General features: G+C 60.6%; 66 protein-coding genes, 1 tRNA gene and 1 pseudogene (1 of these 68 running past the window's edge). 29 read left to right on the top strand and 39 right to left on the bottom strand.

What is annotated here, in order from left to right:
• Positions 1–157 precede the first annotated feature (157 nt).
• Positions 158–589, top strand: a complete 432-nt coding sequence (locus tag I9188_RS09575; protein WP_209505801.1) for a hypothetical protein — start codon at positions 158–160, stop codon at positions 587–589.
• 80 nt (positions 590–669) lie between these two features.
• On the opposite strand, the gene I9188_RS09580 is transcribed toward I9188_RS09575, so the two are convergent.
• The 9 genes from I9188_RS09580 to I9188_RS09620 all read right to left on the bottom strand — a co-directional run bounded on the left by I9188_RS09580 (position 670) and on the right by I9188_RS09620 (position 6,479).
• Entirely contained in the window at positions 670–1,263 is a 594-nt protein-coding gene (locus tag I9188_RS09580) for a GNAT family N-acetyltransferase (RefSeq protein WP_209505799.1), read from the bottom strand.
• Entirely contained in the window at positions 1,256–1,654 is a 399-nt protein-coding gene (locus I9188_RS09585) for a ketosteroid isomerase-related protein (protein ID WP_209505797.1), read from the bottom strand. The genes I9188_RS09580 and I9188_RS09585 overlap by 8 nt, the downstream gene beginning before the upstream one ends.
• Entirely contained in the window at positions 1,651–2,109 is a 459-nt protein-coding gene (locus tag I9188_RS09590; protein ID WP_209505795.1) for a low molecular weight phosphatase family protein, read from the bottom strand. The genes I9188_RS09585 and I9188_RS09590 overlap by 4 nt, the downstream gene beginning before the upstream one ends.
• Before the next feature lie 3 nt (positions 2,110–2,112).
• On the bottom strand, positions 2,113–2,592 hold the full coding sequence (locus tag I9188_RS09595; protein WP_171722821.1) for a UPF0262 family protein: 480 nt from the start codon (positions 2,590–2,592) through the stop codon (positions 2,113–2,115).
• A 98-nt stretch (positions 2,593–2,690) separates the two neighbouring features.
• Positions 2,691–3,992: a histidinol dehydrogenase gene (hisD, locus tag I9188_RS09600; RefSeq protein ID WP_209505793.1), complete on the bottom strand. Its 1,302-nt coding sequence runs from the start codon at positions 3,990–3,992 to the stop codon at positions 2,691–2,693.
• Positions 3,993–4,053: 61 nt separating this feature from the next.
• Complete coding sequence (locus I9188_RS09605) at positions 4,054–4,575, bottom strand: GNAT family N-acetyltransferase (RefSeq protein ID WP_209599607.1); 522 nt, start codon at positions 4,573–4,575, stop codon at positions 4,054–4,056.
• Entirely contained in the window at positions 4,576–5,052 is a 477-nt protein-coding gene (locus I9188_RS09610; protein ID WP_209505789.1) for a DUF2948 family protein, read from the bottom strand. It abuts the gene before it with no gap.
• The gene (murA, locus tag I9188_RS09615) at positions 5,049–6,317 is read right to left on the bottom strand and encodes a UDP-N-acetylglucosamine 1-carboxyvinyltransferase (protein WP_209505786.1); all 1,269 of its coding nucleotides are present in this window, start codon (positions 6,315–6,317) and stop codon (positions 5,049–5,051) included. The genes I9188_RS09610 and murA overlap by 4 nt, the downstream gene beginning before the upstream one ends.
• Positions 6,318–6,323: 6 nt before the next feature.
• On the bottom strand, positions 6,324–6,479 hold the full coding sequence (locus I9188_RS09620) for a hypothetical protein (protein WP_209505784.1): 156 nt from the start codon (positions 6,477–6,479) through the stop codon (positions 6,324–6,326).
• A gap of 83 nt (positions 6,480–6,562) precedes the next feature.
• Here I9188_RS09620 and I9188_RS09625 point away from each other — a divergent pair.
• A tRNA-Thr gene (locus I9188_RS09625) sits at positions 6,563–6,637 on the top strand.
• Positions 6,638–6,910: 273 nt separating this feature from the next.
• On the opposite strand, the gene I9188_RS09630 is transcribed toward I9188_RS09625, so the two are convergent.
• Entirely contained in the window at positions 6,911–7,174 is a 264-nt protein-coding gene (locus I9188_RS09630) for a DUF2312 domain-containing protein (RefSeq protein ID WP_209505782.1), read from the bottom strand.
• A gap of 17 nt (positions 7,175–7,191) precedes the next feature.
• Between I9188_RS09630 and I9188_RS09635 the strand changes: the two genes are divergently transcribed.
• Positions 7,192–7,428, top strand: a complete 237-nt coding sequence (locus I9188_RS09635; protein WP_209505780.1) for a hypothetical protein — start codon at positions 7,192–7,194, stop codon at positions 7,426–7,428.
• Positions 7,421–7,639, top strand: a complete 219-nt coding sequence (locus I9188_RS09640) for a hypothetical protein (RefSeq protein ID WP_209505778.1) — start codon at positions 7,421–7,423, stop codon at positions 7,637–7,639. Before I9188_RS09635 ends, I9188_RS09640 begins: the two co-directional genes overlap by 8 nt.
• Positions 7,640–7,648: 9 nt before the next feature.
• On the opposite strand, the gene I9188_RS09645 is transcribed toward I9188_RS09640, so the two are convergent.
• On the bottom strand, positions 7,649–7,864 hold the full coding sequence (locus I9188_RS09645) for a hypothetical protein (RefSeq protein ID WP_209505776.1): 216 nt from the start codon (positions 7,862–7,864) through the stop codon (positions 7,649–7,651).
• A gap of 244 nt (positions 7,865–8,108) precedes the next feature.
• On the opposite strand from I9188_RS09645, the gene I9188_RS09650 reads away from it, so the two are divergent.
• The 4 genes from I9188_RS09650 to I9188_RS09665 are packed head-to-tail and all read left to right on the top strand — an operon-like array spanning position 8,109 to position 10,310.
• Positions 8,109–8,972: an MBL fold metallo-hydrolase gene (locus I9188_RS09650; protein ID WP_209505774.1), complete on the top strand. Its 864-nt coding sequence runs from the start codon at positions 8,109–8,111 to the stop codon at positions 8,970–8,972.
• 34 nt (positions 8,973–9,006) lie between these two features.
• Positions 9,007–9,435 (top strand): YeeE/YedE thiosulfate transporter family protein, encoded by a 429-nt coding sequence (locus tag I9188_RS09655; protein WP_209505772.1) that lies wholly within the window; start codon positions 9,007–9,009, stop codon positions 9,433–9,435.
• Positions 9,435–9,869 carry a DUF6691 family protein gene (locus I9188_RS09660; protein WP_209505770.1) on the top strand — a complete coding sequence of 145 codons (435 nt, stop codon included), beginning with the start codon at positions 9,435–9,437 and terminating at the stop codon, positions 9,867–9,869. The genes I9188_RS09655 and I9188_RS09660 overlap by 1 nt, the downstream gene beginning before the upstream one ends.
• Positions 9,870–9,878: 9 nt before the next feature.
• A complete protein-coding gene (locus I9188_RS09665; protein WP_209505768.1) occupies positions 9,879–10,310 on the top strand; it encodes a TIGR01244 family sulfur transferase in 432 nt (143 codons plus the stop codon).
• Positions 10,311–10,313: 3 nt separating this feature from the next.
• Here the strand turns inward: I9188_RS09665 and I9188_RS09670 are convergent, their stop codons facing one another.
• From I9188_RS09670 to I9188_RS09690, 5 genes are all read right to left on the bottom strand, one after another.
• Complete coding sequence (locus I9188_RS09670; RefSeq protein WP_209505766.1) at positions 10,314–11,411, bottom strand: FliM/FliN family flagellar motor C-terminal domain-containing protein; 1,098 nt, start codon at positions 11,409–11,411, stop codon at positions 10,314–10,316.
• Positions 11,412–11,489: 78 nt separating this feature from the next.
• Positions 11,490–14,168, bottom strand: coding sequence for a sensor histidine kinase (locus tag I9188_RS09675; RefSeq protein ID WP_209505764.1), 2,679 nt, complete (start codon positions 14,166–14,168; stop codon positions 11,490–11,492).
• Positions 14,168–14,476 (bottom strand): hypothetical protein, encoded by a 309-nt coding sequence (locus tag I9188_RS09680; RefSeq protein ID WP_209505761.1) that lies wholly within the window; start codon positions 14,474–14,476, stop codon positions 14,168–14,170. Before I9188_RS09680 ends, I9188_RS09675 begins: the two co-directional genes overlap by 1 nt.
• Entirely contained in the window at positions 14,473–14,853 is a 381-nt protein-coding gene (locus tag I9188_RS09685) for a response regulator (RefSeq protein ID WP_209505759.1), read from the bottom strand. Before I9188_RS09685 ends, I9188_RS09680 begins: the two co-directional genes overlap by 4 nt.
• A gap of 77 nt (positions 14,854–14,930) precedes the next feature.
• Positions 14,931–16,223 carry a helix-turn-helix transcriptional regulator gene (locus I9188_RS09690; RefSeq protein WP_209505757.1) on the bottom strand — a complete coding sequence of 431 codons (1,293 nt, stop codon included), beginning with the start codon at positions 16,221–16,223 and terminating at the stop codon, positions 14,931–14,933.
• Between the two features lie 208 nt (positions 16,224–16,431).
• On the opposite strand from I9188_RS09690, the gene I9188_RS09695 reads away from it, so the two are divergent.
• From I9188_RS09695 to aat, 4 genes are all read left to right on the top strand, one after another.
• Complete coding sequence (locus tag I9188_RS09695; RefSeq protein ID WP_209505755.1) at positions 16,432–16,968, top strand: helix-turn-helix transcriptional regulator; 537 nt, start codon at positions 16,432–16,434, stop codon at positions 16,966–16,968.
• Positions 16,969–17,119: 151 nt separating this feature from the next.
• Positions 17,120–17,614 (top strand): acetyl-CoA carboxylase biotin carboxyl carrier protein, encoded by a 495-nt coding sequence (gene accB, locus I9188_RS09700; RefSeq protein ID WP_209505753.1) that lies wholly within the window; start codon positions 17,120–17,122, stop codon positions 17,612–17,614.
• A gap of 9 nt (positions 17,615–17,623) precedes the next feature.
• A complete protein-coding gene (gene accC / locus I9188_RS09705; RefSeq protein ID WP_209505751.1) occupies positions 17,624–18,973 on the top strand; it encodes an acetyl-CoA carboxylase biotin carboxylase subunit in 1,350 nt (449 codons plus the stop codon).
• 48 nt (positions 18,974–19,021) lie between these two features.
• Complete coding sequence (aat, locus tag I9188_RS09710; protein WP_245220534.1) at positions 19,022–19,663, top strand: leucyl/phenylalanyl-tRNA--protein transferase; 642 nt, start codon at positions 19,022–19,024, stop codon at positions 19,661–19,663.
• Here aat and I9188_RS09715 read toward each other — a convergent pair.
• The 6 genes from I9188_RS09715 to I9188_RS09740 all read right to left on the bottom strand — a co-directional run bounded on the left by I9188_RS09715 (position 19,609) and on the right by I9188_RS09740 (position 23,493).
• Entirely contained in the window at positions 19,609–19,977 is a 369-nt protein-coding gene (locus I9188_RS09715; protein ID WP_209505749.1) for a DUF2155 domain-containing protein, read from the bottom strand. The two genes, aat and I9188_RS09715, sit on opposite strands and share 55 nt — an antisense overlap.
• Positions 19,974–20,426, bottom strand: a complete 453-nt coding sequence (gene mlaD, locus I9188_RS09720; protein ID WP_209505747.1) for an outer membrane lipid asymmetry maintenance protein MlaD — start codon at positions 20,424–20,426, stop codon at positions 19,974–19,976. Before mlaD ends, I9188_RS09715 begins: the two co-directional genes overlap by 4 nt.
• Before the next feature lie 11 nt (positions 20,427–20,437).
• Entirely contained in the window at positions 20,438–20,821 is a 384-nt protein-coding gene (locus I9188_RS09725) for an NADH:ubiquinone oxidoreductase subunit NDUFA12 (protein ID WP_209505745.1), read from the bottom strand.
• A gap of 80 nt (positions 20,822–20,901) precedes the next feature.
• Positions 20,902–21,264, bottom strand: coding sequence for a RidA family protein (locus I9188_RS09730; RefSeq protein ID WP_209505743.1), 363 nt, complete (start codon positions 21,262–21,264; stop codon positions 20,902–20,904).
• Between the two features lie 195 nt (positions 21,265–21,459).
• Positions 21,460–22,728, bottom strand: coding sequence for an ATP-dependent Clp protease ATP-binding subunit ClpX (gene clpX, locus I9188_RS09735; RefSeq protein ID WP_209505741.1), 1,269 nt, complete (start codon positions 22,726–22,728; stop codon positions 21,460–21,462).
• A 132-nt stretch (positions 22,729–22,860) separates the two neighbouring features.
• The gene (locus I9188_RS09740) at positions 22,861–23,493 is read right to left on the bottom strand and encodes an ATP-dependent Clp protease proteolytic subunit (protein WP_209505739.1); all 633 of its coding nucleotides are present in this window, start codon (positions 23,491–23,493) and stop codon (positions 22,861–22,863) included.
• A gap of 359 nt (positions 23,494–23,852) precedes the next feature.
• On the opposite strand from I9188_RS09740, the gene I9188_RS09745 reads away from it, so the two are divergent.
• The 3 genes from I9188_RS09745 to I9188_RS09755 all read left to right on the top strand — a co-directional run bounded on the left by I9188_RS09745 (position 23,853) and on the right by I9188_RS09755 (position 25,639).
• A complete protein-coding gene (locus tag I9188_RS09745) occupies positions 23,853–24,194 on the top strand; it encodes a metalloregulator ArsR/SmtB family transcription factor (RefSeq protein ID WP_209505737.1) in 342 nt (113 codons plus the stop codon).
• A 60-nt stretch (positions 24,195–24,254) separates the two neighbouring features.
• Positions 24,255–24,392: an entericidin A/B family lipoprotein gene (locus tag I9188_RS09750; RefSeq protein ID WP_209505735.1), complete on the top strand. Its 138-nt coding sequence runs from the start codon at positions 24,255–24,257 to the stop codon at positions 24,390–24,392.
• Positions 24,393–25,222: 830 nt separating this feature from the next.
• Positions 25,223–25,639 carry a type II toxin-antitoxin system Phd/YefM family antitoxin gene (locus I9188_RS09755; RefSeq protein WP_209505733.1) on the top strand — a complete coding sequence of 139 codons (417 nt, stop codon included), beginning with the start codon at positions 25,223–25,225 and terminating at the stop codon, positions 25,637–25,639.
• Between the two features lie 101 nt (positions 25,640–25,740).
• Here I9188_RS09755 and I9188_RS09760 read toward each other — a convergent pair whose 3' ends face one another.
• Complete coding sequence (locus tag I9188_RS09760; RefSeq protein WP_209505731.1) at positions 25,741–26,190, bottom strand: hypothetical protein; 450 nt, start codon at positions 26,188–26,190, stop codon at positions 25,741–25,743.
• 303 nt (positions 26,191–26,493) lie between these two features.
• Between I9188_RS09760 and I9188_RS09765 the strand changes: the two genes are divergently transcribed.
• Positions 26,494–27,216 carry a hypothetical protein gene (locus tag I9188_RS09765; RefSeq protein ID WP_209599608.1) on the top strand — a complete coding sequence of 241 codons (723 nt, stop codon included), beginning with the start codon at positions 26,494–26,496 and terminating at the stop codon, positions 27,214–27,216.
• Between the two features lie 328 nt (positions 27,217–27,544).
• Here the strand turns inward: I9188_RS09765 and I9188_RS09770 are convergent, their stop codons facing one another.
• Genes I9188_RS09770 through lepA form a run of 3 tightly spaced genes read right to left on the bottom strand, consistent with a single transcriptional unit; the run spans position 27,545 to position 30,848 of the window.
• Positions 27,545–27,928, bottom strand: coding sequence for a hypothetical protein (locus tag I9188_RS09770; protein WP_209505727.1), 384 nt, complete (start codon positions 27,926–27,928; stop codon positions 27,545–27,547).
• Complete coding sequence (locus I9188_RS09775) at positions 27,925–29,043, bottom strand: hypothetical protein (RefSeq protein WP_209505725.1); 1,119 nt, start codon at positions 29,041–29,043, stop codon at positions 27,925–27,927. The genes I9188_RS09770 and I9188_RS09775 overlap by 4 nt, the downstream gene beginning before the upstream one ends.
• A 5-nt stretch (positions 29,044–29,048) precedes the next feature.
• Positions 29,049–30,848, bottom strand: a complete 1,800-nt coding sequence (lepA, locus tag I9188_RS09780; protein WP_209505722.1) for a translation elongation factor 4 — start codon at positions 30,846–30,848, stop codon at positions 29,049–29,051.
• Here lepA and I9188_RS09785 point away from each other — a divergent pair.
• The 3 genes from I9188_RS09785 to I9188_RS09795 all read left to right on the top strand — a co-directional run bounded on the left by I9188_RS09785 (position 30,795) and on the right by I9188_RS09795 (position 33,516).
• A complete protein-coding gene (locus tag I9188_RS09785) occupies positions 30,795–32,015 on the top strand; it encodes a hypothetical protein (protein ID WP_209505720.1) in 1,221 nt (406 codons plus the stop codon). The genes lepA and I9188_RS09785 overlap by 54 nt on opposite strands.
• A 173-nt stretch (positions 32,016–32,188) precedes the next feature.
• Positions 32,189–32,497, top strand: coding sequence for a hypothetical protein (locus tag I9188_RS09790; protein ID WP_209505718.1), 309 nt, complete (start codon positions 32,189–32,191; stop codon positions 32,495–32,497).
• 65 nt (positions 32,498–32,562) lie between these two features.
• A complete protein-coding gene (locus I9188_RS09795) occupies positions 32,563–33,516 on the top strand; it encodes a LysR family transcriptional regulator (RefSeq protein ID WP_209505716.1) in 954 nt (317 codons plus the stop codon).
• Here the strand turns inward: I9188_RS09795 and I9188_RS09800 are convergent.
• Positions 33,513–33,956, bottom strand: a pseudogene (locus I9188_RS09800) (low molecular weight protein-tyrosine-phosphatase). The gene I9188_RS09795 and the pseudogene I9188_RS09800 overlap by 4 nt on opposite strands.
• Positions 33,957–33,983: 27 nt before the next feature.
• Here I9188_RS09800 and I9188_RS09805 point away from each other — a divergent pair.
• Together I9188_RS09805 and I9188_RS09810 are read left to right on the top strand one after the other, a co-directional pair.
• Positions 33,984–34,682, top strand: a complete 699-nt coding sequence (locus I9188_RS09805; RefSeq protein WP_209505714.1) for an NAD-dependent deacylase — start codon at positions 33,984–33,986, stop codon at positions 34,680–34,682.
• A 62-nt stretch (positions 34,683–34,744) separates the two neighbouring features.
• Complete coding sequence (locus I9188_RS09810; RefSeq protein ID WP_209505712.1) at positions 34,745–35,353, top strand: DUF308 domain-containing protein; 609 nt, start codon at positions 34,745–34,747, stop codon at positions 35,351–35,353.
• 92 nt (positions 35,354–35,445) lie between these two features.
• Here the strand turns inward: I9188_RS09810 and I9188_RS09815 are convergent, their stop codons facing one another.
• The 5 genes from I9188_RS09815 to meaB form a co-directional block, all read right to left on the bottom strand.
• Complete coding sequence (locus tag I9188_RS09815; RefSeq protein ID WP_209505710.1) at positions 35,446–35,919, bottom strand: copper chaperone PCu(A)C; 474 nt, start codon at positions 35,917–35,919, stop codon at positions 35,446–35,448.
• A gap of 38 nt (positions 35,920–35,957) precedes the next feature.
• Positions 35,958–36,308 (bottom strand): hypothetical protein, encoded by a 351-nt coding sequence (locus I9188_RS09820; protein ID WP_209505708.1) that lies wholly within the window; start codon positions 36,306–36,308, stop codon positions 35,958–35,960.
• Between the two features lie 69 nt (positions 36,309–36,377).
• Positions 36,378–36,527 (bottom strand): hypothetical protein, encoded by a 150-nt coding sequence (locus tag I9188_RS09825; protein WP_209505706.1) that lies wholly within the window; start codon positions 36,525–36,527, stop codon positions 36,378–36,380.
• Positions 36,528–36,716: 189 nt separating this feature from the next.
• On the bottom strand, positions 36,717–37,004 hold the full coding sequence (gene rpmB / locus I9188_RS09830; protein WP_008756960.1) for a 50S ribosomal protein L28: 288 nt from the start codon (positions 37,002–37,004) through the stop codon (positions 36,717–36,719).
• Positions 37,005–37,236: 232 nt separating this feature from the next.
• Positions 37,237–38,208, bottom strand: coding sequence for a methylmalonyl Co-A mutase-associated GTPase MeaB (meaB, locus tag I9188_RS09835; protein ID WP_209505703.1), 972 nt, complete (start codon positions 38,206–38,208; stop codon positions 37,237–37,239).
• Positions 38,209–38,383: 175 nt separating this feature from the next.
• Here meaB and hrpB point away from each other — a divergent pair, with 175 nt between their 5' ends.
• The 3 genes from hrpB (at position 38,384) to I9188_RS09850 (ending at position 43,053) form a co-directional block, all read left to right on the top strand.
• Positions 38,384–40,834 (top strand): ATP-dependent helicase HrpB, encoded by a 2,451-nt coding sequence (gene hrpB / locus I9188_RS09840; RefSeq protein ID WP_209505825.1) that lies wholly within the window; start codon positions 38,384–38,386, stop codon positions 40,832–40,834.
• 192 nt (positions 40,835–41,026) lie between these two features.
• Positions 41,027–41,485 carry an NUDIX hydrolase gene (locus I9188_RS09845; RefSeq protein ID WP_209505701.1) on the top strand — a complete coding sequence of 153 codons (459 nt, stop codon included), beginning with the start codon at positions 41,027–41,029 and terminating at the stop codon, positions 41,483–41,485.
• Positions 41,486–41,574: 89 nt separating this feature from the next.
• Positions 41,575–43,053: an inorganic phosphate transporter gene (locus I9188_RS09850; RefSeq protein WP_209505699.1), complete on the top strand. Its 1,479-nt coding sequence runs from the start codon at positions 41,575–41,577 to the stop codon at positions 43,051–43,053.
• A gap of 9 nt (positions 43,054–43,062) precedes the next feature.
• Here I9188_RS09850 and I9188_RS09855 read toward each other — a convergent pair whose 3' ends face one another.
• Positions 43,063–44,037, bottom strand: coding sequence for a 2-dehydropantoate 2-reductase (locus I9188_RS09855; RefSeq protein ID WP_209505697.1), 975 nt, complete (start codon positions 44,035–44,037; stop codon positions 43,063–43,065).
• Positions 44,038–44,082: 45 nt separating this feature from the next.
• On the bottom strand, positions 44,083–45,078 hold the full coding sequence (locus I9188_RS09860) for a pirin family protein (protein WP_209505695.1): 996 nt from the start codon (positions 45,076–45,078) through the stop codon (positions 44,083–44,085).
• 274 nt (positions 45,079–45,352) lie between these two features.
• Between I9188_RS09860 and I9188_RS09865 the strand changes: the two genes are divergently transcribed.
• Together I9188_RS09865 and I9188_RS09870 are read left to right on the top strand one after the other, a co-directional pair.
• On the top strand, positions 45,353–45,841 hold the full coding sequence (locus I9188_RS09865; RefSeq protein ID WP_209505693.1) for a twin-arginine translocation pathway signal: 489 nt from the start codon (positions 45,353–45,355) through the stop codon (positions 45,839–45,841).
• A 9-nt stretch (positions 45,842–45,850) separates the two neighbouring features.
• Positions 45,851–46,441: a ferric reductase-like transmembrane domain-containing protein gene (locus I9188_RS09870; protein ID WP_209505691.1), complete on the top strand. Its 591-nt coding sequence runs from the start codon at positions 45,851–45,853 to the stop codon at positions 46,439–46,441.
• Positions 46,442–46,469: 28 nt separating this feature from the next.
• Here the strand turns inward: I9188_RS09870 and I9188_RS09875 are convergent, their stop codons facing one another.
• The 4 genes from I9188_RS09875 to I9188_RS09890 all read right to left on the bottom strand — a co-directional run bounded on the left by I9188_RS09875 (position 46,470) and on the right by I9188_RS09890 (position 49,565).
• Positions 46,470–46,814 (bottom strand): 5-carboxymethyl-2-hydroxymuconate isomerase, encoded by a 345-nt coding sequence (locus I9188_RS09875; protein WP_209505689.1) that lies wholly within the window; start codon positions 46,812–46,814, stop codon positions 46,470–46,472.
• Between the two features lie 58 nt (positions 46,815–46,872).
• Complete coding sequence (gene argF, locus I9188_RS09880; protein ID WP_209505686.1) at positions 46,873–47,799, bottom strand: ornithine carbamoyltransferase; 927 nt, start codon at positions 47,797–47,799, stop codon at positions 46,873–46,875.
• A gap of 75 nt (positions 47,800–47,874) precedes the next feature.
• Positions 47,875–49,062 carry an aspartate aminotransferase family protein gene (locus I9188_RS09885; protein ID WP_209505684.1) on the bottom strand — a complete coding sequence of 396 codons (1,188 nt, stop codon included), beginning with the start codon at positions 49,060–49,062 and terminating at the stop codon, positions 47,875–47,877.
• A gap of 242 nt (positions 49,063–49,304) precedes the next feature.
• On the bottom strand, positions 49,305–49,565 hold the full coding sequence (locus I9188_RS09890) for a zinc ribbon domain-containing protein (RefSeq protein WP_209505682.1): 261 nt from the start codon (positions 49,563–49,565) through the stop codon (positions 49,305–49,307).
• 74 nt (positions 49,566–49,639) lie between these two features.
• Between I9188_RS09890 and I9188_RS09895 the strand changes: the two genes are divergently transcribed.
• The 3 genes from I9188_RS09895 to I9188_RS09905 all read left to right on the top strand — a co-directional run bounded on the left by I9188_RS09895 (position 49,640) and on the right by I9188_RS09905 (position 52,284).
• Positions 49,640–50,005: a MerR family transcriptional regulator gene (locus I9188_RS09895; protein ID WP_209505680.1), complete on the top strand. Its 366-nt coding sequence runs from the start codon at positions 49,640–49,642 to the stop codon at positions 50,003–50,005.
• 52 nt (positions 50,006–50,057) lie between these two features.
• The gene (locus tag I9188_RS09900; protein ID WP_209505678.1) at positions 50,058–50,942 is read left to right on the top strand and encodes a DMT family transporter; all 885 of its coding nucleotides are present in this window, start codon (positions 50,058–50,060) and stop codon (positions 50,940–50,942) included.
• A 106-nt stretch (positions 50,943–51,048) separates the two neighbouring features.
• A complete protein-coding gene (locus I9188_RS09905; RefSeq protein WP_209505823.1) occupies positions 51,049–52,284 on the top strand; it encodes an MFS transporter in 1,236 nt (411 codons plus the stop codon).
• Here the strand turns inward: I9188_RS09905 and I9188_RS09910 are convergent.
• Positions 52,281–52,574, bottom strand: the end of a protein-coding gene (locus I9188_RS09910; RefSeq protein WP_209505676.1) for an ABC transporter permease. The gene runs 510 nt beyond the window's last position; 294 of the gene's 804 nt are visible here — the last part of the coding sequence; its start codon lies beyond the right edge, outside the window; its stop codon occupies positions 52,281–52,283. The genes I9188_RS09905 and I9188_RS09910 overlap by 4 nt on opposite strands.

A 52,574-nucleotide genomic window follows, 5' to 3' on the forward strand; every position in this document is an offset into this window, starting at 1 on the left:
GAGACTTGGGGAAGAAGGGCTCAAGACGCGCCATCTGCGCATCCGTCAGCCAGAAAAGATCAGACATGGTCACCGCTCGTTTTTCGAACCGTGAATCACGCCGCAATGCGGAAATCAATGGGTCCTGACCCTAGAGAATAAGTCACTCTCCACAGATGTGAAACTTAAAGCGCTCAGAAAAATAGTTCACTACAAAATTAGCAACGGATTGAATCACGCTGAAAAATTAAATATCTTTGACAGCTTATTTGTTACCCTTGCCTCCCCGCACAATTTTATCAGTACGGTTTTTGAATCGTTGATGATGAATGAGTTTGTATTCGGGTATAATTTACCACTTTCAAAGTTCTCCACCATGCAAATGCATGTGAACACTATGGATGCACTGAGAGCAAACTCTTCGCTGTGTATTGAAAAAAACCGGGAAGCATTCGGCAGAATGATGAATTCTGATCATATTAGGGAATCTTTCTTTGCGGCTCATCTGGATGAGGTTCTGTGCAGCCCTCAACTGAAGGCATATATCCTTGAGTACAAAGATGTTATTGAAGTGCGTTCTGAAGGTGAAAGTAAGACCGGAACTGACTGATAGAACTCTTTCCGTCAGCCTGTCGTTTACGATACCCTATCTTACTAGGGCAGCGAACGAGGCAAAGCCCAACCCGACGTCTACAAATCCCTGATCCAGAACTGCAACGGCTTCGGCGTTTCTCCCTCTTCCCCAATATCCTTCCACGAGAATTGGGCGATTGCGCCGGGTAGGGGCTCGTATCCACGGGCGCGCCAGAAGGTATCCAGCGGGCGGTAGTGGTCGGGGCGCAGGGGGTGGTCGGTGGGGCGTTGCACGCTGCAAAAGGCGCATTTGGCAAAGCCCAGAGCGCGGGCGTGCGCCTCGCGCGTGTCGAAGAAAGTGTGGCCGACGCCCTGCCCGCGATAGTCCGGCAGCAGGACGGATTCAGCGCAATAGAAGATCTGCGACAGATCGAGCCCGGTGTCTGCGAAGGCCGCGGCGAAATCGTCGGCGTGGTCGGTCAGGGGTGCGCCGGTCGAGGCGCCGATCAGGCGGTCGCCGTCGAAGGCGCCGACCACGATGGCCTTGTCGCTATCGCGGTAGGATTGGAGGTATTTGCGCTCGTATTCCAGATCGCCGTCATAGAGGTAGGGCCAGGCGTGAAACACCCTGATCCGCAGGCGGGCGACATCGTCCAGAGCGGCCCCGAGTGCCGCTCCGGTCAGGGGGCGGACGTCGGTGACGTCAGCCATTCGAGACCTGTTTGGTCCAGTCTGCAAGGTTATAGAAGGTGGTGACGCGGGTGATCTTGCCGTCCCTGAGGTCAAAGAACGACCCGGCAGGCAGGCGATAGGTCTGGCCGTGCGCGTCGGGCAGGCCCTCGTCGGTTTCCAGATAGGTGCCGTTGACGATGAACTCGGCCGCGGCGCGGGTGCCGCCCTGAGCCTCGAACACAACGATGTCGGTCAGGTTTTCGCGGTAGCAGCGGTTCATATGGGCGCAAAAGGCCGCGAACTTGTCCTTGCCGACGCGAATCTGGCCTTCGTTCACGTGATGGGCCACTTCATCGGACAGGCAGGCCAGCATGCCATCGACGTCACCGGCGTTGAAGGCATCGAAATAGGTTTTGACGGTCTGGTTCATGTCCCCTCCGTTGGTTCGCCCCAGCGGTCTTTCAGATGCTGAATGATCTGGTCGCGGGTCTGTCGGTAGTGATGTAGCTTTTGTTCGCGGGTCTCGCCCATCCCGGTAGGGTCCATTATTGGCCAATAATCGACATCGAGGTGAAAAACACGGGTCAGTTCCAGCGCCTGACGTTGGCTGGCGGGTGAAAGCGCCACGACCAGATCGAACGAGCTGAGGTCATCGCCCCATTCCTGCATCTCGTCGAAGGAGCGCGAGCGGTGGCGGGACAGTTCCACGCCGACCTCGTGGCAGACGGCGATGCTGAAGCCGTCGATTTCCAGATCGTTATGCACACCGGCGGACTGGACATAGGTGCCGGTGCCATAGAATTTCTTCATCAGCCCCTCGGCCATCGGGGACCGAACCGCGTTGTGGTCGCAACAGAACAAGACCGACTGCGGCAGAGGCTTCACGCGTCAGCCCCCAAAATGCAGAACGCAGATCAGCGTGAACAGGCGGCGGGCGGTGTCGGTGTCGACATCTGCCTTGCCTTCCAGCCGTTCCTGCAACACGCGGCTGCCTTCGTTGTGGATACCCCGGCGGGCCATGTCGATGGTTTCGATCTGGCTGGGTGGCAGCGATTTCACCGCGTCAAAATAGCTTTCGCAGATCTGGAAGTAATCCTTGACCACCTGCCGGAAGGGACCGAGCGACAGGTGAAACTCGGCCGCTTTTTCGTTGGCCTCGGTTTCAATGTCGAAGACAAGCCGTTTGTCGCGGATCGAAAGCTGAAGGCGATAGGGGCCTTCGGGCACAACGCGGTCGTCGCGTTTGGGCAGCGAGAAGCTGTTTTCTTCAAGCAGATCATAGATGGCGACCTTGCGCTCCTGCTCGATCTCGGGCGTGGGCGGCGGCAGATTTCTATCATCCAGTTCGATATGTGAGATGCGGGTCATCTTTACAGTCACATTCCTTGCGTCAGCACAGACCTATAACAATGATATTCAACGGGCAACGCACAGAAACGCCATATGCGCCCGGTCTTTGCGTCATTTCAGCCATTCAGGCGGTTCAGGCGCGCGGTGACCGAGAGGCCATGCGCCTCGAGGCTTTCCGAGCGCGCCAGCTGTTCGGCGGCAGGGCCGATGGCACGCAGGGCTTCGGGGGTCATCTGGCTGAGCGTGGTGCGCTTGAGGAAGTCCATCACGCTGAGGCCCGACGAAAACCGTGCCGAGCGGGCGGTGGGCAACACGTGGTTGGGTCCACCGACGTAGTCGCCGATGGCTTCGGGTGTGTACTGACCCAGAAAGATGGCCCCGGCGTGGATGGTTTTTTCGCTCAGCGCGCGCGGGTCGGCCACGCAAAGTTCCAGATGTTCCGGGGCAATGCGGTTGGACAGGGCCGCGGCCTCGTCCAGGTTGCGCACGGTGATCACCGCGCCGTAGTCGCGCCAGCTGACCCCGGCGATGGCGCGGCGTTGCAGGGTTTCCAGCCGTTTTTCGACCGCCTGCGCGACGGATTGGCCGAATGCGGCGTCATCGGTGATCAGGATCGACTGCGCGCTTTCGTCATGCTCGGCCTGGCTGAGCAGGTCCAGCGCGATCCAGTCGGGGTCGTTGTCCTTGTCGGCAATGACCAGAATTTCCGAGGGGCCGGCAATCATGTCGATGCCGACCTTGCCAAAGACGCGCCGCTTGGCGGCGGCGACAAAGGCGTTGCCCGGTCCGGTGATCTTGTCGACCGGCGCGATGGTGTCGGTGCCATAGGCCAGCGCCGCCACGGCCTGCGCGCCGCCGATGCGATAGACCTCGTCCACACCCGACAGCTGTGCCGCCAGCAGCACCAGCGGGTTCACCTGCCCTTCGGGCGTGGGCACCACGATGGCCAGCCGTTCCACACCGGCCACTTTGGCCGGGATGGCGTTCATCAGCACCGATGACGGGTACGAGGCCAGCCCACCCGGCACGTAAAGCCCTGCGGCCGAGACAGCAGACCAGCGCCAGCCAAGGGTGGCCCCGGCCTCATCCGTCCATTCCTGATCCTCGGGCAATTGCCTTTCGTGATAGGCCCGGATACGGGAAGCAGCCAGTTCCAGCGCCGTGCGATCTTCGGCCCCGACCAGCGCTACCGCATCCGCGATATCCTGTGCGCTGAAGGCCAGCGTTTCGGGTGTCAGCGTCAGCCGGTCGAATTTCGCCGTCAGTTCGATAACCGCCGCATCGCCCCGGTTACGCACGTCGTCGATGATCTGCGCCACAACCGCATCCACATCCGGGCTGTCCTCGCGCTTGGCCGAGAGCAGGGTCCGGAAGGCGGGTTCGAAATCGGGCGATTTGGTATCAAGGAAAACGGGCATGATCTGGCACTCCGGGCGTTGCGCATTGGGACATATCGCCCGGAGCGCGCGGCCTCAACCCTCAGCCCACGGGGTGTAGCGATTTGTGCATGGCAAAGCAGGACAGATCCCCGTGGCCGCAGCACCGGCCGGTAGCCTGCCAGCCGTGGCGCTGATAGAAATCCTGCGCGGTTTTTGTTGCCTCAAGCGAGGCTGAGGAACATCCCGCCGCGAGCAGTTCCCGTTCCAGCCGGTTCAAAACCGCCGCCCCCAGACCACAGCCCGTATGATCCGGGTCGATGTAAAGCAGAGTGATCTCTCCGGTTTCCAACAAACCGCCTACGGCAGCCACCTGCCCGGCCCGTTCAGCCTGCCAGATCTGCGATCCAGGTTTGATCCAGCCCCGGATCGTGGCCGGGTCCTTGTTATCGGTCCATTGCGCGATGGCCTGCGGGTCACCCTGATGATCGGCCCCGCAGAGCTTCGTGATCGAACGGATCAGAACCCGACTGATGTCGAAAACGTCGAAAACGGTGGCGCGACGCAGAGTGACACCTTCGGGCACCTTCGAAAACGCCTGAGATATGCCGCGCTTGTTCTGCATCTATTCGGGATGATGCGGGGCTTGACCGGAGGGGGCCTGATAAGGGCGCGTGACGTCCTTGAGGGTGGCATCCAGCGCCTCGACCGTCAGGCGGATCGCGCCGTCACCGGCCAGCGTCAGCAGGACATGGCCCGCGCCATCCTCGCCGGGTTCGAAAACAACCGACAGCAGCGACATGATCATGTCAGTGTCACCGCGATCAATGCCCTGACTGGACACCGAGAGAACCGAACCGAAGACCAGCACCGACTGCACCCGTTCAAACGGGCGGTCGCGGTGGGCGGCGGCATCCTTGTCTTCCCAGCGAAAGCGGTTCAGCAGCAGGCCAAAGCGGCGCTGCGCCGGTTGCCACTTCATCTCGGTCACCGGAAACACGGCATCCTGCGCGAGGGTCGAGATCACCTGAAGGTCATCTGCATCCTCGGCCCCCAGATTAAGCGGCGCCTCGCGCCCGTCTTCAAAGCTTGCGTCTGTCATTGGCCCTTGATCCGTTCAATCTTTGCACCCACGCCTTCCAGCTTGCGCACCACATGTTCATATCCGCGGTCCAGATGATAGACCCGGCTGACCGTTGTTTCCCCTTCTGCCGCCAATCCGGCAAGGATCAGCGAGACCGAGGCCCGCAGGTCGGTCGCCATCACCGGCGCGCCTTTCAGACGCTCGACACCGGTCACCGTGGCGGTGCCGCCATGCACCTCGATATGCGCGCCCATGCGCACCAGTTCGGGGGCGTGCATGAAGCGGTTTTCGAAAATGCGTTCTTCGAGAACCGAGGCGCCCTCAGCCGTGCACATCAGCGCCATCATCTGCGCCTGCAAGTCGGTCGGGAAGCCGGGGAAAGGTTCAGTCACCACATCCACCGCGCGCACGCGCCCGTTTTTGCGCGCCACTTTCAGACCGCCTTCGGTTTCTGAAACGCTGACGCCTGCCGCATCCAGTTTGGCCGCAAAGGATTCGACCAGTGACATGCGACCGCCCAGCAGTTCGACCTCGCCCCCACAAATCGCCGGGGCCAGCATATAGGTGCCCAGCTCGATCCGGTCGGTGACAACCTGATGTGTGGCCCCGTGCAGCCGGTCGACGCCCTGAATTTCGATGGTCGGGGTACCTTCGCCGGAAATCTGCGCCCCCATCTTGCGCAGGCATTCGACCAGATCGACGATCTCGGGCTCGCGCGCGGCGTTTTTCAGAACCGTGGTGCCCTTGGCCAGCGTCGCCGCCATGACGATGTTTTCGGTGGCCCCGACCGAGGCAAAGCGCATCTGGTGCACGGCGCCTTTCAGACCGCCCGAAGCCTTGGCGTGCAGATAGCCGTCCTTCAGCTCGATCTCGGCGCCCAGCGCCTCGAGCCCTTCGACATGCAGGTCCATCGGCCGTGCGCCGATCGCGCACCCGCCGGGCAGAGAAACAACCGCCTGCCCGAACCGCGCCAGCAAGGGGCCCAGCACAAGGTTCGAGGCGCGCATCTTGCGTACGATGTCATAATCGGCGGTCTGGCTGGTCAGGCTGTGGCTGGACATTGCAATCACCTGACCGTCTTGCAACGACGACACCTCGGCCCCCAGCGATTGCAGCAGCGCGGTCATGGTCTTGATATCGCTCAGCCGCGGCGCATTGGTCAGCGTCAGCGGTTCTTCGCTTAACAATGTTGCGGGCATCAGCGTCAGGCACGCATTCTTGGCCCCCGCAATCGGTATCTGACCGTTCAGCGGGCCGTTGCCCGTTACCAGAATCGAATCCATCTGCTCTTATCCCTCGTCCTTGTCAGGCTTGTCCCCCGCGGCCGCGCGCGCCTTGGCCTGCGCCTTGCGACGCGCCATGTTGGCCTTGAGCGCCGCCTTCAGCCGCGCCTCGCGCGCATCGCCGGGTTTACCTTGTTTTTTGGGTGAATTTTTATCCGTCATGATCTTTCTCTACAGGAGGCGAAAAAAACCGTCCAGACACCCTTGCGCCGCGTTTCGTTTGAGTCTAATCACCCGCCCACAGCGCTGCTGTAGCTCAGAGGTAGAGCACTCCCTTGGTAAGGGAGAGGTCGAGAGTTCAATTCTCTCCAGCAGCACCATCCTTCATATTCCTGCGAAAAAGCGCGCTTTTATCCGGAAGGGTTTGGGTGTTCCGGCGTCTTTGGCTATTGGCGTGTCAGAGACTTTTGTGGTGCGCGTTTGGTTTATGGGCGGTTCGATACAGCCCGGAGGCGTCGAGCGCTGCGCGTGGTCGTACCACGCGCTTGGCAAGGGGGACCCGCTGCGCGCCCCCGTTGCATCCCTTGGGCCAGTGGCTCTTTCAGGGCATTGAACCCATTCCAGAGCCATAGATCGTTTCATGGCGGTCGGGCTTAGGTCATACCCAGCGCTTCTTTGTACATTTCGATGACGGCCTCTTGCTCGGCGATGTCATCCTTGTCCCTTTTTCTGAGGGAAATGATGCTGCGCAGGGCCTTTACGTCATAGCCGCGCGACTTGCTTTCAGCGTAGACCTCTTTGATCTGGTCGGCGATGTCTTTCTTTTCCATCTCAAGGCGCTCGATACGTTCCACAAACTGGCGCAGCTCGCCCGCGGTGACCTTGTAATTTGCTTCTGCTTCTTCAGACATGCTCATCTTTTTTGTTCCCGGTTATGGACCTGCAACCAGAAGAGGTCAGCCTGCGGCTGGCGGTGAACGGCGGTGGCCCGATCAACGGGAGCACCTTCCTGACACGCCTGCCCCAGAGGCTGAAACCCTGGTGTGGAATGCCGGATACAGTGCTGCCGCCCGGGTCGCAAGCACCCAATGGGCTGGCGCACTTGTATGACCCCAACCGATCCGTTAAGCGCGTGATCAGGTCACGAGGATATGCGGGGAACCATGTTTGAATTCATCACCTGGGGCGGTGCGGCCCTGTCTGTGGCCGGGCTTGCCGGTCTGGTCTGGTGCATTCTTCGCGTGATGCGGGCGCGCAAGGCCGGTCTGTCGGATGACGAGCTGCGCGCGGTGGTTCAGGGCGTCCTGCCCTGGAACCTGGCCTCGCTGTTTCTGTCGGTGCTTGGATTGATGCTGGTCATCCTCGGGATTTCCCTTGGATGACCATCCGGTTCACACCGGCAAGTTATCAAACTGCGCTTCAATCGCATCTTCACACAAGGCCGCATCCAGACGACGCAGGCGCGAAGGCACCTCCATCCCCTGCTGCCGCATCCGGTCAACAATCTTACTCACACTCGGTTGAAGCGCCAAACGCGTTTCCAGACCCGCGTTCACAAGCTTACGTTCAAGCTGCTCGGCTTCGGAATAAAGACCAGTCGGTGTCATAACCATCCTCCCAAGTGGCGCCAGTATCCCCAATATACGTAACGGGATTACGACCCGCAGATAATATCGTAGCCTTGTGCGGGAAATTGCCTGCCATGGTCGAAGTTTCGGCAATCTGACGCGGATAGGTTAAAGATTAAGCCAGAATTACAGCGGTTGCTTTGACCGGCATCAAATTCAGGTTCGATATTGCATCACATTCCAATTCACATATATGATATGCGAGACCGAAACGGAGAAGATCATGACACCGAAAGTGAAAGCGTTTTTTGACGAGCAGACCTTTACGGTTTCCTACGTGGTTCATGAACCTCAGGGACGGGCCTGTGCCATCATCGACAGCGTACTGGATTTCGACCATGCCTCGGGGCGGACGTCGACAACCTCGGCGGACAAGATCATCGATTTTGTGCGCGCGCAGGACCTTAAGGTCGAGTGGATTCTGGAAAGCCATGTCCATGCCGACCACCTGTCGGCGGCCCCCTACCTGCAACAGGAGCTGGGCGGCAAGATCGGGATTGGCGACCAGATCGTCACCGTGCAGGACACGTTTGGCAAGGTTTTCAACGAAGGAACCGAGTTTCAGCGCGATGGCAGCCAGTTTGACGCGCTGTTCAAGGAAGGCGACAGCTTTCACATCGGCCAGATGCGGGGCGACGTGCTGCACACCCCCGGCCATACACCGGCCTGCATGACCTACGTGATTGGCGATGCCGCATTTGTGGGTGACACGCTGTTCATGCCCGATTTCGGCACGGCGCGCTGTGATTTTCCCGGAGGATCGTCGGCCACGCTGTTCCAGTCGATCCAGAAGATACTGTCGCTGCCGGACAATACCCGTATCTATGTCGGGCATGATTACAAGGCTCCGGGCCGCGACGAATACGCGTGGGAGACGACGGTGGGTGAGCAGAAGGCGCTGAACGTCCATATCGGACAGGGGCGCAGCATCGAAGACTTCGTGGAAATGCGCGACGCGCGGGACGCCACGCTGGCCATGCCGCGCCTGATCCTGCCGTCTTTGCAGGTCAACATGCGGGCCGGTCAGATGCCCCCGGCGGATGAACAGGGCGATGTTTTCCTGAAACTGCCGGTCAACAAGCTGTGACGCGGGCACAACAAATCACAAAGGGAATTCCCACATGAATATTGAGTGGATCTGGGGGCTGTGCGGCGGTCTGGTGATCGGTCTGGCCGGGGCGGTCTACCTGCTGGGCAATGGCCGGATCATGGGCGCAAGCGGCATTCTGGGCGGCCTTGTCGATGGCAGCGCCAAGGGGAGCATGGCTGAAAAGCTGGCCTTTATTGCGGGGCTTGTCGGAATGCCCGTTCTTCTGCACCCGTTGATCGCGCCCGAGGCCCAGACGCATCTTACCAGCAATCTGGGCGTTGTCATTCTGGCTGGGCTGCTGGTCGGTATCGGCACACGGATCGCCAATGGCTGCACCTCGGGGCACGGGGTGTGCGGGATCTCTCGGTTCTCGCTGCGCGGCATCGTGGCCACCGTTTTCTATATCCTTGCCGGGGGCGTCACCCTTGTGCTGCTGCGTCATGTGATGGGAGTGATCTGATGCGTCTTATCATTGCGTTGATCGCCGGATCACTGTTCGGCGCCGGGTTGCTGATTTCGGGCATGACAGACACCACAAAAGTTCAGGGCTGGCTGGATGTGTTTGGCAACTGGGATCCGACGCTGGCCTTTGTGATGGGCGGTGCCATTCTGCCGATGCTTGTGGCATGGCGGATGACAACAGGTCGCCAGAACGCCCTGACCGGCGGAGCCTTTCCCCCCCCTGCCAAGCCCGAGGTTGATCGCAGGCTGATCGTGGGTTCGGTTCTGTTCGGGATGGGCTGGGGATTGGCCGGACTGTGCCCCGGACCGGCGATGGCCTCGCTGAGCTATGGCGGGCTGGGCGGGCTGGTCTTTCTGGTTGCAATGGCGGCCGGGATGTTCGTGGCACCACCGCTGGGCGCGCAACTGGACAGGGCGGCAAACGCGGCCTAAGGAATTGGCATGGAGATTCGTCAGATCACCCCCCGCTATGCTGTCTCGCCGCAGATCACGGTCGAGGATATTCCGGCCATTGCCGAGGCTGGCTTTGCCAAGGTGATCTGCAACCGGCCCAATGCCGAAGTTCCCCCGGCCATGCAATCCGACGCGATCGGCGAAGCGGTGCGGGCTGCCGGTATGGAATACGAGGTGCTGGAGCTGACCCACCAGACGATGACGCCTGAGAACGTGAAGCGGCAGCGCGACATGGCGGAAAACGGCAGTGGTCCTGTACTGGCCTATTGCGCCTCAGGCACGCGGTGTTCGGTGGTTTGGGCGCTGGGCCAGTGCGACCACATGAGCACAGACGACATCCTGAGTGCGACCGGCAAAGCCGGGTATCAGCTGGACAATCTGCGCCCCATGCTGGACCAGATCCGCGGCACTAGCGGCTGAGCGTCACTCAGTACTGCTGCCAAGGTCCGTCGGCCCCAGCCCCGCAAGCTGCGTGATTTCCGCGACCATCCGTTCGGAATCGTTCACGATCAGATCGCTGTCTGTCAGATCTGACACCCCGGTCGGGACGGTCTGGACGTGCGCATCATACACAGTTGGGTCAACCGGATGATCCTGCGGTGGTATTCCACTTTTGCTGGCGATGAAGTCCTGCGCGTCAGCGCCGGTCAGGGCTGGCAATGCAGCGGTTTCATTCAGCCGCACGGCGCGGAGACCACCGCATTGCCCAAGGCGACCGATACCTGCGCGTGTCCGGTCAATCGTCAGAACCTCGGTCCGGTCCAGACGGGCCCCGCGCAACGGCAGAATGTCCCCGATCCGCAGTCCGCACAGGTCGGACAGCGGCAACGACATGCGGCACAGCGCGGTGGTCAGTTCCGCCCGCATTACGCCCGAACACTGATCCATGCGCAGATCAGCCTTGTCCCCGTTATCTTCTGCTTCATCCGAGGCGGCGGTATGTTCAGGCAGAAAAACCGATATGCGGCCCTGCTGCTCTCCGTTCGCGAGATCGACGGTCAGTTCGAAAATGCGATACGCATCTTCCGTCATCGCCAGCGACAGGGTGCGCAAATCCTTGGCGCGCGAGGTAAATTCCAGCCCTGCAAGGCAAATCTGATCGCTTGAGGCGTCGAACAAAGCGGCGGAACCGGTCAACGCGGCTTCGATCAAGGGGGCCACGATGGCGGCGTCGGTATCAGTAAACGTGCGTGCGCCGGGATCACCGGACAGGACCTGACCAATGGTCTGGGCCTGAACAATGGCCGAGACCGCATTCGGGTTGAGACAGGTCGCGGCGCGCCCTTCAGGGCCGTCAAACACCAGCAGCAGCCAATCCTGCCCCGCCGCGTCCCCCGGCACCTCCTGCGACTGGTTGGATTGCTTTGCCCCGATAACCGCCAGCGGCAGGTTCAGCCGGTCGCCCGCAGCCCGTGCGAACCCAAGGCGCAGCGCCCGCAGAACCGAGCGCGGGCGATCCCCCAGATCCTTTTGCCCGACGGACAGTTTGCGCGCCAACGCGGCATTGACATCTTGTGACATGACGCCCGATCACCAATTGTTCCAGAACCTGGCAACTGGTTTACACCCTCGGGCGTTACCAAGTTCTTTATGGCCGCGTCACTGCGCCGCCTGCTGGTAGGCCTGTGGCAGGCTGATCCGGAAGGCCGCACCGCCCTGCCCCGGCAGATAGGTGATCTCACCCCCCAGCCGCTGCATGATTTCGCGGCAGATGGCCAGACCAAGCCCCGCTCCGCCAGCCTTGTCGCCGCCCACGCGGGCAAATTTCTCAAACACCATCGAGCGCGCGCCCGGTGGGATGCCACTGCCATTGTCGATGAAATCGACGATGACCCGCCCGCCGACATCATGGGCAGAGATGACCAGCACCGGATCGTCCGCGTCGCAGTATTTCTGCGCATTCGAGATCAGGTTGATGAACACCTGCCCCAACCGATCCAGATCCGTATGCAGGAAAATACGCTCGGCCGTGCGGGTCCGGCGGACGGTGATCTTTCGGTCCGCCCCGGCCAGAGCGCTGGGCACGGCGCGGTCCAGAACCGAGCGCAGGCTGTCATCGCTGAGATTGAGGCTGACCTGCCCGTTTTCAAGCACGCTCAGATCCAGCAGATCATCGAGCAGCCGGGTCAGGCGCAGGGCTTCGTCATGAATGATCGCGGCGTAGCGGGTCTGCTCCTGGCGGCTGAGGCCATCGGTGTCGCGCATGATTTCCGAAAACGCCCGGATCGAGGTCATCGGCGTGCGCAACTCGTGACTGACCTGACTCAGGAAGCTGTCCTTCTGTTCAGAAATCTGGGTGAGCTTCGCGTTGGCTTCGCGCAGCTGGCGTGCGGTTCGGCTCAGTTCGGAGGACTTTTCCTCGAGCTGGCCGGAATATTCCAGCAGTTGCGCGGATTCGTCTGCCACGGCCAGCAGATCCTCGACCGAGACCGACGATCCGCCCACGATCTGGCCGATCATCGCATGGGCCATGGCCGCACCGACCGAACCGCTGAGCTCGCGTTCCAGACGGTTGAGAAAGCCCGGCGTCGGCTCTGGCAGGTGCGAACGGCCACCCTGTTTTTGCGCCTCGGCCTGAAAGAATTCCTGCGTGGGGCCTGTGCCCAGAATGCGCTGCGTCATGATCATCAGGTCTTCGCTTTGCGCCACTGACCCGGACCACCCGCGCGGCGCGACCGAGTGATCGAAGACGTTGACGAACTGTGCCCCCTGCAACCGCTCCAAAGGGCTGGGAAAGCTGAGCAGGGACGCGACGCAGAAGGCAAGCGTGTTCAGGGACAAAGACCACATCACCGTATGCACCATCGGATCAATCCCCTCGATCCCGAACAGGGCATGAGGGCGCAGCCAGCCGAGGCCGAACAAGCCGTTTTGCAGCACGGATTCGGGCATCCACGCGCCGCCCATCCCCGGCAGCAGCAGCGTGTAAATCCACAGCACAAAGCCAACGGTCAGCCCGACCAGCGCCCCGGTCCGGGTCGCCCTGCGCCAGAACAGCCCCCCAACCAGCGCCGGCAGAATCTGCGAGATACCGGCAAAGGCGATCAACCCGATCGAGGCCAGCGCCGCACCGCCCCCGGACAGCCGGTAGTAGAAAAAACCCAGCGCGATGATGGCGGCAATGGAAACTCGGCGTGCCATCAGGACAATGTTACGCACATCACCCGACACCGAGCCGGTGCCTTCCTGCGTGTTCAGCCAGATGGGCATGACCACGTGGTTTGACACCATTGTCGACAGGGCCATCGCACTGACGATGACCATCGAGGTAGCCGAGGAAAACCCGCCGATGAAAGACAGCATTGCCAGCCAGTCATTGCCCTGGGACAGCGGCACGGTCAGCACGAACAGATCGGGGTTGGCGCCCTGGGGCAGCAGGTCCAGACCGACCACGGCGATGGGCACGACAAACAGGCTCATGAACAGCAGGTAAAGCGGAAAGGCCCAGGCAGCGGTTCTGAGATGGCCCTCGTCATCGTTTTCCACCACCATCACCTGAAACATCCGGGGCAGGCAGATAAAGGCGGCGGCGGACAAAAAGATAAATGTCGTCCAGCGCCCGGCATCGACGTTCCACTGGCCGATTTCCGAGGCGTCGATCCGGTCCATCATCGGGCCAATGCCGCCCGCGATCCCCCACACCACGAAAACGCCCACGGCGATCAGCGCAAACAGTTTGACAACGGCCTCGACTGCGATGGCCGTGACCACACCGTGATGACGTTCGTTCACGTCCAGATTGCGGGTGCCGAACAGGATGGCAAACACGGCCAGTCCAGCCGCGACCCAGAACACGCTGGACCCTTCGCGATAGAGGCCTGACGGGTCAGCCTCGGCAAAGATCGAGAATGACAGGGTAATGGATTGCAGTTGCAGCGCGATATAGGGCGTGCCGCCGAGCACCGCCAGAATGGTCACGCAGACCGCCAGCGTGTTCGACTTGCCATACCGGGACGACAGCAGGTCGGCGATCGAGGTGACCCGCTGGCTGCGCCCGACGCGCACCAGCTTGCGCAGCCCCCACCACCAGCCGACCATCACCAGCGTCGGACCGAGGTAGATGGTGACAAATTCCAGCCCCGACCGCGCGGCGTTGCCCACCGCGCCATAAAATGTCCAGGCAGTGCAATAGATCGACAGGGACAACGTGTAGATCACAGGTGAACGCAGCCATTTGCCGCGCCCGGCCGCAGCCATGCGATCCGCGGCGAAGGCCACCGCGAACAGGAACACGACATAGGCAAGGCAAACCAGAATCAGAACGTTTATGGTGGCCATCACTCAGCGCCCGTGTCCGATCCCTCGCGCGCGGCCATGCGACGGGCGGCCAGCCCAAAGACAAACCCGGCCAGGATCAGCGCGCCCCAGCAGAGGAATATGTAATACATCGCCGAAGACAGGGGCACCGCCGCATCCCCGCCAGACGGGTCTGGCCACAGCAAAGGAAGCGCCAGCAGCGCCGCACCCAGAAAGGGCAAAATCCGGGCGGCATCCGTCAACCTGTGACGGCGATAGCTTTGACGTTCCAGAAAAAGCGAGGGGCGTGTGCCCGGTGGTTTGGTCTTGTTGCCCTCGCCGGACATCATAAGCGCGTCGCCTGCGCGTGAAGGTCACGCACGGCTGTCAGAACTTCGGCATTGGAAAACGGTTTGGTCATGAAGCGGCTGACGCCTGCGTTTTCGGCCATTTCCCGGTCGCGCGACTGACCCCGTGCGGTCAGCATCAGAACCGGCAAGCCTGCCAGTTCCTCCATTTTTCTGAGTTCCCGCAGGATATCCATACCGTTCTTGCCCGGCAGCATGACATCCAGAATGACCAGATCGGGCCGCGCCCCCTGGATCACCTGAACCGCATCCGTTCCGTCGCCATGCGTTTCGACCTGCCATCCCTCGCGCGACAGCAGGAACCGGATAGCCTCGGCGATGTTCGGTTCGTCCTCAATCAGCAGAACCTTTCGGCTCATATGTTCAGTTCCTCCCATAACCGGTCTTCCATCCCGAGACCGGTTCCCGCCAGATTAAGCGGTCTGTCATGAACGTGTCAAAAACCTTCGCTCAAAATCGACGGCTCGCGCCGGGCCTTGCAATCGCGGTTTGGGCAGACACGGCAATTTGGCCCGACCTGAGTGACCGGCACCCCGTCTGACGGGTCCCTGACCGGGCGCACCACCATGACCGAGCGATAGGCCGGGTCCTGATCGTATCCCGACACCGCATGCGGCCAGGCATAAGCGACGCAGTCGAACACGGCCGAGGACCTGCCGGTCAGGACGACCTGCTTGCGCACCGGCACCAGCGGACGGCTGAGGGCCGTGAACAGCGGCCAGAGCGGGCAGACATCCCCGTGTCGGGGCAAAGTAAACCCCTGAATCGGCTTGAGAAACAGGATGCTTCCGGACGCGTCGCACAGCACCATGCCAACCGATTGTGACAGGGTGCCATCCGGCAGAAAGGCCAGCCGCCGGAGGACAGTCGCAATGTCGACAGACAGCCGCTGCGCCAATTCAATTGGGTCCGGTTCACCCTGCTGAACAACCGCTTTGACAGCATCCGGTGGCAGGGCCTGCGCGTCTGCGCGATAGATTCTGAGAACTTCGCGCGCAACGGTGCGCGCCGCCGAGGTATTGAGCCCGCTCAGGTCAACCGCATCCACATCGCCACCGTCTTCCAGTTCGGAAATCGTGTAGGCGCGGGCTTCAAAGAAGGCTTCGACCTCTTCCAGGGGAACGGCACGTGGATCAACCGCCGAGTCGCTTTCGTCGAGGAAGGTCACCAGCGCCTTGGAACTGCCTGCCAGCCGTTCGGCATCCTGATGCAGGTTCTTGTGAAAACGCTCGCGCCATTCGGCCTCGATATCTTGGGTATCCGCAAGGATCGCGGCGGTCGAGCGTATCGCGGCAGCGGTTGACAGAACCTCGTGCATCGACGCGGCCAGTTGCGGGTCGTGCGTAAGGCGGTCGGACAGGGTTTCGACGTTCCGCTCCAAAGACACGACACGGCGATGCATTTGCGCCAGAACACCGGCCCAGCCGGGAAAACGCCCGGCGAATTCCTCGAGCCCGTCAACCTCGGCCTTCTGTCCGACCGCATCCTCGGCCGCCTCGCGCAGGGCGGAAACCAGAGTTGCCTCGATCCCCTGTGTCAGAACCGAAGGTTCAACGCCCAGCGCCGACGCGATATCGACCAGCAATTTGCCCCCGATCCTGCGGCGATTGTGTTCGATCAGGTTCAGATAAGACGCCGATATTCCGGCCTGCCGCGCCAGTTCCGCCTGCCGCAACCCGGCAATTTGCCGTCTTTCGCGAATGCGGCTGCCTGTCAACGTGTCGCGCATGTTTACTTTCCCTGAATTCAGACCCGTCGAATTTCACGATCGTTTTCTGATTATAGTATCTGTTTCTATAGGTTAATCATTTCTTTTCAGCTGGCATTTACAACGTTCACAATCTGACGCAAACCAAAGCATCCGTTTCGGGCGTCAATCTGGCGCAAGACACCGCATCCCCCTTCATTTCCGCGCGCTTTCCCGGCACCATACACGCATGAGCGACCCCGCCTTTGAATATGCGCCGATCGGGCTTGTTGAGCTGGAAAACAGGATCATCCGGCGCTGTAACCTGCAATTTGCCCGCACCTTTGGCGGAGAAGAGAATGACTATCGCAACATGCCGCTGTTGCACCTTTACCCTTCGGTCGCGGATTGGGAGAGGATCGGCGAACGCAGCCTGCAAGTGATGCGCGGCACCGGGTATTACACGGATGAGCGCGTCATGCGCCGCCGCAGCGGGGATCTGTTCTGGTGCCGCGCCCGGGGCCGGTCGCTGACGCCCGACGACCCGTTCCGCCACGGTATCTGGAGCTTTTCCGACATATCCGAGGAACGACCGCTGGTTGAGCTGACCATCCGTGAACGCGAAGTGGCCATCCTGTCCTGCCGTGGCCTGTCGGCCAAGGAAATCGGAGCAGAGCTGGGGCTGAGTTACCGCACAATCGAGGCTTACCGAGCCCGTTTGCTTGAAAAATTCGGCGCGCGAAAGCTGTCTGAACTGGTCGCCAAATTATCGGGGATGCCCCTGTGACCTGTCCGACCCTTTGAAATACGCGTGGAACGCATGACAGATGGTGCGAGTCGGCGCTTTTCATGCACCGCCGCTTAGCCTATAACCCTGCGTAATTTGATCAGAGCCCGCAAGAAACAGACGGGCCAAAGGGGAACCGTCGAGGATACTCATGACAGACACCAAACACGAAGCGGATGTGGCATTCATCAAGGCTCTGGCCGAGTTGCTGCGCGAAAACGATCTGACCGAATTGCAGGTCAAACGCGAATATGGCGAAGAAGACAGCCTGAACGTGCGCGTCAGCCGTATGACACAGACCGTGGCCGCTCCGGTTCAGGTGGCCGTCCCTGCGGCAGCGCCCGCCCCCGTTGCGGCACCGGCTGCAGCCCCCGCGGCGGCCCCTGCTGCCGCCGAAGATCCGGCCAGCCATCCGGGCGCTGTAACCTCGCCCATGGTGGGCACGGTCTATATGCAGCCGGAACCCGGCGCGCCCGCTTTCATTTCCGTCGGCGCGACAGTGTCTGAAGGCGACACGCTGCTGATCGTCGAAGCGATGAAGACCATGAACCACATCCACGCCCCCAAATCGGGCACCATCAAGCGCGTGCTGGTGGGCGATGGCGACGCTGTTGAGTTCGGCACTCCTCTGGTCATCATCGAGTAAGGCGGGCCCATGTTCGACAAGATCCTGATTGCCAACCGAGGCGAGATCGCCCTGCGCGTCATCCGCGCCGCGCGCGAGATGGGGATAAAGACGGTTGCCGTCCACTCCACCGCCGACAGCGACGCGATGCATGTGCGCATGGCGGACGAATCGGTCTGCATCGGCCCCCCGCCCAGCCCGCAAAGCTATCTGTCGGTGCCTGCGATCATTTCGGCCTGTGAGATCACCGGCGCGCAGGCGATCCATCCCGGCTATGGCTTTTTGTCCGAAAACGCCGAGTTCGTGCAGATCGTCGAAGATCATGGCATCACGTTCATTGGCCCCACCGCGGAACATATCCGCGTCATGGGCGACAAGATCACCGCCAAGGACACGATGAAGGCGCTGGGTGTGCCTTGTGTTCCCGGTTCGGACGGTGGCGTTCCCACGCTGGCCGACGCCAAGCGCATCGGTGAGGAATTCGGCTATCCCGTCATCATCAAAGCCACAGCTGGCGGCGGTGGGCGCGGCATGAAAGTCGCGATGAACGCGAAAGAGATGGAAAGCGCCTTCATGACTGCGCGCGCCGAAGGCAAGGCCGCCTTTGGCAATGACGAGGTCTATATCGAGAAATATCTGACCACGCCGCGCCATATCGAGATTCAGGTCTTTGGCGACGGCAAGGGCAATGCGGTGCATCTGGGCGAACGTGACTGTTCGTTGCAGCGCCGTCACCAGAAGGTCTTTGAAGAGGCCCCCGGCCCCTGCATCACCGCCGAAGAGCGCGCCCGGATCGGCAAGATCTGCGCCGACGCGGTGGCCAAGATCAACTATATCGGCGCAGGCACCATCGAGTTCCTGTATGAAAAGGGCGAGTTCTATTTCATCGAGATGAACACTCGCCTTCAGGTGGAACACCCGGTCACCGAAGGGATCTTTGGCGTCGATCTGGTGCGCGAACAAATCCTTGTCGCAGCGGGTGAACCAATGTCATTCGGTCAGGACGATCTGAAGATCAACGGCCACGCCATTGAGGTTCGGATCAACGCAGAAAAGCTGCCGAATTTTTCGCCCTGCCCTGGCAAGATCACGGCCTATCACGCGCCGGGCGGCTTGGGCGTGCGGATGGATTCGGCGCTTTATGACGGCTATTCGATCCCGCCCTATTACGACTCGCTGATTGGCAAGCTGATCGTGCAGGGCCGCGACCGGGCCGAGGCGCTGGCGCGTCTGCAACGCGCGTTGGGCGAGTTGATCGTCGACGGTATCGACACCACCGTGCCCCTGTTCCACGCCCTGTTGCAGGAGCCCGATCTGCACAGCGGCGAGTACAACATCCACTGGCTGGAGCGCTGGCTTGCGGAGAACATGGAAAAATAAGGGCCAAGTGCCAGAGGGCCCGCGCCCTCTGGTCGCCCTATCACCGGCATGAGCCTGACCCCAGAACTGCTGCTGCACGGGTATTCCATCGGTATTTTCCCGATGGCCGAACACCGCGACGATCCTGAACTGTTCTGGGTTGATCCCAAGTTTCGCGGGATATTTCCGCTGGACGGGTTCCACATCTCGCGCAGCCTTGCGCGCCGCATCCGGAACTGCGGGTTCGAGATTTCAATCAATCGGGATTTCTCCGGCGTTGTTGATGGGTGCGCTGACCGGTCCGACACCTGGATCAACGCGGAACTGCACGCCCTTTATCGCCAGCTGCACCAATCGGGTCATGCGCATTCACTGGAAGTCTGGGACGGAGCGGCGCTGGTGGGCGGCGTTTATGGCGTGACGCTGGGGGCCGCGTTCTTTGGCGAAAGCATGTTTTCGCGCCGCACGGATGCCTCGAAAATCGCGCTCGCCTATCTTGTGGACCGGTTGCGGCAAACCGGCTTTCACCTGTTTGACACGCAGTTCCTGACCGCGCATCTGGCATCCCTTGGGGCGATCGAAATCCCGCGTGGGGCTTACAAGAAAGAACTGGAAGAAGCCCTGAACCAGAGCACCGATTTTGCTGCGCCGATCACTCAGTCCGCAGAAGGCGTGATACAACGGATGACCCAAACGTCATACCGCGCGTGATCCAGCGCATTCAGCGCCGGAGAGGTCGCGATCATCCAACCGTCAAATAGCTGATCCGCTTTGCCCGTTTCCCAAATGGTCAGATAGGCGAAGGCATCGCCTGTCGGGTTATCCACCGGATACCGGCAATCCCCCAGCGCCACATCCAGCCCGAACACAGCTTCGGTTTGACCTGTCTGCAATTCGATATCAACCGTCTGGCCACTGACTTTGTCGAGCCCGCGCAGCATGGCGCCGGGGCCAGAGTTGACTTTCTGCTGCGCGACGGCGCCGGTTCCAGCCAGCAACAGGGCAATCAGGGCGGCGCGCATCATTCGCTGCCATCTCCGGCTACGAACTTGACCAGCAGCGAGATCAGGCTGACCGCACCCTGGGTATCCTGAATCTCGTCTCCGGGTTCAAAAAAGAAGGGCGAACCGCCGGGCATGACTTCGACAAAGTTTCCACCCAACAGCCCTTCGGACGAGATCACAATGGCGCTGTCATCGGGTACAAGAACGCCTTCGGCAACAGAGAAAGTCGTGTCGGCACGATAGGTATCCGGGTTCAGCTTGACCCCGGTAACGGTGCCGATTTTCACACCGGCAAGACGGACATCCGTGCCGACGCCAACCCCTTCCAGCGACCGGAACGAGGCGCCCAGCTCATAGCCCGCAGCACCTTGCGACAGGCCGGTTGATTGGCTGGCATAAACACCAAAAGCAAGGGCACCGGCCAATACGACGCCTCCGACAACAACTTCGGTCCAGTTATGGGTCGACATCTTCGCCTCGTCTATTCCGGGCTCCAGGCCTCGTAATCCCTGCGCTCAACCGGCTGGGCCCGCCGCAGCGACCCGGCAGGCGCATAGGCCAGTGCCGTACCTGTCAGGTTCTCCTGATGCGGTTTTTCCCAGGCTTTGTGCGGCAGCGGTTTGTCGGTCGGGGGTTCGTCCCAGGTGCGGTGCAACCAGCCGTGCCATTCCGGGTCAACCCGGCTGGCTTCGGCCTCGCCATTGAAAATCACCCAGCGCCTGCTGTCGTCGGCGGTGCGATAAAACACATTGCCTTCATTGTCTTCGCCCACTTTCACACCCTTGCGCGCCGTATAGAGCTGCGTGTTCAGTGTTGACCCGTTCCACCAGGTCACGGCTCGTAAAAGACTGTTCAGGATTCCCATCGGCTGCCTCCGGCATTTCGGTCGAGAGAAGGTATGGACCAAAGGCTCGCCAAGGTCCAGTGCCCCTTGGGCTTCCAGAGTCACTGCGGCAGGAAGGCGGTCACTTCGATCTCGATCCGGTACTTCGGATCAATCAAACCGCATTCGATCATCGTCGCAGCCGGTGGGTTGGCGCCAAACGTCTCGGCCAGAACCGGCCAGCACGGCGCGAATTCATTGCGGTCCGGCAACATGTAGGTGACCCGAACCACATCTTCAAAACCCGCGCCCGCCTCAGCCAGCGCCTTGCCGATGACATCCAGCGCAGACCGGCATTGCGCCACCACGTCCTCGCCCTGCCCGACGGTCCCGGCGACATGAACCCAGCCGCCCGCAACTACTGCGCGGCAATAGCCGACTTTTGCCTCAAACTCACCGCCCGAAGAAATGCGCTTCACCGTCATAATCCGTCACCTTTGTTGTTCGAAAGCTTACTTAAGCTCCCGCTGCCTGATTGCGCATGCCTTCGCGTGCGAACAACGGATCCCCAGCTTCATCTGGCTATAAATATCCCGGGGGAGATGCCCGAAGGGCAGCGGGGGCAGAGCCCCCTGAACCGGTTCAACTGAAGTTCCACCGTCGCGGTAAAAAGCCCGGCCTCAACCCGCCGAGGCCGATTCCTTGGCCGCATCGGCATAGATGAACAGCGGCTGCGCGTCGGACATTACCGCCTCTTCGTTCACCACAACCTCGCTGACGTTTTTCATGCCCGGCAGTTCGAACATGGTGTCCAGCAGGATATCCTCGAGAATAGACCGCAAACCACGTGCACCGGTTTTGCGCTCGATGGCTTTCTTGGCAATTGCCTTCAGCGCGTCATCGGTAAAGCCCAGCTCAACATCTTCCAGCTCGAACAGGCGCTGGTATTGCTTGACCAGGGCGTTCTTTGGCTTGGTCAGGATGGTGACCAGTGCTTCCTCGTCCAGATCCTCCAGCGTTGCCAGAACCGGCAGACGACCGACGAATTCGGGGATCAGGCCAAATTTCAGCAGATCTTCGGGTTCCAGATCCTTGAAAATCTCGCCCACGCCGCGCTCGTCATTGTCGCGCACATCGGCGCCAAAACCCATGGCCGAGCCCTTGCCGCGTTGTGCAATGATCCTGTCGAGACCCGCAAAAGCGCCGCCACAGATGAACAGGATGTTCGTGGTGTCCACCTGCAGGAATTCCTGCTGCGGGTGTTTGCGGCCGCCCTGCGGCGGAACGCTGGCCACGGTGCCTTCCATCAGTTTCAGCAGCGCCTGCTGTACGCCTTCACCGGACACGTCGCGTGTGATCGACGGGTTCTCGGATTTGCGGGTGATCTTGTCGACCTCGTCGATATAGACGATGCCGCGCTGCGCGCGTTCCACATTGTACTCGCTGGCCTGCAACAGCTTGAGAATGATGTTTTCCACATCCTCGCCCACGTAACCGGCTTCGGTCAGCGTGGTGGCATCGGCCATGGTAAAGGGAACATCCAGTATCCGGGCCAGCGTCTGCGCAAGCAGCGTCTTGCCACAGCCGGTGGGGCCGATCAGCAGGATATTGGACTTCGCCAGTTCTATATCATTGCCCGCTTTCTGGGCGTGGTTCAGACGTTTGTAGTGGTTGTGGACCGCGACCGACAGGACGCGTTTTGCGGTGGCTTGACCGATCACATAATCGTCCAGCACCTCACAGATATCCTTGGGCGTCGGAACGCCGTCCGAAGATTTCAGCCCGCTGGCCTTTGTCTCTTCGCGGATGATGTCCATGCAAAGTTCGACACATTCATCACAGATGAAAACGGTCGGGCCTGCGATCAGCTTGCGCACCTCATGCTGGCTTTTGCCGCAGAAGCTGCAGTAGAGCGTGTTTTTCCCGTCACCGCCTGAATTCGTCGCCATGATCTACCTTTCGGGCCTCATCCCAGCACCCCCGGCGGGAATGCGTTTTCGCCTGTTCGTGCAGCTTAGGCCAGCGCTTTGGCCGCTACAATCTCAAAATGGTTCCTGCACCGGTGGTGCAGGCTCCGAAACTCAGACCTCATCCGCGTCCATTTTTGCGCGGTTTTCCACGATCTCGTCGATGTGGCCCCATTCCTTGGCCTCTTCCGGGCTCATGAAATTGTCACGGTCCAGCGCTTTTTCAACCGCCTTTTTTGTCTGCCCGGTATGACGCACATAGATATCATAAAGGCGATCCTTGAGTTTTTGCGTCTCGGCCGCGTGGATCATGATATCGCTGGCCTGACCCTGATATCCGCCGCTGGGCTGGTGCACCATGATCCGGCTGTTGGGCAGCGAAAAGCGCATCCCTTTCTCGCCGCCGGCCAGCAGAACCGATCCCATCGAGGCCGCCTGACCGATCACCAACGTGGAACATTTCGGCTTGATATACTGCATTGTATCGTAAATCGACAAACCGCTGGTCACCACGCCACCGGGCGAGTTGATGTAGATCGAGATTTCCTTGTTGGGGTTTTCCGCTTCAAGGTGCAGCAGCTGCGCCACGACCAGATGGCTCATGCCATCGTGAATCGGGCCGTTGATGAAGATGATCCGCTCTTTCAGCAGGCGGGAGAAAATATCATACGCGCGCTCGCCCCGGCTGGTCTGTTCAACGACCATGGGGACAAGCGTATTCATGTAGGTATCTACGGGATCGAACATTCGTAACCTGCCTGTTTTGCTGTGGATCGGGACATTATCCCAACAAGTGTTACCTGAGTCTTAGTGTTGGCTCCGGGGGGCTGCAAGGGGGTGTCGGTGAGAACGCGGAATGAATGTGGACCGCCGTCAATAGGATTGTCACACCTGCCGCTGTTCCGCAGCAGCACCCTATCCGTGATTACGCCCTGCCAAATGGGCTGCGGGGAAAACGGCTGCGGGTTCCCCTTTTTTCATCACGGTTTTTTGATTCATACATATAGCAATAATTGATCGAAACATGTACTGAGGTGGCTCGCAGGCGACGAGCTTTACGTAACGGAAACTATGCCCGGTCAACGGGTTCACAAGGAACACATTCGATGGCACTTCCACAGCTGTCCCAGGACATGCCGCAACACGATCTGGATCGTATGGTCGATAACGCGACACGCGCGTCCAACTTCCTCAAGGCAATCAGTCACGAAGGCCGGCTGATGATCCTGTGCCACCTGGTGTCCGGTGAGAAATCTGTCACCGAACTGGAGGAACTGCTGTCCGCCAGACAAGCCGCTGTTTCGCAACAGCTTTCCCGCCTGCGTCTGGAGGGGCTAGTGATACCGCGCAGAGAGGGCAAAACCATCTTTTACCGGTTGGCCGATGATCGCCCGCGCCGGATGCTTGAGGTGGTGTACGAGCTGTTCTGCGGTGACGACAGAGGCTAGCTCTGGCTTGGTGTCGAGAAAGGTGCTACCGAATCCGTATCGAGCACTGAGGAGACACACATGATCCGCGTAATTCTGATTGGCCTGAGCCTGTTTGCACTGACCGCCTGTGAAACCGCCAAAGGCGCGGGAAAAGATATCGAAAAGGCCGGGGATGCAATCCAGAACGCAGCCTCGGACGTGCAGGAAAGCCTGTAAGCGCGCTTATCTTGCGGGCGAGCCGGACATTAACGCAATATATGGTTGAAGAGCGCGCCCATACGCAGTAGTCTAGCCCTACAGGTGCATAGACGCGGCATTGCATATCTGACACTAAATCGGGGCTCTTTCGCGCACGCAGAAGAGCCCCGTTCCCGTTCGGCAGGGGTGAGTGGTAGCCTGTATGAAACCGAATTTCGGCAAAGGAAAAGGCGTCAGGTGCGCAGACGCGGTCTTTGCATGTACCCTTTCGGATACGCCCTGACGCCTTACCGGGTCGACGTACCCCGAGGAGCACTCCGATCCAGTCGCCCCAGCCCCCTGAGAGACTGCAGCCGCCGCTTTGTCCCCTAAGGTCCACCGCGACATGCATTGGCCGTCTGAGAAGATGGCCACCCGACCTGGGTCTACGACCCATTTCCGGCTGATCACCTACCGGTAAGCCCTTGCAGCTAAACGCAAATCCTAAGATCCGCCCTTCTCTACTCAGGCCCCCTTGGCCTTTGCGCCCCGCCCCGGTTCCGAAGACCCTGTGCGGTGAGATGACTGTTGCACCACGCCCTGCATCCGACAAGAAAATAGCACTGCAGCATGAAAATTAGACGGGGATAAGATGTTGATATCTGGCGGGAGAGTTTTGTGGATAACCCGAGAATCCCCGATCCCGCGAAGGGTTGAGGGCGGAAAAAACCGGACGTGACCCCGGCACCCGAAATTCCTGCGATGCTGCGGGTGCAAAACGCTCCGTGCGGACCGTTAGGCCGAAATTGTGCGATTTGTACAACGCTCGGACCCCCAATCTTACGAATCGTACAGACGGAGATTCGCCGATGCGCTGCACCATTTCCTACGCCCGCGCCCATCTGGGGCCGCTGATCACCCGCGCCCAGGACCCGCACGAGGTGATCATCCTGACCCGGCACGGCAAGCCGCTGGCCGCGCTGGTCTCGATGACCGAGGCCAACCGGATCTGGCAGTTGCAGGATGACGAGGAGATCGGATGGAAACACCCGCTGTCGGGGCTGCGCGGGATGTGGTCAAAAGGGCGCAACATCCCCGGCATGGAACCGGGACCGGACGGCCGCTATGTCACCGCGCGCGAGGCCGCGCTGAAGGTCCGCGAGATCCAGATGACCCGCGCCGAGGAACGCCGCATTCTTGCGCGGGGCGGTCTGGATCCTGTCGCAGGCGGTGAACTGGCCGCCCGGCCTGTCTCCTCACTCTGGAGACGCTGGTTCCGTTTCTGAGAAGCGTTCCGGCCCGGCGGTGGTACCAACACCCCCTCCGCCGCAATCCGTGAGCAACGGCGGCTTATACCCCTTAACAACCCGACCGGGCCGGAAACGCTTCAGTTCACCTGACGTTCCAGAACGGTGCTGTAAGTCGTTCCGTTCCGCAGGCTACGGAAGTCGGCATAGATCTTGCCATCCGCGTACCGCGCATCAATCAGCGCATTGGCCCCGATCAGCAGAGGGGCGGTTTCGACCATACCGATTTTGCCTGATCCATCGAGGCTGATGGTTCCGGTGGCCTCGTTTTCATACCATTCGGTATCGCCATCGCGGCGCCATTTGCTGGGCCCCCAGAACACATTGCCATCCTGCACCTGGACATCGAGCATCCATTCGGCCTGATTGATCCGGGGTTGATCGCCTTTGTGATAATGGCTGGGTTGAACAGTGGTATAGCTACCCGTCCATGTGCCCCGCAGATCGGGCATGGTATCGGCCAGCGCGGCCGTTCCAAGGGCGAGGGTCGTGGCCAAAGCGGCTGCTCCGGCAGTCATGTATCTGGTCATAGGCTCTCTCCTTTTGAGTTCACGGCCGTTGCTGGCCTGCTGAACAGATTGGGAGGGCGAGAGGCTGTTACAACTTACCTAAGGGAAACTTCATCAAGGGTTCATGCGCGGGAAAGGTGGGCAAGAAGAAAACCCCACCCTGCCCGGTATTGCGCATTGCGTTTTTCCTTCCAACACCGCGCGCCACAACTTAAACAGGGATTTCAAACAACTGCCCTCATCCGGGGCGTCCGATCCAACTTGAAAAGCCCCAGACAGAACATGCGATTTCCAAAACGACAACATCGAGAGTTCAAGAGCGTTGTGCGCAGGTTCCGCAACGAGTTTTCACTGTTCGTGCTGGAACAAAGCCGCGGACAGGTGCTGTGCGGGCCGATGAAGGGGTTTCGCTTTGTCGAAAACGCATTCTGGGGCGGGCATTCGGATACGGCCACGAAAATCTTTGGCCTGTATGAGCAGCAGAACCTGAAGGTGCTGAGCAGCTCGGACAAGCCGGTGCTGGTGGATATCGGGGCGGCGGACGGCTTTTGGGGCGTCGGGCTGGTGGCCGCGGGGCAGTTCGAAAAAAGCGTGTGCTTTGAGGTTTCGGCAAAAGGCCGGGATGTCATCCGGGAAACGGCGGAACATAACGGTGTGGGCGACCGCGTGACGGTGTTTGGGGATGCGCTGACGGACACGGTTGAAAACATCGCAAGCGTGGCCCCCGACCCGGCGGACATCTTCTTTCTGATCGATATCGAGGGCGTCGAATTCCGCCTGTTGACCGAAGATTTTCTGACGCATTTCCGCAGATCGGAATTCCTGATCGAACTGCACCCCCAGATGGTGGAGGATGGCGATGCGAAACTGAAAGCGATCGAAGCGTTCTGCGCCGGGTATTTTGATATCGCCTATGTGGACGGAAGCGTGCGCGACACGTCCGAAATGGATGAGATTATCCGGTTGGGGGATGATTTCAAATGGCCGATCTTGTCCGAGGGGCGCGGCTTTCCGATGCAATGGTTGCATTTGGTCCCGCGCGGGTGAGGTGTGGTTTCGGCGGTTGACCCGCAGACCCGAAGGTAGCGAACGGCCAGAACCCAACGGCGCAAGCGCAGATACAACCGCCAAACCAACCCCGCCCCGTAGGGCGGGCTTCAGCCCGCCACCGGACACAGCCGATCCATGCGCGGTGGATTGGGGTTGGAGAAATGGGGGAGTGGTGGATTGGCGGGCTGAAGCCCGCCCTACGGGTGGTCGATGAAACCGAAGAGGGGCGCAAACGCGCCGCCCGTTTTGCCGGAGGCAAACCTTCGGTTTGACGGGGGCGGGTCGGCGCGGCCCGGCGGTGCCGCCGGGCGGGTGGGTTGGCGAACTAAGGCTGAAAGTCTAGCCCATATGATCCTGCTTTTTTGGCCAGCCTCTTTGCCTTTTTCTTTCGTTGACTGACACCATGCGGGCTATAATCCGCCAACGCATGGGCAGGGTTATCGTCAACTTCGTCCGGAAAACAAATAATCTCTTCGCCAGAAAAATCAGCGCACATAACGCCGCAAACCCCGACAGACTTGTTTCCTCGTGAAGTAAATATTGAAAAACTCCGCTCAGCGTCATGGATAGAAGACCGATCGACGCTCAACTTATATTCATGGTTCTCCGAAGGGTTAAACGCAGAGCTATTGACCCTGCCGTTGTCATAATCCGTCGGATGCAAGTTATGGAACAAACGCTCGTCAGATGGGATACATTCTTCACTCATGAAACGAATCCATCGATATCAGAAAGTGCAGAAAGTAACTTAGGCGATAATCCGAAAAAGACTTGGCTGTTCAACGTATCCATCTCATCATCAAAAACTTCAATTTCTATGTATTTTTCGCGACAGTTGACTTCAATGTCCCAATCGCCCTTTGAAAACTCCAAAGTGATACTGCCATCCACCTGAGGAAAAATTGAAATCTGTTGATATATTCCACAGATAAAGCCGCCAACATCGGACGCGAAAGTTAGCGCTGCATCTGAAAGGCTTTGACCCGAACCATTTTTCCATCCCTCTGGAAAAGATCGAAACTCTTCAATCTTTCCGCGAATCCGGTCATATTCCACCCCGGGGTCCAATACCCTAATGCCGTGTTGGGATTCGACCGATTTTATCAACCCGTTTGCTTGCAAGACTGCCTTAATCGAGAACTCGCAAAAACCAGCAATTGGGTACTTGTTTGCTCTTAACTCTTGCCTGCCGACAAAATATTTAAACTTACCAACTTCTGAGAGAACTTCGATCTCCTCAGAACCGTCAAGGATAGACCGGACAATCCCGATACTATCGATGTTCTTAACTCGATTATCTACGGCACTATCGAGAATACGGTCCCTCGTCTTCTCGCTAAATCTGACCCGCGGATGCTTTGTATCCCTACCCGTTTTCGAAACGAATTCTAAACGTTCATCTGATCGTAGGTCAGCAAGCAGAGCTTTTAGAGAGTTGCGAGCTTTTGCAGGGACACCCTCTATTTTGCGGTTCTCGTTAGCTGCCCTTGCAGTCTCCAGAAATCTAGATTGCGCCAACGCCATGTAATTTAGAGAGAATTCATCCGGAAGCAGACCCGGCGAGATGGACTCGTCCCTCTTCAAAACTGCAACCGCGCTACCGTCTTCTATGTGAGAGAAGGACAGTGAGAGGTTCTTTCGAAAGTTACTTGGAAGCCTTTTTCGTTCTGGGTTCTTTTCCCGCCAAATTTCTTCGGCGAGATCCAGCAACAATTCTTGGTAAGCCTTGATATTGTCGAGCATCGATACAGGCAAATTTGCCCGTTCGAACCTTATACCTCGAAAATCTATGGAACCAAAAAACTCTTTTATATCTTCAGACAAACAGATTACCCATCCATTTTCAATGCAGAGATGAATGCCTCCTGCGGTATATCAACTTTCCCGAACTGACGCATCTTCTTTTTGCCCGCCTTCTGCTTGTCCAGCAGTTTGCGTTTCCGGGTGGCGTCGCCTCCGTAGCATTTGGCGGTCACGTCCTTGCGCAGGGCGGACAGGGTCTCGCGGGCGATGACCTTGCCTCCGATGGCGGCCTGGATCGGGATTTTGAACATGTGGCGCGGGATCAGGTCCTTGAGCTTTTCGCACATTGCGCGGCCCCGCATCTCGGCCCGGTCGCGGTGAACCATGGTCGACAGCGCATCGACCGGTTCGTCATTCACAAGGATCGACATCTTGACCAGCGCGTCCTGACGGTAGCCGGTCATCTGGTAGTCGAAGCTGGCATAGCCCTTGGTCACCGATTTCAGGCGGTCGTAGAAGTCAAAGACGACCTCGTTCAGGGGCAGGTCATAGACGACCATGGCGCGCTGGCCCGCATAGGTCAGGTCCATCTGGATGCCGCGGCGGTCCTGGCAGAGTTTCAGCACGTCGCCGAGATATTCGTCGGGCACCAGAATGGTCGCCTTGATGCGCGGTTCCTCAAGGTGGTCGACCTTGGACAGGTCGGGCATATCGGCGGGGTTGTGCAGCTCGATCATCGCACCGTCTTTCATGTAGACGTGATAGATCACGCTGGGCGCGGTGGTGATGAGGTCGATATCGTATTCACGCTCGATCCGGTCGCGGATGACCTCGAGGTGCAGCAGGCCAAGGAAGCCGCAGCGGAAGCCAAAGCCAAGCGCGGCCGAGGTTTCCATTTCATACGAGAATGAGGCGTCGTTCAGCGCCAGCTTCTCGATCGCGTCGCGCAGGTCTTCGAATTCGGCGGAATCCACCGGGAAGAGGCCGCAGAACACCACCGGCTGTGCGGGTTTGAAGCCCGGCAGTGCGACTTCGGTGCCGTTGCGGTCATTGGTGATGGTGTCGCCGACGCGGGTGTCGCGGACCTGCTTGATCGAGGCGGTGAGAAACCCGATCTCACCCGGGCCGAGGCTGTTGATCATCTGCATTTGCGGGCGGAAGACGCCGACGCGGTCGACATGGTGCAGGGTGCCGTTCGACATGAACTTGACCCGCATCCCCTTTTTCAGCGTGCCGTCCATGATGCGGACCAGAACGATGACGCCCAGATAGGCGTCGTACCACGAATCCACCAGCATCGCCTTGAGCGGCGCGTCCAGAGTACCCTGCGGCGCGGGCAGTTTGTGCACGATCGCTTCCAGCGTCTCGTGGATGCCCTGCCCGGTCTTGGCGCTGACCCGGATGGCGTCGCTTGCGTCGATGCCGATCACGTCCTCGATCTGTTCGGCCACGCGGTCACAATCGGACGCGGGCAGGTCGATCTTGTTGAGGACCGGCACGATCTCATGATCGGCGTCGATGGCCTGATAGACGTTCGCCAGCGTCTGCGCCTCGACCCCTTGGGTGCTGTCCACAACCAGCAGCGAGCCTTCGACCGCACGCATCGACCGGCTGACCTCGTAGGCGAAATCCACGTGGCCGGGGGTGTCGATCAGGTTCAGCACATATGTCTCGCCATTATCGGCGGTATAGTCGATGCGGACGGTGTTGGCTTTGATGGTGATGCCACGCTCGCGCTCGATATCCATGCTGTCGAGCAGCTGTTCCTTCATGTCACGATCCTGCACTGTCCCGGTCTCTTGGATGAGCCGGTCAGCAAGGGTGGATTTGCCATGGTCGATATGCGCGACGATGGAGAAATTGCGGATATGAGCGAGGTCTGTCATGTTCCGCGTATTAGCGGGTTTTTTAAGGCGGTCAAGGTGGAGAACGACAGCAACCTGAACCTGAGCAAAGAAACAATTGAGGCATGGCAGCTGAACGCCAGCGAATCCGTATTGCGCGATGTACTGCGCCGAAATGCCGTGAGATCAGTACCAGCCGCGACCAGTATTGCCACCCGACTGGCGGACAAAAAAAATGTGCAACGCTTACGCGCTTTCCTATGCGCCTATCTCAACCTGCTTGTCAGTGCCGTCGGAGCCCCGGAAGCACACGCACTCGTTCCCCTGAAGCCGCGGCGCGACGAATTTGATCGTGTCGCCAAAGAAGAATCCGGCGAGTTCGACTTTCGGTTCGGAGTATTGCGGGAAACGGTCTCGGGGCTGACAGGCGAACGTGAACTAAATTCCTGCAGCCGAGCGTCCATCTACAGGCTGAACAGTTATTTTCGAGGGGCCGCCGGTGCAGATGGCGAATTACGAGGAGACGCTACACGTCTGCTTCATCGCGCGGTCAAGGACGATTTCTCTGCCGAAGACCCTTTCGTCTTGAAATTGTGGTCTGAAGAAAACCCATTTGCATCATGGCGTGCCAATCGATTGATGACGATCATCACTCATGAGTTTGGCACTGATTGGTTTCGGGAATGGTACTCGGGGTTCCTTGTTGGTCGCCCGTTGGATTGGGATCAACAACTCCGGGTGGCACAAATCGACGACGCCGTGTGGAACATTGGTCCAAGAGCGGTGGCGGATGCAATTGAACGCATTCGTGCTCGATTTCAGGTCGAGAAAGCCTTGGCGGACCTGGGTAGAAGCTTGACAGTCCAAACCTCAGCACGCCACGGCATCGGGGGGAACAACCCTCCTGAGAGCATCGAAGATGAACGTTTGTCCGGCGCGATAACCTTGATCTGGGAAGCGACCGAAGAACTCTCGACGGCTTTGGAAGAGGAACGCCCTGCTCGCGAGCGGATTGAAGCAATTCTGGGCAAGTTCAAATCTGGATTGGCAGGATTTCTCAAATGGTGTGCAGGCAAAGGCGATCTTGCGGTCGATACTTTGATCAAGTGGGGAATTCCTGCGACAGGAGCAGGGTATGCTGCAAAGTATCCAGAGAAAATTGAAGCGTTGATCAAAGCCATCGAAGACTGGCTGCCGTACTTGCACTGACCAATGCCGGGCTGAAGCCCGGCCTACGGGGGTGGTGGGAATGTATCGTTTCCGGATCGTGCAATCACTTTTTCGCAACGTATGATTGATCCGCGGGCCCGTTTGATTCATACTCCGCTGCAGACCGAGAGGGGCGCAAGACCCGTCCGGGCAGGCAAAAACGAGGCTCGAGTATGAAACAGTTCCTCATTATCGCATTTTGTGCGGCATCGCTGACGGCGGTGGCTCAGGTCGCGGATGCGGCGCAGATCAGGCAGGCGTGCATGGCGTCGGACCGCTCGGCCGCGACGCGGGACCGGTGCAGCTGCATTCAGCGCGTGGCGGATCAGGCGTTGACGCGCAGTGATCAGAAGACCGTGGCGAAATGGTTCAAGAACCCGCATCAGGCGCAGGTGCTGAAGATGTCGAAAACCGCGCGCGATGATGCGCTGTGGGATCGGTACCAGAACTTTGGCCAGATGGCGCAGGCGATCTGCAGCTAACCCGTTCAGAATGCTTGACCTGATCCACGCTGCGTCCCAGAAAGGCGCAGCGAAAGGTGTGTTGCATGGTAATGAAAGGGCTGACCCTGCGGGGCCTTGAAGTGTTCGAGGCTTTGGCGCGGACGGGATCGGTGGCGCAGGCCGCCGAGATCACGGGGCTCAGCCAGCCATCCGTTTCGCAGCAATTGCGCAATCTGGAAAACGCATTGGGGGCCGAGTTGGTCGACCACGGACGGCGGCCGATGCGGCTGACGCAAGCGGGGCGCAGTTTCCTTGCGCGGGCCGAGGCGGTTCTGGCCGAGCTGCACATGGCCCAGAGCGAGCTGTCGGTCATGGATCTGGGGCATCTGACCACGCTGTCGATCGGGCTGATTGACGATTTCGACAATGACCTGACGCCGCGGCTGGCCACCCTGCTGGCCGACAGCCTGACCCGGTCGAAATTCAAACTGATCACCCTGTCGAGCCTTGATCTGTTTGAGGCCCTGGCCGAGCAGCGCCTTCACATGGCGGTCACCGCCCATAGCGGCGAAGTGCTGGAGGGGGTGGTCGAATACCCGCTGGTCCACGATCCGTTCATTCTGGTGGCGCCGCAGGGATCGGGCGGGGTCGAGGCCGTGCAGGAGCGACTGCCGTTTCTGCGCTATGCCCGCGAACAGTTGATCAGCCGCCAGATCGAGGCGCATCTGGCGCGCCGCTCGCAGGTGTTCGAGGAGCGGTTCGAGATCGGCTCGCACATGGCGCTGATGGCCATGGTGGCGCGGGGTCTGGGCTGGGCGATCACCACGCCGCTGGGCTTCATGCGCGCGGCGCGGTTCCATGAGGGGCTGGAGGCGCACCCTGCCCCGTTCGGAGAATTCTCGCGCAACATATCGCTGCTGGCGCGAACCGAGTGGTCCGATCAGGTCCCGCGGGAGGTTGCGGGCATGACCCGGCGTCTGATGCAGAACCAGATCGTGGACCCGGCGGTCGCCAAGCTGCCCTGGCTGAGCGGCCAGTTGCGGGTGACCGGCGGCTAGCCATCCAGATGGGCGGCAAGCCCGTCAACCGCTGCTTCGATCAGGTCCAGCGCGCCGTCGAAATCCCGCGTGTAATACGGATCGGGTACGTGATCGGCACCGGTCTGAGGGGCGAAATCCGTTAGCAGGCGAACCGGCGTGCTGTTGCCCGGCGGGCGCAGGCCTTCGATATCGGCAATGTTTTGGTCATCCATGCCGATGATCAGGTCGAACCGGTCGAAATCCGCAACGGTGAACTGGCGCGCGCGCAGGTCGCCGAGGTCAATGCCTCTGCGGATTGCGGCCTTCTGCATCGGGCCTTAGGGCGGATTACCCGCGTGCCAGCCCATGGTTCCGGCACTGTCGGTTGCATGATGCGGTGCGCGGGCGCGAATGACGCCTTCGGCCGCGGGAGAGCGGCAGATATTGCCCAGGCAGACAAAGAGGATACGGTGTGTCATGGCCAAGGTGTAACGCGCGGAGGGGATATGGGAAAGATCGTCATTCTGACCGGGGCCGGGATTTCGGCTGAAAGCGGGCTGAGCACCTTCCGCGACGAAGGCGGGCTGTGGGCGCAGCACCGGATCGAGGATGTGGCCACGCCCGAGGGCTTTGCCCGCGATCCCGCCTTGGTGCAGGGGTTTTACAATGCGCGCCGCGTTCAGGCCGCCGCTGTGCAGCCCAACGCGGCCCACATGGCGCTGGCCCGATTGCAGCAGGGCTGGCCCGCAGAGGTCGTGATCGTGACCCAGAACGTCGACAGCCTGCATGAAGCGGGCGGTGCGACGGGTGTCATCCACATGCATGGCACATTGGCGGGTGCCTTGTGTTCCGGGTGTGATCATCGCTGGCCGGCACCGCCCGAGATGGCCGTTGCCGAGCCCTGCCCCGCCTGCGGCCAGCCCACCGCCCGGCCCGATGTGGTCTGGTTCGGTGAGATGCCTTATTACATGGACGACATCTACGACCACCTTGCCAGCGCATCGATCTTTGCCGCCATCGGCACCTCGGGTCAGGTCTATCCGGCGGCGGCCTTTGTCCACGAGGCGCAGGCGGCGGGTGCGCGGACGGTCGAGATCAATCTGGAACCGACGACCGGGCCGTCGGGCTTTGACGAGCGCATTGTCGGCAGGGCATCCGAAACGGTTCCGCGATGGGTCGGTCAGCTTCTTGCGGAAAATTCTTAAGCTACAGACAACGCTGGCTTAATTTGTGTACACTATCTGCGATAGCGACTGGAGGATGCGCCATGACTGATCAAGACCCCCGCACCGGTGAAATCCTGGATGACGGCAGCATGGCCGGGCGCGACATGCTGGGGGAACAGCTTTCCAGCCTGTGGTGGACTTTTCTGCTGCGCGGGGTGCTGGCCGGGCTTGTGGGCATCGCGGCGCTGTTCTGGCCATCGGGCAGCATCGCGCTGCTGCTGCGGCTGGTCGGTGTTTTGCTGATCCTCGACGGTGGGCTGACGCTTTTGGGTGTTGGCCGTCGCGGGGTGCTGGGTGGTGCCGCGATCGGCGCGCTTCTGATCGGGCTTATCCTGCTGATCTGGCCGGAGGGCACGGTGAAACTGGCGTTTTTCCTGTTGGGTGCATGGGCGCTGATCATCGGGATCGGATCCCTGGCGGCTGCCGGGCAGATGCATCCAAGTGACCCGCAACGCGGTTCCATGCGCGTCTCGGGATTTGTCGCGCTTGTGGTCGGGCTTGTTCTGATGATCTGGCCGGCAGTGGCGCTGGTTGCACTGGGATGGGGTATCGCATTCTCGGCGCTGGCCATGGCCGCTGTGATGTTCTGGCTGGCCTCGCGGTTCCGGCAGGCGGGCGACCGCGTCGGTATGAAAACCATCAACAAATAGCACTATCCGCAGCCGCGTGGAAAACAGGCCGGGCAAAGCCCGGCCTGACGCATGGATGAGGGCCGCAGCGCGGCCCGAAGACAGGCGTTGCCCTAGTTCGAATGTGATCCGTGGCCGCCTTTGTCCTGACGCTCCAGATCCACGGGGATCTCGATCTCGACCTCGCCTGCCTTTTCAAAGATCAGCGTGACCGGCACCATGGCGTCCTGTTCGAACGGGGCCGTCAAACCCATGAACATCACATGGTCGCCGCCGCGTTTCAGCATGTGGGTTTCACCGGCCGGAATGGCAAAGCCTTCTTCGACATGCACCATCTTGGCCACACCGTTTTCATCGACCTTGTGGGTGTGCAATTCCACACGCGCTGCCGCGTCCGAGGTTGCACCGATCAGCCGGTCATCAGCGTCGCCCTGATTGTGGATCATCATGAACGCGGCACCGGCGATGGCGGTCTTGCCCGAGGACCGGGCATAGGCGTCGTCAACCTTGATGGGGCCTTCGGCAAAGGCGGGGATGGCCAGCGACACGGCGGCCAGAGTTGCAAGCAGAGTGGTTTTGAGGGACATCGTGCCTCTCCTGTATAAAGGTTTGAAAAGGGTGGGTTTCAAACGCTGACAGGAGGCGCGCGGGCCGGGGCTGCGGAAACCGGCAGGGCGATCTGGTTGCCCAGATGCCGCAGCGGAGCTGGCTGCGCCCGTTCCGGCGCGGCTGGCAGTGCTGGTTGCGCGACAGCAACAGCACCCAACAGGGATATTGCATAGTCCGGGCAGTAATGCGGCGTGGCGGTCGGTTGCCCGTTTTCGTCCATATAGACGACGACCGGTCCGGTGCCCGTACACAGCACCATCTGACCCACGGCCTTGTCCATGCCGCGCGACATGGCCAGCCCCTGCCCGGTCAGAATCAGCAGCAGGGACAGCGCATAAGGCAGAAATCTGGTAACAGCAGGTCTCATTCTGACTCAGCTATAGGTCAGCAGCGGGAAAAGCTTCAAGCGCCAAAGGGTCGCGCTTGAAGCTGTTTTTCAGTAATCCAGTCCGGGTCTTTTTACCGTGTCTGCGGTGAAGCTGGTATGGGACCGGTTCACCCAGCGCTGCATCCGCGTGCAGGTTGCAATCGCCTTGCGGAATACCGCGGCCAGAAACAGGAAAAGATAAAAACTTTTTAACGTCATAATGTGGCCCCCGCCTGATGAATGACAGTGACGTTAGGTCAGATTCGGAAACCTGTATGTGAAGAAGTTCACCAATGGCGAAAAATTAGTTCCAGATTGAGAACAATGGGGGCCGAAAGGGGCTGGCCCAACAGAAAAGGCCCCGCACCGAGAGGGTGCAGGGCCTGAAATTCTGTTGGTTGAAAGACCTTAGGCCGAAGCTTGCGCCTTGGCGATTTCTTTCTTCACTTTCAGAGCGTTTGCCGACAGCTCATCATCCTTGGCTTTAGCCAGGAACGCGTCCAGACCACCGCGGTGGTCAACCGAACGCAGCGCAGCCGCCGAGATGCGCAGCTTGACACCACGGCCCAGAGTTTCGGACTGCAGGGTAACGTCATTCAGGTTCGGCAGAAAACGACGACGAGTTCTGTTTTTGGCGTGGCTGACATTGTTGCCAGTCATCGGGCCTTTTCCGGTCAGTTCGCAACGGCGCGACATGGTTTCTTCCTTTGTTTCTGGAGGCCGGGCTGGATACCCGCGGCCAAATCACAAGGGGCGCAACCCGAAGTCGCGCCCGAAAACTGGTTGGATGCGTGTAGTGGGAATCGCGCGGGGGGTCAAGACGGGCTACGCGAAATCTTTCATTTTGCCTGCCATGCAGGAATGGCCCGGACGGGCCATGCCGTTGGCAAGAGTATTTGGCAAAAGGTGAAACGTCTATGGCGGCCCTTTAGCCGAGCGTGTCCAGAAGCTGACCGGCAGCGACCGCCGGGCTGAGTCGCCCTTGCGAGACTTCGTCGTTCAGGCGCTCCATCTCGGCGCGGGCCTGCGGTGTGTCGAGGCGGGCGAGAAGGGCGTGGCGGACCTCCTGATCGAACCAGTAGCGGGCCTGGGCGGCGCGGTTTGCCTCCCAGACACCGGTGTCGCGGCGCCATTTGGTCAGGGTTTGCATTTCGTCCCAGGCCTGTTCCAGCCCGTGTTCTTCGACAGCGGAAACGGTCATCGCCTTGGGGAAGCCTTCGGGGTCCTGTGGGCGTTTGCGCAGCAGCCGCAGGGCGCCGGCATAATCCGCGCAGGTGCGGGTGGCGGTGGCTTTCAGGTCGCCATCGGCCTTGTTGACCAGAATGATATCGGCCATTTCCATGATGCCGCGTTTGACGCCCTGCAACTCGTCCCCGCCCGCCGGGGCCAGCAGCAGCAGGAACAGGTCTGACAGTTCGGACACCACCGTTTCCGACTGTCCCACACCCACAGTTTCGATCAGCACCACGTCATAGCCTGCGGCCTCGCACAGGGCGATAGCCTCGCGGGTGCGGCGGGCGACGCCGCCAAGGTGGCTCTGGCTGGGAGAGGGGCGGATGAAGGCGTTCTGCTCGCGGCTCAGGCGTTCCATCCGGGTCTTGTCGCCCAGGATCGAGCCGCCCGAGCGGGCCGAGCTGGGGTCGACCGCCAGAACCGCGACGCGCAGCCCCTGCCCGGTCAGCATCATGCCAAAGCTTTCGATGAAGGTGGACTTGCCCACACCGGGCGTGCCTGACAGACCGATACGCAGCGCCTGACGCCCCGAACCGGCAAGCTGTGCCAGAAGGTCGCTGGCCTGTGCCCGGTGATCGGCGCGGTTGCTTTCAACAAGGGTGATCGCACGCGCCAGCGCCCGGCGCTCGCCCTTCAGAATTCTGTCGCTCAGGCTGTCTGTCTGCATTCTTGTCCCGATCCTAGAGGCAGGAACAGTTGCCGTGCTTGGGGGCGTTTGTCCAGACCGGAGGCGGCAGGAATTGCGAAGATCGCGCAGCCTGCGTCATTTCGTGCGGGGCGATTTGCTGATGTGAGCGCGGAAACTGGACGCCACCTGCGGGATCGCGGATAAGGGCCGGATGATCCTACGCCTGCCCATAGACGACGCCATACCCGGCCTGCTGGACACCCTGCGCGCGCAGGGGCGGGCCGTGCTGCAAGCGCCACCCGGTGCGGGCAAGACCACGCGGGTTCCGCTGGCGATGCTGGAGGCGGGTCTGTGCGGCGGCAGGATCGTGATGCTGGAGCCCCGGCGGCTGGCGGCACGGGCCGCGGCAGAGCGAATGGCAGAGACGCTGGGAGAGCGCGCCGGCCAGAGTGTCGGCTATCGCGTGCGGGGCGATGCGAAAGTATCAAAAGACACAAGGATCGAGGTGGTGACCGAGGGCATTCTGACCCGGATGCTGCAATCGGACCCTGACCTGCCGGGCATCGGGGCGGTGATCTTTGATGAATTCCACGAACGCTCATTAAACGCGGATCTGGGGTTGGCGCTGTGCCTTGAGGTCACGGGCGCGCTGCGGGACGATCTGATTCTGCTGGCCATGTCGGCCACGCTGAATGCAGACCCGGTGGGGCGCCTGATGGCCGCGCCGCTGGTTACGTCGGAAGGGCGGAGTTTTCCTGTCGAGATGCGCTGGCTGGATCGGCCATTGGGGCCACAGGCGCGGCGGCTGGATGCATTGGTCGATCTGGTCGTTGAAGCCGAGCGCGAGACCCGCGCCACCGGCGGCGGGATCTTGGTGTTTCTGCCTGGTGAGGGTGAAATCCGGCGGGCTGAGGCAGCTTTGACCGGACGCCTGCCCGCCAGTTGCACGGTGCGCCCGCTGTTCGGGGCAATGCCCTTTGCGGCCCAGCGCGAAGCGATTGCCCCGGTTGAGACCGGGCGCAAGGTGGTTCTGGCGACGTCGATTGCAGAAACCTCGCTGACGATCCCCGATATCCGGGTGGTGGTGGATATGGGGCAAGCGCGGCGGGCGCGGTTTGATCCGGGCTCGGGCATGTCGCGGCTGGTGACCGAGAGGGTTACACGGGCTGAGGCCACGCAACGCGCGGGTCGTGCGGGACGTGTGGCCGAGGGGTTTTGCTACAAGCTTTGGTCAAAGGGGGAGGATGGCGCGCTGGCCGCGTACCCACCCGCCGAGATCGAAGCCGCCGATCTGACCGGGCTGGCGCTGGAGCTGGCCCTGTGGGGCGCGGATGCCGCCGATCTGGCCTTTCTGACCCCGCCACCCGAAGGCGCGATGGCCGAGGCGCGTGCCCTTCTGGCGATGCTGGGCGCGCTGGACGGCAAGGGGCGGATCACCGAACACGGGCGGGCGCTGGCGGCGCTGCCGTTGCATCCCCGGCTGGGGCATATGCTGGTGCGGGCCGGACCGAATGCCGCGCCTTTGGCCGCCTTGATGGCCGAGCGCGACCCCCTGCGCGGCGCGCCGGTGGATATCGCTTTGCGGCAAGAGGCACTGCGGGATGTGCGCACCTTTCAGCGCAACCGGGTCTGGCAGGTGAACTTGGGGGCCGTGGATCGGATCAATGCCGAGGCCAAACGGTTGAGGAAACAGGCCGGGACCGAGAAGAATGATCTGAGCGCTGCCGCCATGGCCGCCCTCGCCTATCCCGACCGCATCGGGCAGCGGCGCAAGGGCGATGCGCCGCGTTATGTGCTGTCGGGGGGCAAGGGTGTCGTGCTGGACAGCGGCGATTCACTGGGGGCCGCGCCTTTTCTGGTTGTCACCGACACCGATGGCAACCCGCGCGAGGCAAAGGTGCGGATGGCCACCCAGATTTCGGAACGCGAGATCCGCGAACTGTTCACCGACCAGATCGATTGGGTCGAGGTTTGCGCCTGGTCGAAACGCGAACGGCGGGTCGTTTCCCGGCAGCAGGAGCGGTTCGGGGCGATCACGCTGGACGACCGCATCTGGAAGGACGTCCCGGACGACGCCGTGGCGCGTGCGATGCTGGACGGGGTGCGCGATCTGGGGTTGCGGCTGGACGGGGCCGCCGCACGGCTGGCCGCGCGGGTGGAACTGGTGCGTGCCGACGGGGTGGATCTGCCCGACTTTTCGGTCGAGGGTCTGATGGCCGAGCTGGACGGCTGGCTGTTGCCGATGCTGTCCGGTGTCAAAAGCGCAGAGGACTGGAAACGGTTCGACCTGCTGCCCGCCTTGCGCGCGCGGCTGGACTGGGCCCAGACCCAGGAACTGGACCGGCGCGCCCCGGGATCGTTTGAAACACCTCTGGGGCGCAAGGTGCCGATCGATTATGGCGCGGCGGTCCCCGAAATCTCGGTTCGGTTGCAGGAGCTGTTCGGCGTGACCCGGCATCCGGTGGTTGGCGGACAGCCCCTGAAGATCACGCTGCTGTCGCCGGCGCAGCGCCCGATCCAGATTACCCGCGATCTGCCGGGGTTCTGGGCCGGGTCTTATGCGGATGTGCGCAAGGATATGCGGGCGCAATACCCCAAGCACCCCTGGCCCGAAGACCCGACACAGGCCGACCCGACGCTGAGGGCCAAGCGCAGGCAGGGATAGGCCTATTGCCACGTCACTTTCAGCAAGCGGCTTGGGCTTTCGGGGCTGTTGCACGAAATCTCACAAATCACGGTAAACTTACCGAAGAACCGGTCACAATCAGAAATAAGCGGACATTTCATTGAAGTCTGGCATTATTGTTGTTACGTCACACAGGTTTCGAAGACAGAAACAGGATTTGAAGAACATCACATGAGTGCTTGGCTGCGAAATATCTGGGAAGAGGTCGGACGCCCCTTGTTCCTGCGCCCCCAAAGGGTGCAGTTTGCGGCCCTGTGCACCCGCAGGCATGAGGATCAGGACGAGGTTCTGCTGATCACCAGCCGCGAAACCGGGCGCTGGATCATCCCGAAAGGCTGGCCAGTCAATGGTCTGGACGGGTTGGAGACGGCGCTGCTGGAGGCGTGGGAAGAGGCTGGCGTGCGTGCAGATGCGGTTGACAAGGAGCCCGTCGGCCAATTCACCTATGACAAGATCTTCAAGGGGGGAACGGCCCAATCGGTCCTGACCCGTGTCTACCGGGTTTCCGTGCGCGAGCTGGCCGATGATTTTCCCGAAGTGGACAAGCGCAAACGTCAGTGGTTTTCACCGGCAGAAGCCGCCAAACGGGTTCAGGAGCCCGAGTTGCAGGCGCTGCTGCGACAGATGTAGCCGTTTCGCAACAATTTGATGGCTGCGCGCTTGCCCCTGAACCGGGAAACCGTTAGCTGCGGGCGATCTGCGAAACTTTGACAAAACCCATGTCTGACACAAACTCAAAACCGCGCTGGCAGGCGCTTGACACTGACCTGCAACGTATCTCGCGCGTCGAAATTGCCAATCTTCATGTCGCCCGCCCGCTGCTGGCGCCGGGAATCGCACTGGCGTTCATGGTGCTTGCCGGATTGATGGCGGCGGTGCTGTTCGGACGGGCCGACGGTACCTATATCGTCGTGGCTGCGGCCGCGTTCGGGGCCTATATGGCGATCAATATCGGCGCCAACGACGTGGCCAACAACATGGGTCCCGCGGTGGGTGCGAACGCGCTGACCATGGGTGGTGCCATCGTGATTGCCGCCGTTGCCGAAAGCGCGGGCGCGTTGCTTGCGGGGGGCGATGTGGTCTCGACCATCTCGAAGGGGATCATCGACCCGGCCTCGGTGCAGAACAGCAACGTGTTCATCTGGGCCATGATGGCGGCGCTGATCTCGTCCGCCATGTGGGTCAATCTGGCGACCTGGATCGGTGCGCCGGTGTCGACAACACATTCGGTTGTGGGCGGGGTCATGGGCGCGGGGATTGCCGCTGCCGGGCTGAGCGCGGTGAGCTGGGGCACGATGGGCGCGATTGCGGCCAGCTGGGTGATATCCCCGGTTCTAGGCGGCGTGATTGCGGCGGCATTCCTGGCGCTGATCAAGACCAAGATCCAGTATCAGGACGACAAGATCGCCGCCGCGCGGCGTTGGGTGCCGATCCTTGTGGCGGTGATGGCGGCAGCGTTCGCCACCTACCTGTCGGTCAAGGGTCTGAAGCGGATCGTGAAGATCGAACTGGAGGTGGCGCTGCTGATCGGTCTGGGCAGCGGTGTGCTGGTCTGGGCGCTGACGGTTCCCTGGGTGCGTCGCAAGTCCGAGGGGCTGGAGAACCGGACCCGGTCGCTAAAAACCCTGTTTGGCCTGCCATTGGTGATATCGGCCGCGTTTCTGAGTTTTGCCCATGGCGCAAATGATGTGGCCAACGCGGTCGGCCCCCTGGCGGCGATTGTCCACGCGGCAGAGTTCGGGGATTTCGCCCAAAAGGTTTCGATCCCGTTATGGGTGATGATCATCGGCGCGTTCGGGATATCGTTCGGTCTGTTCCTGTTCGGGCCCAAGCTGATCCGGATGGTCGGCAGCCAGATCACCAAGCTGAACCCGATGCGGGCGTTTTGCGTGGCACTGTCGGCGGCGATCACTGTCATTGTGGCCAGCTGGCTGGGCCTGCCGGTCAGTTCCACGCATATCGCCGTTGGCGCAATCTTTGGCGTCGGGTTCTATCGCGAATGGCAGTCGGATCGCAGGCGGAAACAGAACAATGGGCGAAACGCCACAGCGCTGAAGCTGGCCCCCGAAGAATTCCGGCGGCGCAAGCTGGTGCGGCGGTCGCATTTCATGACGATCGTTGCGGCCTGGGTCGTGACCGTGCCTGCCGCCGCCGCCATGTCGGCCGTGATTTTCTGGACATTGACAAGGTTCGTCTGACGACTGCGATCAGAGCCTGATCTGTTCCGGGGACAGCGGATGATCGGGCGCGTGTTTGATCAGGTCTGACACTTTCGTACAGAGAGGGGTGGGCACCCCGGTTTCATGCCCCAGCCGAATGATATGGCCCTGAAGGCTGTCGATTTCCGTTTGCCGCTCGGCCATCAGGTCATAGGCCATCGAGGTCCGGGCGGTGGGGTCGATGGTGAGCATCCGCGCCGCGATCCGGCTGAACAAAGGTGTCGGCAGCCGCAGGATATGCGGCGTCATCCACACCGGAAGCGGCGTTGTCGAGGCCACCGGATGCCCCGCCGCCTTGAGAACGGACAGCGCCTCGGCCATCTGATCGGCCATAAGGTTGCGCCAGTCACGGCTGAGCAGCTGATCCACAAGCGGCAGGCCCGACAGCGCGTTCAGCGCGTTGTTGAGGTTGATCACCAGCTTGCCCCATTGCACCGCCTCGATCCGGTCAGTTGCGATAACGGGCAGGTCCGGGCTGCTGAGGGCGGTGGCCAGATCGCCGGGGCCGTTCTGGATGACGATTTCGCCCGATGTGGCCCGGTGATAGGTGGCGGGGCCGTTCGGGACCACGTTGAAGGGGACCATGCCCGCGCGCACATCGCGACCGGGCAGCGCCTTGCGCAGGGTTGCCGCATTGTCGATCCCGTTTTGCCAGGACAGGACGGGTGCGTCCCAACAGGCGGCGTCCGCGATATGTCCGGCCATATCCGCCGTCGCCCCGGATTTGACGGTGACGATGACCAGTTCGGCCTGATCCAGGCAAGCAGGATCGGTGCTGAGTGTCAGGGTTTCCGCCGCAACATGGGCATTGAGGTCATCGTAATCCGTGACCGTCAGCCCATGTTCGCGAATGGGGTCCAGTACACGGGCACGACCCAGCAAGGTCACCGCATGCCCTGAGCGGGCCAGTAAACCGCCGCAGTAGCAGCCGATGCTGCCCGCGCCTGCGATGACAAGTTTCATGATACCCCCTCTGGTATACCAGAAAGGATCACCGCAAACGGACGGTTACACAAGCCCACCCGCCCCTGACGCCGCGCGCGGGCGGGCCAGCCGGGGCTTTGTCCGCTCAAACTGTTCTGAAATGGCGATAAATTCGCGGTCATCCCCTGTCGGAAGGCGGAAGGCGCCATTGACCCAATCGGCGCTTTTCCACTCATGAATCGCCGTCTCGATCTTTTCTTTCGAGGATGAGACGAAGTTCCACCAGATATAGCGATCCTTGTTCAAAGTGGCGCCGCCCAGCAGCATCAGCCGCGCACCCTGCGCCCCTGCCCGGGCCGATAGCCTGTCACCGGGGCGGAACACCATCATGCGGCCTTCGTCGAACATGTCGCCTGCAATCTCGATCGATCCTTGCGTGACATAGACACCGCGGTCCTCGTGGTCGTCGGGCAGCGGGAAAGACGCACCGGGGGCGAGCTGAACATCCAGATAGAAGGTCTCGGACGGCATCGTCACGGGGCTGGTTTCGCCATAAGCCGTGCCAAGGATCAGCCGTGCGCTGATGCCCTTGTCTTGGATATGGGGCAGCGCAGCCTGTTTGTGATGCTCGAAATCGGGGGCCATATCCTCCTGCGCTTCGGGCAGGGCAAGCCAGGTCTGGATGCCGAACAGCTTGTGGCCTTTGCCGCGTGTTTCTTGGCTGGTGCGCTCGGAATGGGTCACGCCCCGGCCTGCAACCATCCAGTTGACCTCGCCGGGGTAAATCATCTGGTGGGTACCGAGGCTGTCGCGATGTTCGAATTCGCCCTGATAAAGGTAAGTGACGGTTCCCAGCCCGATATGCGGGTGCGGTCGCACGTCAATGCCGCCTTCGGTGACGAATTCTGCCGGGCCGACCTGATCAAAGAAGATGAACGGGCCAACCAGTTGGCGTTTGACCGAGGGTAGCGCGCGGCGCACCTCGAACCCGCCCAGATCGCGGGCGCGGGGAATGATGAGCGTTTCCAGCGCATTTTTTTCGGAGGCGCATTCGGGGTCATGGGTGGGGTTCCAACTCAATCCTGATCTCCTTTTTTTGATCCTGCGAGACGGGTTCATGTTCGCCCATACTCAAGGTATTGGGAAAGTGTCGCATGAAAAGTGCATTTTTGCACAGTGATCGTGAAGCCCCTGGAACGATTTGCAGATACTCACAAAGGCGTGGAAGGGTGTATTTGGTTTGCTCCTTCGCGGCTCTCGGAATCATGAACAATCGTGCTATCTTTAGACATCGGGTGTCGCCGGTTCAGGGAAGCCAGTCGAAGATGGGATTCAACCGACAGGAGTGGATGCAATGGCCCGACTTGAAATCAACCGCCGCAAGCTTGTTGCGACCGGGATTGGTACAATTGCAGCCGGTATGGCCGGTTTTATCACACCTGCGCACGCCGCCGGTCTTGCGCCGACACCGTCGATGCGGGGCGGGTCGAACAATTACAGGCCCGGTGCGCCGATCGTGGAGCGCATCGGCGGTGGCGGGTTCTGGATGACCGGCACCGTGCGGCGTGCGGGCGACGGAGCCCCCCTGCCCGGCCAGCGCATCCAGATATGGGCCCACACGACCGAAGGGCATGAACGTGACCAGCGCAGCCATGGGGCGACACTAACCGATTCGAACGGAGAGTTCCGGTTGGAAATGCCTCAGATTGTGCCTGCTTTTGGTCAACCGCACGGACATCTGGCCTATGACAGCGGTGAATTTGAGACTGTGTTCCTGCGCCCTGTGATGTCGAGCGCGAAGGACAAAACCCTTGCTGCACATTTCGTGCTGCAACCTGTCTGACAGGTGTTAATGCGCATTGCGATCTGGGCGGCATTGATCGCCGCACTTCTGGTACCGATCGTAGCAGCGGCTTTCAGCCCCTATCTGGCGTGGCGAGAGCCGATTTACATCGTCGCCGGGTTTGCAGGCATCATCGGGATGTGTCTTCTTCTGCTGCAACCCTTGCTGGCCGGGCGCTGGCTGCTTGGACTTTCTCCGGTCAACAGCCGCCATTGGCACAGGCGGTGTGGCTTGGCCCTTGTTGCAAGCATTATGATCCATGTGACCGGCTTGTGGATCACAAGCCCGCCTGATGTGGTGGACGCATTGCTTTTCGTGTCTGCAACACCTTTTTCGACATGGGGGGTCATCGCCATGTGGGCGGGATTTGCGGCAGCGGCAATGGGGATTTTTCGGCAGCGACTAAACTTGCGGTTTCGGGTCTGGCGCTTGGGCCATGCAGGACTGGCCATGGTAACCATTTTGGGTAGCGTCATTCACGCACTGCTGATCGAAGGTACGATGGAGACGATGACCAAGGTCGCTCTGTGCGCGCTGGTGGTATTGGTGAGCGTGGGAACACTCGCCAGGTTGCGGATTTGGGAGGTGCAACGGCGTTAAACCCCCGAGGCACGCTGCCGGGTCCGCGTCAACCTGCCAGCCGCTTTGCATAGGTGGCGCGAGTCATCTCGACATCCTGCACGGTGATGCTGCCGACCTCGGGCATGGTCTGGGCCAGAACGTCCAGAATGATGGCGTTAAGCTCGGCCCGCGTGGGCTCATCGCGGCCACGCATCAATAGCAGCGTGGCATGCACGAAGGTCTGCGGTTGCGTTCCGATGTAGGAATAGGCAATCGGCGCAGCGCGGATCTTGAGCGCTGAGGCGTCGATTTCATCATGTTTTGCGAGAACGGCGTGCAGCTGCTCGCAAATCATCTGGAAATCATGGGTGTCGTCCAGAGATTTGGAGAATTCCAGCGTTACGTGAGGCATTCAGTGCTCCGGGGGTCATGAGAGAGCCTGATGGCCCTCTCTAAACTGCATGATGATCCTAAACGCCCAGACACCAGCGCATTACGGCCTTTTGTGCGTGCAGGCGGTTTTCGGCCTCGTCGAAGATGACCGAGTTCGGGCCGTCCATGACCTCGGAGGTTGCTTCTTCCTCGCGATGCGCGGGCAGGCAGTGCATGAACAGCGCGTCGGGTTTGGCATGTGACATGAGTTCCGCGTTGACCTGATAGGGGCGCAGCATGTTGTGGCGGCGTTCCTTGGCGGACTGGCTGTCATGCATCGAAACCCAGGTGTCGGCAACCACCAGATCGGCGCCCTCGACCGCTTTGTGCGGGTCCCGTTCGATGACGACTCTGGACCCCTTCTGGCGGGCAAACCCCATGAACTCTTCTTCCGGATCAAGCTGGACCGGGCCGGAGAAGGTCAGATCGAAGCCGAACTGACCGGCGGCGTGCAGGAACGAGGCGCAGACATTGTTGCCATCGCCGGTCCAGACCACTTTCTTGCCCGCGATAGGGCCGCGGTGTTCCTCGAACGTCAGCACGTCGGCCATGATCTGGCAGGGATGGGTGCGATCGGTCAGGCCGTTGATGACGGGCACGTCGGAATATTCAGCCATCTCGGTCAGGATGGTCTCATCGAAGGTGCGGATCATGATCATGTCGACATAGCGCGACAGCACACGGGCGGTATCGGCAATGGTTTCGCCGTGACCCAGCTGCATGTCCTTGCCCGACAGCACCATGGTCTGGCCGCCCATCTGGCGCACGCCCACGTCAAAGGACACGCGCGTCCGGGTCGAGGGTTTTTCGAAGATCAGCGCGACCATGCGGTCTTTCAGCGGCTGTTCGTCATCAGCGGCGGCCTTGGGACGGCCCAGACGCGCCTGTTTCATCGCGCCCGCCTGATCGATCATGGACCGCAGCGCGGTGGCATCGGTTTTGTGGATGTCGAGAAAATGGTTCATATCGCTTCGCTTTTGGCTGGTCGGGCGGTGGGGGCCAGCCCCCACACCCCCGGAGTATTTGGGAAAAGATGAAGCTCAGGCAGTTGCGAGCTGGGTTTCTATCTGATTGGCCGCCTTTTCGAGGCGGATCATGGCCTGGGCGATGTCATCCTCGGTCAGGGTCAGGGGGGGCAGCAGGCGGATGACGTTGTCGGCGGCGGGGACAGTGATGACCAGATTGTCATAGCCCGCATTGACCACGTCGATATTGAGCGCCTTGCATTTCAGGCCGAGCATCAGGCCCGATCCGCGCACGTCTTCGAAGACCTCGGGGTGATCGGCAACCAGGCCTTCGAGTTTCTGGCGCAACAGGCCGGCCTTGCGGTTGACACCTTCGAGGAAGGCGGGTGTGGCGACCTGATCGATCACAGCACAGCCCACGGCGCAGCCCAGCGGGTTGCCGCCATAGGTGGAGCCATGTGTACCTGCGGTCATGCCGGATGCCGCGTCTTCGGTTGCCAGCACGGCACCGAGAGGAAAACCGCCGCCGATGCCTTTGGCGACCATCATGATATCCGGGGTGATCCCGGCCCATTCATGGGCGAAGAGCCTGCCGGTCCGACCGACGCCGCATTGCACCTCGTCCAGGATCAGCAGCAGACCGTGTTCGTCACAAATGCCGCGCAGGGCCCTGAGTTCGGCATCGGGCACGGGGCGGATGCCTCCCTCGCCCTGAATCGGTTCGATCAGGATGGCTGCGGTATTTTCGGTGATGGCGTTGGTGACACCGTCGAGATCGCCAAAGGTGACGTGGACAAAACCCGGCAAAAGCGGGCCAAAGCCTTTGGTCATCTTCTCAGACCCGGCCGCTGCGATGCCCGCCGACGACCGGCCATGGAACGAGCCGTCAAAGGTGATGATCTCAACCCGCTCGGGCTGGTCTTTGTCATAGAAGTACTTGCGGGCCATTTTCACGGCCAGTTCACAGGCTTCGGTACCGGAATTCGTGAAGAATACCGTATCCGCAAAGGTGTGTTCGACCAGCTTGTCTGCCAGTGCCTGCTGTTGCGGGATGTTGTAGAGGTTCGAGACATGCCACAGCGCATGGGCCTGTTCCGTCAGTGCGGCCACCAGCGCCGGATGGGCGTGGCCCAGCGCGTTCACAGCGATCCCTGCGCCAAGGTCCAGAAAACGTCGGCCATCCGCCTCGGTCAGCCAGGCGCCTTCGCCCTTTACAAATGACAGGGGCGCGCGGTTATAGGTCGGCAGAACGGACGGGATCATGGGATCATCCTTTTCGGGTCGTTTGAGCCTCGTGAGTGATACACGAAGGCCCGGTTCGTCAACAGATTTGGTGAGATTTGTGCCAATTTGGCAGGCACATGGTATCAAACAGGCCGATTACGCAGAGAGGCGTCGGCGTCGGAGCAGCTGGATATGTGCGCGTTTGATCATGGCCGCTCTATAGACGTGAAAAGACAGCCTGAAAACCCTGTTATTGCCAAAGGGTCAAAATTGCCGCCAGATCATTTCGCCGGGCGCCAGCGGTCGAGCTTGCCCATGCCGCGGGTGAAAGCCCATGCAAGGATTCGGGGCATGCCTTTGGCGGCGAGGGCATCGACGCAATGAGACTGGAACTCTTCCAGTGAAGCGTCGGGATGGCGGAATGCACCGTTTTCGTAACACAGCGAGCAGTAACGCGTGCTGCGCCCGCCGTCAGCTTCGGACCCGCCGCCCTGGGGATCTTTTGACAGCGGCATGCCGCAACTTTGGCATTTGGGACCCATGGTGCTTGTCCTTGCAGAGAATGACTGTCTGACATAGGATCAAAACCATGGAGTTAAGTCAACGGTTTTGAAACATGCGGATCGGGGAACTTGCGCGGCGCAGCGGGCTGAGCCGTGACACGCTGAGGTTTTATGAACGCCAAGGGCTGATCCGGTCAGGTCCGGGGCCGGACAACACCAACAGCTATCGCGACTATCCCGAAGACGCGCTGATCACGCTGGAACAGGTTGCTGATGCACAGGCGGCAGGCATCAGCATTGCAGAACTGGTCATGTTGCTGGGGCAGTTGGAAGCCGCCGATCCCGACAGCTTTGACGGCGAGGCGTTTCTGCAGGACCGGATTGACGAGGTCGAAGCGCGGATTGTGCGGGCAGAGCGGTTTTTGGACAGCCTCAAACAAGCCAAGGCGGCGCTGGCGGCCCCTCCGGTTTTGCGCTGAGCGCAGAATTGCGTCTTGCCATGGCCCCCGTTTTGGCGCACCGCTTTCGCCCATGTTCACCCCGAAGGCGCAAAATCCTGCTCTGGCCGCAGGGCTGATCTTTGTCGCGACCGCCTTTATCGCGGCGACGACGCTGCTGGCCAAGGCCTTGGGGACGGATACACTCGGGCCACCCTTGCACGCGATGCAGATCAGTCACGGGCGGTTTCTGTTTGCCCTGCTTGCCATCCTGTCGGCGGTCGCGGTGCTTCGTCCCCGGCTGGGGCGGCCCCATTGGGGGCTGCATATCGGGCGAACCAGCTTTGGCTGGGCCGGGGTGACGTTGATGTTCGCGTCTGTTGCGTTCATTCCGATGGCGGATGCGACGGCGATCTCCTTTCTGAACCCGGTCTTTGGCATGGTCCTGGCCATTCCGCTATTGGGGGAGCGCGTCGGCCCGTGGCGCTGGCTGGCGGCGGCCGTGGCCCTTGTGGGTGCAGTGATCCTGCTGCGCCCGACAGCTGCAAGTTTTCAGCCCGCCGCCCTTCTGGCGCTGGCTGCGGCTGCGTTTATCGGGATGGAGCTGATCTTTATCAAGAAACTGTCGGGGCGCGAGGCCCCGATCCAGATTCTGCTGATCAACAACACGATGGGGCTGGTGATCGCTACGGTCGCGGTCAGCTTTGTGTTTCACATGCCGACGCCGCAGCAATGGGTTGCGCTGGTGGGGATCGGCCTGCTGATGGCCTGCGCACAGGTTTGTTTCATAAACGGCATGGCACGTGCGGACGCGTCATTCGTGGCCCCGATCAGCTATGCCACACTGATTTTTGCCGCGCTGTACGATTTTGCGGTGTTTGATGTGATCCCCGACCGGATCAGCCTGATTGGCGCGGTCACGATTCTGACCGGAGGGCTGATCCTGGTCTGGCGCGAGGCGGTAAACCGCCGGACCTGACAGAAAAAACCGCCCTTGCGGTTCAGGGGCGACCTTTGTGTCGCAAATCCCCATGAATGGCGAGGTGGCCGGCGCATTCTGGGCTGAGTTGATTTGCGAGTTTGTTATGCATGAACGCCGAATACCTGAATGGGTTCGCCACGCGCCTGCCCCATCGGTGCGCGATTTCGGGATTCTGGCCGGAATCGAAGCCGTTGTGCGCGGCATCCTGATTTCGGTCTTTCCGCTGGCGATGTACCGGGCGCTGGGCGATGCCTCATCCGTGTCATTCCTGTATTTCCTGATTGGCATCCTGTCTCTGCTGGTCGGGTTGATGGTGCCGTTCCTGATCCGTTTTGTACCGCGCAGATGGGCCTATTCCACCGGATGCGTCATGTTCATCTGTGGTGCATCGCTGGCGATCGTGGGCAGCCCCGAGGCCGTGGTCGGGGCATTGGCCCTGAATACCATGGCCGCGGTTGTCACTTTCATCTGCTTCAACACCTATGTGCTGGATTACATCAGCAAGATCGAACTTGGCCGGTGCGAGACCAGCCGCATGTTCTACAGCGCTTTGGGATGGACGGGCGGCCCAATGGCCGGTGTTCTGCTGATGGAGCTTTGGCGCCCTGCCCCGTTTGTCATCAGTGCCGGAGCGGCGCTGGTCATGCTGGCGCAGTTCTGGCGCATGCGTCTGGGCAATGGCAAGCTGATCACCAAGGCTCGTGGTCCGGCCAAGAACCCGTTGGCCTTTCTTCCCCGGTTCTTTGTCCAACCCCGACTGGTTGCCGGATATCTGTTTGCAATGATCCGGTCCTGCGGGTGGTGGATATATGTGGTCTACCTGCCCATTTTCGCCATCCAAAACGGGCTGGGAGAACAACTGGGTGGCATCCTTCTGTCGTGCACAAACGCCATGCTGCTGGCCGCCCCATTAATCCTGCGCTGGGTCCAGACGCGGTCGCTCAGGTCGGCTGTTCGCATCGGGTTTGTTGCCGCGGGGGGCTGCTTTTTCGCAGCCGGATTGGTCGCGGGATGGCCGGTTGTCTCGGTCGCTGCGCTGGTTCTGGGGTCTGTCTGGCTGATCGTTCTGGATATTTGCGCCGGATTGCCCTTCCTAATGGCTGTAAAGCCGTCTGAGCGAACCGAGATGTCGGCGATTTATTCCAGTTACCGCGATGTCTCGGGCATTCTGACGCCCGGTGTTGCATCTCTGGTCTTGCTGGTGGCGCCGGTGGCCGGTGTGTTCGCGGCAGGCGGGATTGCTTTGTTTGGCGCTTGGGCTGTGTCGGCCCGCTTGCATCCGCGGCTGGGCGAATCCAAGCCTTCCCTGCCGCCCGACAGGTTGGCAGAGACCGGTTAAGCCTTAAGCCGATAACCGGTACGCAGCATTTGCCAGGTGATCAACCCGATGGCCAGCGTGGCAAAGCCACAAACCGCCATGCCCAACCACGGAGAGCTGTCGGACACGCCGATCATGCCGTAACGCAGCCCATCGATCAGGTAGAAGACCGGGTTCAGGTGGGTCAGGCGGTTCAGGACAGGAGGCAGCGCCTCGACCGAATAGAAGGTGCCCGACAGGAAAGCCAGAGGTGTGACGATGAAGTTGGTGATCGCGGCCATCTGATCGAACTTGTTTGCAAAGATCCCGGC

Origin of the sequence: Ruegeria sp. HKCCSA071, from assembly GCF_017872555.1 — a bacterium.
Classification (GTDB): domain Bacteria; phylum Pseudomonadota; class Alphaproteobacteria; order Rhodobacterales; family Rhodobacteraceae; genus Ruegeria.

Excerpts from the sequence above, each read along its gene's own strand:
- I9188_RS09715 (WP_209505749.1), bottom strand. The coding sequence starts at position 19,977 with ATGATGCGCGCCGCCCTGATTGCCCTGTTGCTGGCTGGAACCGGCGCC.
- I9188_RS09725 (WP_209505745.1), bottom strand. The coding sequence starts at position 20,821 with ATGGGAATCCTGAACAGTCTTTTACGAGCCGTGACCTGGTGGAACGGG.
- I9188_RS09785 (WP_209505720.1), top strand. The coding sequence starts at position 30,795 with ATGGTCGATATGCGCGACGATGGAGAAATTGCGGATATGAGCGAGGTC.
- I9188_RS09755 (WP_209505733.1), top strand. The coding sequence starts at position 25,223 with ATGCGCTGCACCATTTCCTACGCCCGCGCCCATCTGGGGCCGCTGATC.
- I9188_RS09630 (WP_209505782.1), bottom strand. The coding sequence starts at position 7,174 with ATGAGCATGTCTGAAGAAGCAGAAGCAAATTACAAGGTCACCGCGGGC.
- I9188_RS09890 (WP_209505682.1), bottom strand. The coding sequence starts at position 49,565 with ATGGGTCCCAAATGCCAAAGTTGCGGCATGCCGCTGTCAAAAGATCCC.
- argF (WP_209505686.1), bottom strand. The coding sequence starts at position 47,799 with ATGAACCATTTTCTCGACATCCACAAAACCGATGCCACCGCGCTGCGG.
- hisD (WP_209505793.1), bottom strand. The coding sequence starts at position 3,992 with ATGCCCGTTTTCCTTGATACCAAATCGCCCGATTTCGAACCCGCCTTC.
- I9188_RS09730 (WP_209505743.1), bottom strand. The coding sequence starts at position 21,264 with ATGACGGTGAAGCGCATTTCTTCGGGCGGTGAGTTTGAGGCAAAAGTC.
- I9188_RS09875 (WP_209505689.1), bottom strand. The coding sequence starts at position 46,814 with ATGCCTCACGTAACGCTGGAATTCTCCAAATCTCTGGACGACACCCAT.
- I9188_RS09845 (WP_209505701.1), top strand. The coding sequence starts at position 41,027 with ATGAGTGCTTGGCTGCGAAATATCTGGGAAGAGGTCGGACGCCCCTTG.
- I9188_RS09695 (WP_209505755.1), top strand. The coding sequence starts at position 16,432 with ATGAGCGACCCCGCCTTTGAATATGCGCCGATCGGGCTTGTTGAGCTG.
- I9188_RS09895 (WP_209505680.1), top strand. The coding sequence starts at position 49,640 with ATGCGGATCGGGGAACTTGCGCGGCGCAGCGGGCTGAGCCGTGACACG.
- I9188_RS09595 (WP_171722821.1), bottom strand. The coding sequence starts at position 2,592 with ATGACCCGCATCTCACATATCGAACTGGATGATAGAAATCTGCCGCCG.
- I9188_RS09690 (WP_209505757.1), bottom strand. The coding sequence starts at position 16,223 with ATGCGCGACACGTTGACAGGCAGCCGCATTCGCGAAAGACGGCAAATT.
- I9188_RS09585 (WP_209505797.1), bottom strand. The coding sequence starts at position 1,654 with ATGAACCAGACCGTCAAAACCTATTTCGATGCCTTCAACGCCGGTGAC.
- I9188_RS09635 (WP_209505780.1), top strand. The coding sequence starts at position 7,192 with ATGGACCTGCAACCAGAAGAGGTCAGCCTGCGGCTGGCGGTGAACGGC.
- rpmB (WP_008756960.1), bottom strand. The coding sequence starts at position 37,004 with ATGTCGCGCCGTTGCGAACTGACCGGAAAAGGCCCGATGACTGGCAAC.
- accC (WP_209505751.1), top strand. The coding sequence starts at position 17,624 with ATGTTCGACAAGATCCTGATTGCCAACCGAGGCGAGATCGCCCTGCGC.
- I9188_RS09660 (WP_209505770.1), top strand. The coding sequence starts at position 9,435 with ATGCGTCTTATCATTGCGTTGATCGCCGGATCACTGTTCGGCGCCGGG.
- I9188_RS09650 (WP_209505774.1), top strand. The coding sequence starts at position 8,109 with ATGACACCGAAAGTGAAAGCGTTTTTTGACGAGCAGACCTTTACGGTT.
- clpX (WP_209505741.1), bottom strand. The coding sequence starts at position 22,728 with ATGGCGACGAATTCAGGCGGTGACGGGAAAAACACGCTCTACTGCAGC.
- I9188_RS09740 (WP_209505739.1), bottom strand. The coding sequence starts at position 23,493 with ATGTTCGATCCCGTAGATACCTACATGAATACGCTTGTCCCCATGGTC.
- I9188_RS09885 (WP_209505684.1), bottom strand. The coding sequence starts at position 49,062 with ATGATCCCGTCCGTTCTGCCGACCTATAACCGCGCGCCCCTGTCATTT.
- I9188_RS09900 (WP_209505678.1), top strand. The coding sequence starts at position 50,058 with ATGTTCACCCCGAAGGCGCAAAATCCTGCTCTGGCCGCAGGGCTGATC.
- murA (WP_209505786.1), bottom strand. The coding sequence starts at position 6,317 with ATGGATTCGATTCTGGTAACGGGCAACGGCCCGCTGAACGGTCAGATA.
- I9188_RS09770 (WP_209505727.1), bottom strand. The coding sequence starts at position 27,928 with ATGAGTGAAGAATGTATCCCATCTGACGAGCGTTTGTTCCATAACTTG.
- I9188_RS09815 (WP_209505710.1), bottom strand. The coding sequence starts at position 35,919 with ATGTCCCTCAAAACCACTCTGCTTGCAACTCTGGCCGCCGTGTCGCTG.
- I9188_RS09655 (WP_209505772.1), top strand. The coding sequence starts at position 9,007 with ATGAATATTGAGTGGATCTGGGGGCTGTGCGGCGGTCTGGTGATCGGT.
- I9188_RS09795 (WP_209505716.1), top strand. The coding sequence starts at position 32,563 with ATGGTAATGAAAGGGCTGACCCTGCGGGGCCTTGAAGTGTTCGAGGCT.
- aat (WP_245220534.1), top strand. The coding sequence starts at position 19,022 with ATGAGCCTGACCCCAGAACTGCTGCTGCACGGGTATTCCATCGGTATT.
- I9188_RS09805 (WP_209505714.1), top strand. The coding sequence starts at position 33,984 with ATGGGAAAGATCGTCATTCTGACCGGGGCCGGGATTTCGGCTGAAAGC.
- I9188_RS09825 (WP_209505706.1), bottom strand. The coding sequence starts at position 36,527 with ATGACGTTAAAAAGTTTTTATCTTTTCCTGTTTCTGGCCGCGGTATTC.
- I9188_RS09680 (WP_209505761.1), bottom strand. The coding sequence starts at position 14,476 with ATGATGTCCGGCGAGGGCAACAAGACCAAACCACCGGGCACACGCCCC.
- I9188_RS09855 (WP_209505697.1), bottom strand. The coding sequence starts at position 44,037 with ATGAAACTTGTCATCGCAGGCGCGGGCAGCATCGGCTGCTACTGCGGC.
- I9188_RS09760 (WP_209505731.1), bottom strand. The coding sequence starts at position 26,190 with ATGACCAGATACATGACTGCCGGAGCAGCCGCTTTGGCCACGACCCTC.
- mlaD (WP_209505747.1), bottom strand. The coding sequence starts at position 20,426 with ATGTCGACCCATAACTGGACCGAAGTTGTTGTCGGAGGCGTCGTATTG.
- accB (WP_209505753.1), top strand. The coding sequence starts at position 17,120 with ATGACAGACACCAAACACGAAGCGGATGTGGCATTCATCAAGGCTCTG.
- I9188_RS09750 (WP_209505735.1), top strand. The coding sequence starts at position 24,255 with ATGATCCGCGTAATTCTGATTGGCCTGAGCCTGTTTGCACTGACCGCC.
- I9188_RS09685 (WP_209505759.1), bottom strand. The coding sequence starts at position 14,853 with ATGAGCCGAAAGGTTCTGCTGATTGAGGACGAACCGAACATCGCCGAG.
- lepA (WP_209505722.1), bottom strand. The coding sequence starts at position 30,848 with ATGACAGACCTCGCTCATATCCGCAATTTCTCCATCGTCGCGCATATC.
- I9188_RS09905 (WP_209505823.1), top strand. The coding sequence starts at position 51,049 with ATGCATGAACGCCGAATACCTGAATGGGTTCGCCACGCGCCTGCCCCA.
- I9188_RS09820 (WP_209505708.1), bottom strand. The coding sequence starts at position 36,308 with ATGAGACCTGCTGTTACCAGATTTCTGCCTTATGCGCTGTCCCTGCTG.
- I9188_RS09670 (WP_209505766.1), bottom strand. The coding sequence starts at position 11,411 with ATGTCACAAGATGTCAATGCCGCGTTGGCGCGCAAACTGTCCGTCGGG.
- I9188_RS09605 (WP_209599607.1), bottom strand. The coding sequence starts at position 4,575 with ATGCAGAACAAGCGCGGCATATCTCAGGCGTTTTCGAAGGTGCCCGAA.
- I9188_RS09580 (WP_209505799.1), bottom strand. The coding sequence starts at position 1,263 with ATGGCTGACGTCACCGACGTCCGCCCCCTGACCGGAGCGGCACTCGGG.
- I9188_RS09620 (WP_209505784.1), bottom strand. The coding sequence starts at position 6,479 with ATGACGGATAAAAATTCACCCAAAAAACAAGGTAAACCCGGCGATGCG.
- I9188_RS09610 (WP_209505789.1), bottom strand. The coding sequence starts at position 5,052 with ATGACAGACGCAAGCTTTGAAGACGGGCGCGAGGCGCCGCTTAATCTG.
- I9188_RS09790 (WP_209505718.1), top strand. The coding sequence starts at position 32,189 with ATGAAACAGTTCCTCATTATCGCATTTTGTGCGGCATCGCTGACGGCG.
- I9188_RS09675 (WP_209505764.1), bottom strand. The coding sequence starts at position 14,168 with ATGGCCACCATAAACGTTCTGATTCTGGTTTGCCTTGCCTATGTCGTG.
- meaB (WP_209505703.1), bottom strand. The coding sequence starts at position 38,208 with ATGCAGACAGACAGCCTGAGCGACAGAATTCTGAAGGGCGAGCGCCGG.
- I9188_RS09640 (WP_209505778.1), top strand. The coding sequence starts at position 7,421 with ATGTTTGAATTCATCACCTGGGGCGGTGCGGCCCTGTCTGTGGCCGGG.
- I9188_RS09865 (WP_209505693.1), top strand. The coding sequence starts at position 45,353 with ATGGCCCGACTTGAAATCAACCGCCGCAAGCTTGTTGCGACCGGGATT.
- I9188_RS09745 (WP_209505737.1), top strand. The coding sequence starts at position 23,853 with ATGGCACTTCCACAGCTGTCCCAGGACATGCCGCAACACGATCTGGAT.
- I9188_RS09645 (WP_209505776.1), bottom strand. The coding sequence starts at position 7,864 with ATGACACCGACTGGTCTTTATTCCGAAGCCGAGCAGCTTGAACGTAAG.
- I9188_RS09850 (WP_209505699.1), top strand. The coding sequence starts at position 41,575 with ATGTCTGACACAAACTCAAAACCGCGCTGGCAGGCGCTTGACACTGAC.
- I9188_RS09870 (WP_209505691.1), top strand. The coding sequence starts at position 45,851 with ATGCGCATTGCGATCTGGGCGGCATTGATCGCCGCACTTCTGGTACCG.
- I9188_RS09665 (WP_209505768.1), top strand. The coding sequence starts at position 9,879 with ATGGAGATTCGTCAGATCACCCCCCGCTATGCTGTCTCGCCGCAGATC.
- I9188_RS09810 (WP_209505712.1), top strand. The coding sequence starts at position 34,745 with ATGACTGATCAAGACCCCCGCACCGGTGAAATCCTGGATGACGGCAGC.